Consider the following 57,671-nt stretch of genomic DNA (forward strand, 5'->3'; position numbering starts at 1 on the left):
ACGCCCCTGACGTTCTGCGAGATCCACCCGCCGGACGACTTCCCGCTGTACTTCTACCGCCGCCCCAAGGCGCCCGACCTCGAGATCCACGCCGCCGAACTGGACCTGGACGCCGTCCGGGCGGCCCGGATCTTCTGGGTGACCGGTACGGGCCTGAGCGAGGAGCCCAGCCGGTCGGCGACCCTCGCCGCGCTCGCGGCGCGGGCCAAGCGCGGCACCACCGTCTTCGACCTCGACTGGCGGCCGATGTTCTGGGGCGGCGAGGGCGGGGCCTCCGGCGCCGGGGGCGCCACCGGCCCGGCCGCCATGGCCGCCGCCCGGCCCCACTACGCCGCGGCCCTCGCCCACGCCACCGTCGCCGTCGGCAACGCCGACGAGTGCGAGGTCGCCACCGGCGAGCGCGAACCGTACGCCGCGGCCCGGGCGCTGCTGGCCGCGGGCGTGGAGCTCGCCGTCGTCAAGCAGGGCCCCCAGGGCGTCCTCGCCGTCCACCGCGACGGCACCACCGCGCAGGTCCCGCCCGTGCCGGTCGAGGTCGTCAACGGCCTGGGCGCGGGCGACGCCTTCGGCGGCGCGCTCTGCCACGGGCTGCTCGCCGGCTGGGACCTGGAGCGCGCCGTGCGCTACGCCAACGCGGCGGGCGCGATCGTCGCCTCCCGGCTGGCGTGCTCGTCCGCCATGCCGACGGACGACGAGGTCGCCGCCCTCCTCGCCGACCGACCCGATCGCCCCATGGAAGCCGAGGGCACCTCGTGACGCCCATCCGTATCGCCGACCTGCCGACGGTGCGCAGCCGGCACCCCGAGGCCATCGCCGAGGCCGCCGCGCGGCGCGGGCGCCGGCCCCTGCTCGGCGACAGCGGCCGGTTGATGATCATCGCCGCCGACCACACCGCGCGCGGCGCCCTCGGCGTCGCCGGCCGGAGCCTGGCGATGGCCAACCGGGCCGACCTGCTGGAGCGGCTCTGCCTCGCCCTCTCGCGCCCCGGCGTCGACGGCGTGCTCGCCACCGCCGACATCCTCGACGACCTGCTGCTGCTCGGCGCCCTCGAGAACAAGGTCGTCATGGGCTCCATGAACCGCGGCGGCCTCCTCGGCGCCTCCTTCGAGATGGACGACCGCTTCACCGGGCCCCGCGCGCACGACCTCGTCCGGCGCGGCTTCGACGCCGGCAAGCTGCTGCTGCGCATCGACTACGACGACCCCGGCTCCCTGACCACGATGGAGTCCGCCGCCCGCGCCATCGACGAGATGGCCGCCTGCCGGCTGCCGGTCTTCGTGGAGCCGTTCCTGTCCAGGCGCGTCGGCGGCACGGTCCGCAACGACCTCGGCGCCGAGGCCGTCACCACCTCCCTCGCCATCGCCTCGGGGCTCGGCGCCACGTCCGCGTACACCTGGCTGAAGGTGCCGGTCACCGACGACCCCGCGGCCATGGAGCGGGTGATGGAGGCGTCGACGCTCCCGGCGGTGCTGCTCGGCGGAGACGTCGGCGGCGACGCGGCGCGGCAGGAGGCCGCGTACGAACGCTGGCGCGCGGCGCTGCGGCTGCCGACCGTGCGGGGGCTGGTGGTGGGGCGGGCCCTGCTGTACCCGCCGGACGGCGACGTGGCGACGGCGGTGGACACGGCGGTGGGACTGCTGTGACCGGCCGCGTGCCGGGCAACGATCCAGCCCGTCCGGCGCCCCGGACCGGGGTCCGGGGCGGAGCCCCCGGTTTCGGGAAGGGGCGGGGCTGGGGACTGATTTCCCGCCGCCGTGGCGGGCAACCCCCACCGTCGCGTCCGGCGGTGCCGAACCGACAGGAGACGAGAGGCGCATGACACCTACCGACCGGCACCTACCGGCCGGCACCGCCGCCGGCGGCGCGTACGACCTGGACGTCGCCCCCGAGCGCGCCGGCTGGGCCTACTCCTCCCTGCGCGTGCTGACCCTCCCGCCCGGCGGCAGCCACACCCTCTCCACCGGCGACAGCGAATGGATCGTGCTGCCGCTGAACGGCGGCTGCACCGTCGTCACCGACGAGGTGACCTTCGAACTGGAGGGCCGCGAGAGCGTCTTCAGCGCCGTCACCGACTTCGCCTACCTGCCGCGCGACGCCCACGCCACCGTGACCTCCGCGGGCGGCGGCCGCTTCGCGCTCACCGGGGCCCGCTGCGAGCAGGTCCTGCCCGCGCGCTACGTGCCCGCCTCCGCCGTCCCCGTCGAACTGCGCGGCACCGGCACCTGCTCGCGGCAGGTCAACAACTTCGCCGCCGCCGACGTCTTCGCCTGCGACAGGCTCATCGCGGTGGAGGTCCTCACTCCGGGCGGCAACTGGTCCTCCTACCCGCCGCACAAGCACGACGAGCCCTGCCCCGGCGAGGAGTCGGAGCTGGAGGAGATCTACTACTTCGAGGTCGCCGACGCGCCCGGCGGCCGGCCCGGCCTCGGCTACCAGCGGGTCTCGCCGTCCCGCGAGAAGGGCACCGACGTCCTGGCCGAGGTCCGCAGCGGCGACGCCGTGCTGATCCCCGACGGCTGGCACGGCCCCTCCATCGCCGCGCCCGGCCACACCCTGTACTACCTCAACGTCATGGCCGGCCCCGGCGAGCGGGAGTGGCTCATCCGCGACCACCCCGACCACGCCTGGATCCGCACCACATGGCCGGACACGCCGGTCGACCCGCGGCTGCCCCTGTACCCCGAGGGAGAACGAGGACGATGACCCGCCGTCTCACCGTCGCCCAGGCCCTGGTGGAGTTCCTGGCCCACCAGTACACCGAGCGCGACGGCCGCCGCCGGCGCCTGATCGCCGCCTGCTGGGGCATCTTCGGCCACGGCAACGTCGCCGGCGTCGGCCAGGCGCTGCTGGAGACCGGGGACGCGCTCCCCTACCTCCAGGGCCGCAACGAGCAGGCCATGGTGCACGCCGCCGTCGGCTACGCCCGCCACTGCGACCGGCTCTCCGCCCACGCCGTCACCACCTCCATCGGCCCCGGCGCCACCAACCTCGTCACCGGCGCCGCCCTCGCCACGATCAACCGCCTGCCGGTGCTCCTGCTCCCCGGCGACACCTTCGCCACCCGGCCCGCCGACCCCGTGCTGCAACAGCTCGAACACCCCGGGGCCGGCGACGTCTCCGTCAACGACTGCCTGCGTCCGGTCTCCCGGTACTTCGACCGGATCGTCCGCCCCGAGGCGCTGATCCCCGCCGCCCTGCAGGCCATGCGGGTGCTGGCCGACCCCGTGGAGACCGGCGCCGTCACCCTCGCCCTGCCCCAGGACGTCCAGGTGGAGGCGTACGACTGGCCGGAGGAGTTCTTCGCCGACCGCGTCTGGCAGGTGCGCCGCCCCGCGCCCGACCCCGCCGAACTGGCCGCCGCCGTCGAGGCGGTACGGGCCGCCCGGCGCCCGCTGATCATCGCGGGCGGCGGCGTCCACCACAGCGAGGCGGAGGAGGAGCTGCGCGCGCTCGCCGACGCCACCGGCATCCCGGTCGCCTCCACCCAGGCCGGCAAGGGCTCGCTGCGCCACGACCACCCGGCGGACGTCGGCGGCATCGGCCACACCGGCACCGCCGTCGCCGACGCGCTCGCCGGCGCCGCCGACCTGGTCATCGGCGTCGGCACCCGCTACAGCGACTTCACCACCGCCTCCGCGACCCTCTTCGCGGCCCCCGGCGTCCGCTTCGTCAACCTCAACATCGCCGCGCACGACGCCCACAAGATGGCCGGGCTGCCCCTGGTCGCCGACGCCCGCACCGGCCTCCGGGCGCTGGCCGACGGGCTGCGGGGCCACCGGGTCGCGCCGGAGTACGTGAGCGCGTACACCGCCGGGAAGACGCAGTGGGACGCCGCGGTCGAGTACGCCTACTCCTGGCGGGAGGACGGCGACGGGCGGCGCCCCACCCAGACCCAGGTGATCGGCGCGCTCGAGACCGTCGTCGGCGACGAGGACGTGGTGATCAACGCGGCCGGTTCGCTCCCCGGCGACCTGCACAAGCTCTGGCGGGCCCGCTCCCGCCGCCAGTACCACCTCGAATACGGCTACTCCTGCATGGGCTACGAGATCCCGGCCGCGATCGGCGTGCGCCTGGCGGACCCGGACCGGCCGGTGTGGGCGCTGGTCGGCGACGGCACGTACCTGATGATGCCGACCGAGCTGGTCACCGCCGTGCAGGAGGGGATCGCCATCAAGGTGGTCCTGGTGCAGAACCACGGCTACGCCTCCATCGGCGGCCTCTCGGAAGCCGTCGGCGGCGAGCGCTTCGGCACCGCCTACCGCTTCCGGGCGCCCGACGGCACCTACACCGGCGACCCGCTGCCCGTGGACCTGGCCGCCAACGCCGCCTCCCTGGGCATGACCGTGCTGCGGGCCCGTACCGTCCTCGAGCTGCGCGCGGCGCTGGCCGAGGCGCGCGCCTCGGACCGGCCCACATGTGTCTATGTGGAGACCGAAACAGCCGACACACTGTCCGGCGCGCCCCCTGCCCAGGCGTGGTGGGATGTGCCTGTCGCCGAGACCGCGACCCGCCCGGCGGCCGTGACGGCCCGGGAGGAGTACGACCGCAACGCCGCCGCCCGTCGACGTTATCTTTGACCGTAGGAGAGGCCGCAGCCCATGAAGACCGTCAACCACTGGATCGACGGCAAGTCCGTCGAGGGCACCTCGGGCGAGTACGGACCGGTGACCGACCCGGCGACCGGCGCCGTCACCACGCGCGTGGCCTTCGCCTCCGTCGAGGAGGTCGACGCGGCCGTCGCGGCCGCCAAGGCCGCCTACGAGACGTGGGGCGGCTCCTCGCTGGCGGCGCGCACGGCGGTGCTGTTCCGCTACCGCGCGCTGCTCGACGCCCACCGCGACGAGCTCGCCGCACTGATCACCGCCGAGCACGGCAAGGTCCACTCCGACGCGCTCGGCGAGGTCGCCCGCGGCCTGGAGATCGTCGAGCTGGCGTGCGGGATCACCACGCAGCTCAAGGGCGAGCTGTCCACGCAGGTCTCCAGCCGCGTCGACGTCGCCTCGATCCGCCAGCCGCTGGGCGTCGTCGCGGGCATCACGCCCTTCAACTTCCCGGCCATGGTGCCGATGTGGATGTTCCCGCTCGCCATCGCCTGCGGCAACACCTTCGTCCTCAAGCCGAGCGAGAAGGACCCCTCGGCCGCGCTCCGCCTGGCCGAGCTCGCCGCCGAGGCGGGCCTGCCCGACGGCGTCCTCAACGTCGTCAACGGCGACCGGACGGCCGTCGACCGCCTGCTCGAACACCCCGACATCGCCGCCGTCTCCTTCGTCGGCTCCACGCCCATCGCCCGCCACATCCACACCACCGCCTCCGCCCACGGCAAGCGCGTCCAGGCGCTGGGCGGCGCCAAGAACCACATGCTGGTCCTGCCCGACGCCGACCTCGACGCCGCCGCGGACGCCGCCGTCTCGGCCGCCTACGGCTCGGCCGGCGAGCGCTGCATGGCGATCTCCGCGGTCGTCGCGGTCGGCGGCACCGGCGACGAGCTGGTGGCGAAGATCCGCGAGCGCGCCGAGAAGATCAAGATCGGTCCGGGCGACGACCCCACGTCCGAGATGGGCCCCCTGATCACCAAGGCCCACCGTGACAAGGTCGCCTCCTACGTCCACGGCGCGGCCGCCCAGGGCGCGGAGGTCGTCCTGGACGGCACCGGCTTCACGGTGGAAGGCTACGAGGAGGGGCACTGGATCGGGCTGTCCCTGCTGGACAAGGTGCCGACCGACGCGGACGCCTACCGCGACGAGATCTTCGGCCCGGTGCTGTGCGTGCTGCGCGCGGAGACCTACGAGGAGGGCGTGGCCCTCATCAACGCCTCGCCGTGGGGCAACGGAACCGCCGTCTTCACCCGCGACGGCGGCGCCGCCCGCCGCTTCCAACTGGAGGTCGAGGCGGGCATGGTGGGCGTCAACGTGCCCATCCCGGTGCCGGTCGGCTACCACTCCTTCGGCGGCTGGAAGCACTCCCTCTTCGGCGACCACCACATCTACGGCAACGACGGCGTGCACTTCTACACGCGCGGCAAGGTCGTCACCACCCGGTGGCCCGACCCGGAGGACGGCGGCGTGGACCTGGGGTTCCCCAGCCACCGCTAGTCCCGATTGCCCCGTTATGCGGTGATCGGACCGTAAGCTGCGGGCATGACCTGGTCGAGCGCGCTGAAGGACACCGCACGCGCCGGGCTGACGATCGAGCGCACCAAGCTGGAGCCGCTCGTGGCGCTGCGCGGCGCGTGCGGCGTCGCGATCGTCATCGGCCTCATCCTGTGGCTCGGCACGCCCAAGCTCGCGGTGTCCTCGGCCTTCGGCGCCTTCGCCTCGGGCCTGGCCACCTTCCAGCGCAGCTGGCGGCCGCGGCCGGTGCTGGCACTGGCCGTGGCGGTCGGGCTCGGCATCAGCACGTTCCTGGGCTACATCGCCATCGGCGACCATGTGGTCTTCGCCGTCCTGCTGGCCGTCTGGACGCTGCTGGCCGGCATGGCGTGGGCCATCGGCCCGGTCTCCGGCATGGTGGCCTCCCAGATGGTGGCCGTGATGCTGTTCACCGTCACCCTGCCCACCTCCGTGCTCGGCGCGCTGCACCACGCCACCCTGATCGTCTACGGCGGACTGGTGCAGGCGGCGCTCATCGTCGTCTTCCCGATCCGCCCCTGGGGCCGCCAGCGCGACGCCCTCGCGGACGCGCTCGCCGCCGAGGCCGACTACGCGCGCCGCCTGCGCCACGATCCGGAGGCCCGCTTCGACCCCCAGCCGCTGATGGACGCCCGCAGCGCCGCCGCCCTGACCCCCCGCCAGGCCCGGCGCAGACCCAGCCAGCTGGGCGGCCCGAGGGGCCTGGCCGAGCGGCTGCGGCCCGTGCTGGCCTCGCTCGCCGACCCCGTCCTGGGCCCCCCGCCCGAGGGGCCCGAGCGCGACCGCGTCCGGGAGCTGCTGGCGGCCGCCGCCGTCGTCCTGGACGCGGTGGCGCACGCCGTCCGCTGGGGCAAGCCGGTACGGCTGCCGCCGGAGGTGATGGCCACCCTCGACGTCCCCGACGAGTCCGGCCTCGTCCTGACCGGCGCGGCCCGCCGCTCCGCGCTGCGGCTGATGGTGCTGCTCGCGGACGTCGTCGAATCCGCCGACGAACGCGTCGAGTCGACCCGTCCCGCCGACGCCGGGACCCGCCGCCACCTGCTGCGCCCCTCCGTGCCCCGCCTCGTGCCCGTCGGCCTGCGGGCCCTGCGCCGCGAGGCGCGCCGGTCCTCGGCCATCGGGCGGCACGCGGTCCGGGTCACGGCGGTGGTCTCGGCCGGCTACGCCCTGGGGTCCGCACTGCCCCTCGGGCACGGCTACTGGGCGCCGATGACCTCGGTCATGGTCATGCGGCCCGACTTCGCGCAGACCTACTCGCGCGGCGTGGCGCGCTTCGCCGGGACCGTGGTGGGCGTCTGGCTCGCCGGGGCGCTGATGGTGCTCGCGCACCCGGGCATGTACGTGTGCGCCGCCCTGGCGGTGCTGTGCATCGGGCTGATGTATTTGCTGATGCGCACGGGCTACAGCGTGGCCTCCGCCTGCATCGCCGCCTACGTCGTCTTCCTGCTCGGCATCGCGGGCGAGGGCTGGTCGCAGACCGTACAGGCCCGGCTGGCGCTGACCCTGCTGGGCGGACTGCTGGCGCTGGCCGCCTACGCCCTCTTCCCCGCCTGGGAGACGCTGCGGCTGCGCGACCGGCTCGCCGACTGGCTGGAGTCCAACGGCCGCTACGCCCTGGCGGTGCTCGCCCTGTACGCCCAGCCGACGGTCCGCAAGCCGCGCCGGGTGCGCGAGGCCCTGCTGGACTCGCGGGCGGCGCGCCTGGAGTGGGAGGAGGCAGCCGCCCGCGCCCAGAAGGAGCCGGTGCGGCACCGGGGCATCTCCCGCAAGGCCGAGCGCGGCGCGGAGTCGGCGCTGGCCACGATGGGCCGCGCGACGATGCTGATGGAAGCTCACATCCCGGACCGCGAGGCCGAGCCCTCCCCGGGCGCCGAGCACTTCGCGGCCGCCCTGCGCGCCGCCCTCCCGGACGCGGTGACCGCCGTCCGCGAACGCCGCCCCCTGGACTGGACGGCCCCACGCCGCGCCCACGACGCCTGGCGCACGGCGGCGGGCGAGGAGGGGGTGGCGGTGCGGGCGTCGGAACTGCTGATGGAGGCGGTGGAGGAATTGGAGGAGGCACTGCGGCCGGGGAAGCGCCGAGGGGGCTGAATCTCAGCCCGTTACGGCAACCACCCAGCCCGTCCGGCGATTGAGGACCGGGGTCCGGGGCGGAGCCCCGGTTACGGGAAGGGGCGGGTAGGGGAAAAGCCTCGTCACGGCGCGAACAGCCGGTCCAAGTGCGCGTCAGCGAGCCGCAACGCCTCCTGCGGGGTTTGAACGTCGAGCAGCGTGTAACTGGTCAACCCGTCGATCAGACAGAGCAGCAGCATCGCCTCCGTCTCCGGATCCCGGTCGGCCCCGACCTCCCCCCGCCCGACGGCCTGCCGAATCTGCTCGGCGAGCATCGCCCGCAGCAGCGGTACACCCTCCTTGGCGTGGCGACGCAGCCGCTCGTCGTGCACGGCCTGCATGAAGTACGCGATCTGGACCAGGATGCCGCTGCGGCTGTCGTCGTCCAGCGGCAGCATCTCGGCGACGATCGCGCGCAGGACCGCGCGCGGGGAGGGCGTGCCGCCCACCGCCCGCACGCGCTCGCGGATACGGCCGGCGGCGAGTTCGTTGATGTGGTCGAGGGCGAAGACGAGCATCTCGCCCCGGCTGCGGAAGTAGTGCTGCAGCTGCCCGAGCGACATGCCCGCCTCGGCCGCCACGTCCCGCATGCTCGCGCCGTCGAGCCCGCGCGTGGACGCGATCCGCCACAGGGCGCCGGCGATGCTGCGGCGGCGTTCGTCATGGTCGACGAGCTTGGGCACGGTTGCTGCCCCTTCCGTTTTACAGGTCAGTTGTATTGCCATAGCCTGGCCCTTCACGATACAACTGACTTGGAAAGAAACGGGGGACATGGTGGCCGGACTTCCGCACCCTCCGCAGGTAGGACTCCGGCCGCCGTGCCACCGGGTCGATCCCCGGGCCCGGCGCTGGTGGGCCGCGCAGGCATGGCTCACGGTGAGCGGACCCCTGCTGCTGACGGCCGTGACGCTGCTCGTGCTGTCGGTCCTGTTCTTCCCCGGGGCGCTGCCCTGGCTGGGCCCGCTGGTGGCCGTCGTCCTGATCCTGCCCGCGCTCGGGTACGCCCTGGCCATGCCGAGGGTGCGCTACCGCGTGCACGCCTGGGAGGTGGGGCACTCGGCGGTCTACGCGGCGAGCGGCTGGTTCTGGCAGAAGCGCCGGATAGCCCCGCTGTCCCGGGTGCAGACCGTCGACACCCGGCGCGGGCCGCTGCAGCAGCGGTACGGACTCGCCACGGTGACCGTCACCACGGCCTCCACGGCCGGGGACGTGACGATCGCCGGGGTGTCCGACGAGGTCGCCCGGCAGCTGGCGGAGCACATCGGCAACGCGGCCGCCCGCACCCTTCCGGGGGGCGCCGCGTGAACGGGCGGTGGCGCAGGCTCGACCCCCGTACGCTCCTGGCGCACTGCGCCTGGCTGGGCGCGCCGCTCGGCTCGCTCGCGCTCACCGCGCTCGCCACGGGCGGGCGCCTGGACGCACGCGCCTGGATCACGCTCGCCGTCATCGCGCTCGTCTTCGCCGGCATCACCGCGACCGGCTTCCTCACCTGGCGCCGCACCCGCTACCGCGTCACCGCCGACTCCCTCGAACTGCGCACGGGCCTGTTCACGCGACGCGTGCGGGCCGTCCCCCTGCACCGCGTCCGTACCGTCGACCTGACCGCCAACCCCGTGCAGCGGCTGCTCGGGCTCACCGTGCTCCGCGCGGGAACGGGCGGAGGCGGCGGCCGGAGCGGGCACGAGGGCGAGCTGTCGCTGGAGGCGCTGTCGCGGTCCGAGGGCGAGCGGCTGCGGGCGGAGCTGCTCGCGCGGGCGGCAGGTGCGGGCCAGGGCGCAGGGGATCCGGTGCTGGCGGTGGCCGACGCGCGATGGCTGCGGTACGCGCCGCTCACGTTCTGGGTCTTCGGCGGCGTCCTCACCGTGGCCGGCTCCGCCTGGCGCGCGCTGGACGCCATGGGGGTCGAGCCGTGGCGCATCGGCTTCCTCCGGGACTTCTTCCGCGAGTTCGGCCACAGCGCGCTGTGGGTCACCGTTCCGCTCGCCCTGCTGGTCGTCACGGCGCTGGGAGTCGTGGGCGCCGTGCTGCTGTACGCCGAGAACTGGTGGCGCTATCGCCTGGAATGGACCGATGCGACCACCCTCGGCGTCCGCCGAGGCCTGTTCACCACCCGTGCCGTCTCCCTGGAACGCGCGCGACTGTGCGGAGTGTCCCTGCGCGAGCCGCTGCTGCTGCGCGCGGGCGGCGGCGCGAGCGTCCGCGCGGTCGCGGGGGGCCTGGGCAACCGGGAGGAGAACCGCAGGCGCAGCGTCGTCCTGCCGCCCGCGCCCCGGGCGGTGGCCGAGCGGGTGTGCACGGGGGTGCTGGGGGTCGCGGCCGGCCCCGAGCTCGTACTGCGCCCGCATCCGCGGGCCGCCCTGCGGCGGCGGGTGATGCGGGCGCTGGGCTTCGGGGTGCTGCCGGTGACCGTGGCGCTCGCGGTGCTCGGGTGGCTGCTGACGCCGGTGCTGCTGTACTGCGCGGCCGCCTGGACGCTGGTCGCGGTCCCCGTCGCCCGGGCGCTGGCGCGCGACGCCTACCGGTCGCTGGGCCATGGAGTGCGCGGCCGTCACCTCGTCGTGCGGTCGGGCACCTTCGGCCGGGAGACGGTGACCCTCGACCGGGACGCGGTGCTGGCGTGGACCTTCACGCAGACTCCCTTCTCGCGGCGGTCAGGTGTGGCCACTGTCACGGCTGCCGTCGCCGCGGGGGAGGACGGATACCGCATTCGGGATATGTCGGCGCAGGAGGCTGTCGGATTCGCGGAGTTTGCGGCTCCGGGAATCGTCAGCGAGTTCGTCGTCCGGACGGGTGCCTGAGTCTCTTCGCGTACATTCGCACCTACTTTTTTGTTATCTGCGGACCGACGCCCGGTCTCCTAGGTGTCGGATCGAACGCCAACGTGGCGGGTGCGGAAAGAGGTGCGGGCGTGAAGAGTGTGAACGTGGCCGTGGTGGAAGCGGCGCAGGCCGGAAACACCGCGGCACAGGACGAGCTCGTCGCCTCCCACCTGCCGTTGGTCTACAACATCGTGGGCCGCGCCCTCAACGGGCACGCCGACGTCGACGACGTCGTCCAGGAGACCATGCTCCGCGTGATCAACGGCCTGGACGGGCTGCGCGACCCCGCCGGCTTCCGCTCCTGGCTCGTGGCGATCACCATGAACCAGATACGCAGCCACTGCCGGGCGGACCGTCTCGAGGCCCCCGTCAGTGGACTGCAGGACGTGGTCGGCGAAGTGCCCGACCCCAAGGCCGACTTCGTCGACCTGACCATCGTGCGGCTCGGCCTGGAAGGCCAGCGCAAGGACGCCGCCGAGGCCACGCGCTGGCTCGACGAGGGGGAGCAGGAGGTCCTGTCCCTGTGGTGGCTGGAGGCCGCCGGCGAACTCCAGCGCGCCGAGGTCGCCGCCGCCCTCGAGCTCACCCCGCAGCACGCGGCCGTCCGCATCCAGCGGACCAAGGCCCAGCTGGACACCGCCCGCGGCGTGGTCCAGGCGCTCGCCGCCCACCCGCGCTGCCCCCAGCTCGCGGACGTCGTCGCCTCCTGGGACGGCGCCCCCTCCGCGCTGTGGCGCAAGCGCATAGCCCGGCACGTGCGCGGCTGCGGCCGCTGCTCCGGCACCCTGGCGGCCCTGTACCCGGCGGAGGGGCTGCTGGTCGGCCTCGGACTGGTGCCGGTCGGCGCCGCGCTGCTCGCCCGGTGGGGCGGCGGGGCCACCCTCCACGGCGAGGCCGTGGCGCACACCTCCTCCGCGCACGCGGGCATACCCGGGACCCGGGGCCGCCGTGCCGGCGCCCGCCGAGGGGGCGGGAGCCACGGCCACCGCGCGGGCGGCCGTTCCCGTACGGCCCGGCGGGCCGTCATCGGCGCGGGCATCCTGGCGATCGTCGGCGGCGGCGTGCTGGGCGGCGGTTACCTCTTCCAGGACTCCCAGGACACGACCGTCAAGGCCGGATCCGCCGAAGTCCCCGGCGACCTGAAGCAGCAGAGCGCCAAGGAGCCCTCCCCGCTGCGCACCGGCCCCTCGCAGTCCGCCTCGCCCAGCGCGTCGGCCTCGGCGAGCCCCTCGCCCAGCGCCTCGTCCCCCTCGGCGAAGCCCTCCAAGTCCGCCGAAGCGCGCACCGCCAGCCCCACTCCCGAGCGCACCGCCTCCCGCGCCCCGAAGGCCACGTCCAAGCCCCCTGCCGGCAACCCGGGCGGCGGCTCCCTCGGCCAGCAGGTCGTCGCCCTGGTCAACAGCGAGCGCGCCAAGGTGGGCTGCTCGGCCCTGACCTCCAACAGCCTCCTGGACGCGGCGGCACAGGGCCACTCCGACGACATGGCGGCCCGCTCGTTCTTCGACCACACCAACCCCGACGGCAAGGGCCCGGGCGAGCGCGTCACCGCCGCCGGCTACAAGTGGAGCACCTACGGCGAGAACATCGCCTACGGCCAGCAGACCGCGGCCGCCGTCATGGACTCGTGGATGAACAGCGAGGGCCACCGCAAGAACATCCTCAACTGCTCCTTCAAGGAGATCGGCATCGGCATCAACAAGGCCCCCGGCGGCCCCCGCTGGACCCAGGTCTTCGGAGCACGCTGACACCGCTCGCAACGCGCCGCCGTGTCGTTCGTTGAACCGGCGTGTCCGATACATCCGATGTGCTCGCAGCGCCGCCGTACGCCCTGCGCGTCGGCGCGTTGCACAAGTCCTACGGTTCCCGCCGGGTGCTGCGCGGCGTCCGTCTCGAGCTCGGCCCCGGCACCCTGGCCGGGATCGTGGGGGAGAACGGCGCGGGCAAGACCACGCTCCTGCGCATCCTGTGCGGGCAGATCGCGGCCGACTCCGGTGACATCGCGCACCGGGGCTCGCTCGGCTACTGCCCCCAGGAGACGGTCCTCAACGACTTCCTCACCGTCGAGCAGCACGTGCGCCACTTCCAGATCGCCTACGGCCTGGAAGACACCCGCCGGGCCGGGGAACTGATCGAGGAGCTGCACTTCGGCGAGTACCGCCGCACCCGTGTCGCCGCGCTGAGCGGCGGCACCCGGCAGAAGCTCAACCTGACCCTCGCCCTGATGCACGACCCGCACGTCCTGCTGCTCGACGAGCCGTACCAGGGCTTCGACTGGGAGACGTACCTGCGGTTCTGGGACGTCGCCGCCCGCCTGCGCGACCGGGGACGGTGCGTCCTCGTCGTCTCCCACCTGGCCTGGGACACCGGGCGGCTGGACCGGCTGTACCGCCTGCACGACGGCGTCGCGGAGCCGTGGCGCCCACGGTCGGCCGACGCCGAGGCCGCCCTTCTCCCGGGGCGGAACGCATGAGCCGGCTGCGGACCGCGAGGCGCCGCTTCGCCACGGCCGCGGGGTTCGCCCTGCTGGAGCACCTGCGCAATCGCTTCGCCCTCGTACTGGTCGTCTTCTACATCCCCTTCTGGCTGACGATGGTGCACTGGTTCGTCGCCCCGGCGCCCAGCACCTTCCTGCTGCGGGCCACCGGCCGGCGGCTCACGGTCGACGGCAACCACCTGACGATGGTCTCCGGCGCGATCAACGTGGTGACGTTGATCGTCGGCTTCATGATGTTCATGGCGACGTTCAAGTCGCTCGCCTTCGACCGCCGCCTCGTCCTGGCCGGCTACCCCCGCATCTGCCTGCTCGTCGCCAAGGTCAACGCGATGGTGCTCGCGGCGGCCCTGATCTCCGGCTACGCCACCGCCGTGATCTGCTGGTACTGGGACCCCGTCCGACCCTGGCTGCTGGCCGCCGGACTGTTCACGGCCGGGGTCGGCTACGGCGGGATCGGCATCCTGCTCGGGGCGTTCCTGCGCAACGAGCTGGAGGGGCTGTTCGTGATCATCATGGCCAGCCTGCTGGACACCATGCTGCAGAACCCCATCAGCAATCCCGGCGCCACCAAGGACGGGGTGCAGATCCTCCCCGAGTACGGCCCGACGCAGGTGAGCGTGGCCGCCGGGTTCACCGGGGACACGCCGTACGGCCACCTGCTGCTGGGGCCCGTGTGGTTCGCGGCGATGTGGCTGCTGGGGACCGCCGCGTTCCACCTGCGCACCCGCGACCACCGTCCGTCCCGGCTCCGCCCGGCCGCCGTCAGCGCCGCCGGCCGCCCTTGAGGGTGGCCCGCAGGAATTCGCGGTTCATCGTGGCGATGGACTGCAGCGGTATGCCCTTGGGGCACGCCGTGGCGCACTCGCCGGTGTTGGTGCAGCCGCCGAAACCCTCCTCGTCCATGGCCGTGACCATGTCCAGCACCCGGGACTCCCGCTCCGGGGCGCCCTGGGGCAGGACGTTCAGATGCACCACCTTCGCCGAGGTGAAGAGCATCGCCGAACCGTTCGGACAGGCGGCCACGCACGCCCCGCAGCCGATGCACTCGGCGTGCTCGAAGGCCAGGTCGGCGACGGGCTTGGGCACGGGCGTCGCATGGGCCTCGGGTGCGGAGCCCGTGGGCACGGAGACATAGCCTCCGGAACCGATGACCCGGTCGAAGGCCGAGCGGTCCACGACCAGGTCCTTGACCACGGGAAACGCCGCCGCCCGCCAGGGCTCGACGTCGATCGTGTCGCCGTCGCGGAAGTGGCGCATATGGAGCTGGCAGGTGGTGGTGCGCTCCGGGCCGTGCGCCCGGCCGTTGATCACCATGCCGCAGGCGCCGCAGATGCCCTCGCGGCAGTCGTGGTCGAAGGCGACGGGCTCGTCGCCGGAGAGGATCAGCTCCTCGTTGAGGTGGTCGAGCATCTCCAGGAAGGACATGTCCTCGCTGATGCCCGTGACCTCGTACGTGGTCATGGCCCCGGCGTCCTCGGGGGTGCGCTGGCGCCAGATGCGCAGGGTGAGGTTCACGCGTAGCTCCGCTGGGTGGGGTGGACGTACTCGAAACGCAGGTCTTCCTTGTGGAGCACGGGCGCGCTGCCCGTGCCCGTGAACTCCCAGGCCGCCGCGTACGCGAACTCCTCGTCCTTGCGCGCCGCCTCGCCCTCGGGCGTGCGGCTCTCCTCCCGGAAGTGGCCGCCGCAGGACTCCGTGCGGTGCAGGGCGTCCAGGCACATCAGCTCCGCGAGCTCGAGGTAGTCGACGATGCGGTTCGCCTTCTCCAGCGACTGGTTGAGCTCCTCGCCCGTGCCCGGCACCTTGATGCGGCGCCAGAACTCCTCCCGCAGGGCGGGGATCCGGTCCAGCGCCTTGCGCAGCCCGGTGTCGGTGCGGGCCATCCCGCACTCGTCCCACAGCAGTTCGCCCAGCTCCCGGTGGAAGGAGTCCGGCGTGCGGTCCCCGTCGGCGGCCAGCAGCCGGGCCAGGCGGCCGGTGACCTCGGCGACGGTGTCGGTGACGGCCGGATGGGAGGGGTCCACGGCCTCGTGGGGGTGGCGGGCGAGGTAGTCGTTGATGGTGGAGGGCAGCACGAAATAGCCGTCGGCCAGCCCCTGCATCAGCGCGGACGCGCCCAGGCGGTTGGCCCCGTGGTCGGAGAAGTTGGCCTCGCCGATCGCGAACAGGCCGGGCACGGTGGTCTGCAGGTCGTAGTCCACCCACAGGCCGCCCATCGTGTAGTGGATGGCCGGATAGATGCGCATGGGCACCCGGTACGGATCCTCGGCGGTGATCCGCTCGTACATCTCGAAGAGGTTGCCGTACTTCGCCTCGACCGCCGCCCGGCCCATGCGCGCGATGGCGTCGGCGAAGTCGAGGTAGACGCCCTGCCCGCCGGGGCCGACGCCGCGCCCCTCGTCACAGACGTTCTTCGCGGCGCGCGAGGCGATGTCGCGCGGCACGAGGTTGCCGAAGGAGGGGTAGAGGCGCTCCAGGTAGTAGTCGCGCTCCTCCTCGGGGATGGCGGCCGGCGGCCGGGTGTCGCCCTTGGCCTTCGGCACCCAGATGCGGCCGTCGTTGCGCAGCGACTCGCTCATCAGCGTCAGCTTGGACTGGTGGTCGCCCGAGCGCGGGATGCACGTGGGGTGGATCTGGGTGAAGCAGGGGTTGGCGAAGTGGGCGCCGCGCCGGTGGGCGCGCCAGACGGCCGTGGCGTTGGAGTTCTTGGCGTTGGTGGAGAGGTAGAAGACGTTGCCGTAGCCGCCGGAGGCCAGCACGACGGCGTCGGCCATGTAGGTGTCGATCCGGCCGGTGACCAGGTCGCGGGCGACGATGCCGCGCGCCCGGCCGTCGATGACGATCAGGTCGAGCATCTCGGTGCGGGCGTGCATCTCGACGGTGCCCGCGTCGATCTGCCGGCTGAGCGCCTGGTACGCGCCGAGCAGGAGCTGCTGCCCGGTCTGGCCGCGTGCGTAGAACGTACGGGAGACCTGGACGCCGCCGAAGGAGCGGGTGTCCAGCAGACCGCCGTACTCGCGGGCGAACGGCACGCCCTGGGCCACGCACTGGTCGATGATCTCGACGGAGATCTGGGCGAGCCGGTGGACGTTGGACTCACGGGCGCGGAAGTCGCCTCCCTTGACGGTGTCGTAGAACAGCCGGTGCACGGAGTCGCCGTCGTTGCGGTAGTTCTTGGCGGCGTTGATGCCGCCCTGGGCCGCGATGGAGTGGGCGCGGCGCGGGGAGTCCTGGTAGCAGAACTGCACGACGCGGTAGCCCTGTTCGGCCAGCGTGGCCCCGGCCGCGCCGCCCGCCAGACCGGTGCCGACGACGATGACCGTGTGCTTGCGGCGGTTGGCCGGGTTGACCAGCTTCGCCTCGAAGCGCCGGCGGTCCCAGCGCTCGGCGACGGGGCCGTCGGGGGCCTTGGTGTCGGTGAGGGGAGCACCGACGCGGTAGTGGAGGTATTCGCTCATCTCAGCTCACGACTCCTGTCAGGACGCCCACGGGCACGGCGATGAATCCGCAGGTCAGCAAGAGCGCCAGACCGACTGCGAGGACCTTGAGCACCCGCTCGCGGCGCGGCGAGCCCACCCCCAGCGTCTGGGCGGCGCTCCAGAAGCCGTGACGGATGTGCAGGCCGAGCGCGAGCATCGCCACGATGTAGAAGGCACTGACGTACCAGCGGTCGAAGGAGGCGACGAGGTTCTCGTACGGCCGGCCCTGCTGGGCGTTGGGGTTCACGGTGAGGGTGGTGAGGTCCAGGATGTGCCAGACGATGAACAGCCCCACGATCACCCCGCCCCAGCGCATGGTGCGCGTCGCATAGCTCGCCCGGGGCCGCTTGTGGGCGTATTTGGCCGGGCGCGCGGCGATGTCGCGGCGGCTGAGCTGGTACGCCGCCACCCCGTGCAGGACGACGGACGCGCTCAGCACCACCCGTGCCGTCCACAGGAACCACTCGCGGTGCAGGAACGGCTCGCCGACGGTGCGGATCCAGTGCCCGTAATGGTTGAACTCCCCGGCCCCGAAGAACACCTTCAGATTGCCCATCATGTGGGCGACCAGGTACGCCAGCATGACCAGACCGGTGACGGCCATGACCGCCTTCTTGCCGACGGTCGAGCGCCACACGAAGCCGATGAGGGACGGAGACCGGTCCGTCCGGGTCGCGAGTGCCATGACAACCGACGGTAGGCGGGCTCTTTCCATACGTCCAAGACATGGTGGCGCTGGTTTCCATAGGCTCCCCCTATCTATCCTGCGATGGTGCAACTCCAGCAGCTTCGCTACTTCGCCACCGTCGCCGAGGTCCGGCACTTCACCCGCGCCGCCGAGGCGCTGCACGTCGCCCAGCCGTCGCTCTCCCAGCAGATCCGCGCCCTGGAACGGGAATTGGGCGCCGAGCTCTTCCACCGCGCCCGGGGCAACATCACCCTCACCGACGCGGGCGAGGCGCTGCTGCCGCTCGCCCGACGCGTGCTCGCGGACACCGAGACGGCCCGCCGCGAGGTGCAGGAAGTCGCCCAGCTGCGCCGTGGCCGGGTCCGGCTGGGCGCACCGCCGAGCCTGTGCGCGAGCCTGGTTCCGGATGTCCTGCGCACCTATCACGCCCGGTTTCCCGGCATCGAGCTGCACGTGGACGAAGGCGGTTCACAGGACCTCGTGCGCCGTCTCGCCGACGGCGGTCTCGACCTCGCACTGATCATCACCCCGCTCGGTGTGGGCGCCCCGGCCCTGGCGACGACCGAGCTCCTCCACGAGGACCTGGTCGTGGTGTCGTCCCCCGCCGCCCCGGCCCCCGTCCGGGGCCGCAGCATCCGGGTGGAGCAGCTGCGGGACCTGCCGATGGTGATGTTCCGGCGTGGCTACGACCTGCGCGAGATCACCACCGCCGCGTGCCGTGCGGCGGGCTTCGAACCCTCCTTCACCGTCGAGGGCGGCGAAATGGACGCCGTCCTGGGTTTCGTCCGTGCCGGTCTCGGTCTCGCGGTCGTCCCCGGCATGGTCGCGGCCCGCTCCGGCCTGCGGGTCACCCCCTTCGAGGGCGAGCGCATGCGCCGGACCGTGGCAGTCGCCCACCGCAAGGACGCGCCACCCCCACGCGCGGCCCGCGAGCTGCGCCGCGTACTGCTGGAGCACCTGGGCGCGGCGGCGGACGAGCAGCCCTGCGGGTCCTGACGGGTCGCGGCCCGGTGCGGGGCCGCCCGGCTCAGGTCAGCTCAGTTCGGCGTTGACGATCGCGCGGAGCGCGGCGAGGTGGGAGCGGTAGGCCGCCCGGCCCTCCTTGGTCAGGCGCAGCCACACCCGCTGCCGCGTGTCGCGCACGGCCCGGCGCTGCTCGACGTAGCCGGCGTCCGACAGGACCGTGACGTGCTTGCTCAGTACGGACGGGCTCACGCCCAGCGTGTCGCGTATCGTCGCGAACTCGATCTCCTCGACGGCGTCGAGCGCGGCGCAGATCCGGAGCCGGTTCGGCGCGTGGATCGTCTCGTTGAAGCCGTCCTCGGGAGCGGTCACTCTGCGGGTATGCCCTTCTTGCGGGAGTTGTTTCCAAGTATCAGGATGCCTCCTCCGGTGAGCAGCGCCGCAGGCACCCATACCCAAGGCATGTCGGCCTGGCGGTCCACGGTGAGGGCGGCGACGTACATCACGAGGCCGATGACCGCGCCGCCGGCCGCCTGGCGACCCGCCTCCGGAGTGACCCGGTGCAGGACGCCCATCCTGCGCGCCTGCACGAACACGAAGGTCATCATGCTCACGAACAGGACGCCCACGGCCGTGATGTCGAGCGGGTCGGGCAGCATATTGGTGAGGAATATCGCGACCACGAACGCGGAGAGCGTCGGGTGGTACCAGCGCCCGGGCGCGATCGCCCCGACCGCCGCCTGGGCCGCCTCGGCCAGCGCCAGGGACTGGGCGGCGCTTTCCCGCGTGGGCATGGACGGCCTGGACGACCGTGAGAGCTCATCAGTTGCCATGACGGAAAGTGAAGCACGCTGTTTCCGTCATGGCAACTGGACATTTTCCGTTGTGGAAAACGTGGCGACGAGCCCGACATCACCCGCCCCACATCACCTGCCCCGCCTCCACCCCCACGAACGCCGCACCCACCCCGCACACCACACTGCCCACCGCGTTCAGCGCCGCGTAGCCCCGCGCACCGTCCTCGGCGAGGCGCAGCGTCTCGTACGAGAACGTCGAATACGTCGTCAGCGCACCGCACAGCCCCGTCCCCACCAGCAGCCGCCACCGCTCGTCCGGCATCGCGCCGGTCAGCGCGCCGAGCACGAAGCAGCCCACCACGTTCACCACGAACGTGCCCCAGGGGAAGACCGAGTCGTGCCGGGACTGCACGAAGCGGTCCGTGAGATAGCGCAGTGGGGCGCCGGCCATGGCGCCGGCGATGACGAGGAGCCAGTTCACGCGGGCGTCTCCCGGCCACGGCCCTTGTAGTGCAGCACCTCGACCTCGTCGAGAGTGACCAGGCCCTCGCCGACCAGCTCCCCCAACACGGGCAGGAAGGCCCGCACACGCTCCTCGGTGTCGACGATGACGACGGCCACCGGCAGGTCCTCGCTCAGGGACAGCAGCCGTGAGGTGTGGATGAGCGACGAGGCTCCGAAGCCCTCGATGCCGCGGAAGACGCTGGCCCCGGCCAGGCCCGCCGCGTGGGCACGGTGGACGATCTCGGAGTAGAGCGGGCGGCGGCCGGAGCCGGCGTACGTGTCGGACTCGCCGATGAGGACCGTGACGCGCAGGGCCTTGCCGTGCAGCCTCATCACGCCCTCCGCAGGGCGATCAGCCGACGGGTCGCCGCGGCCGTCGCCCACACCGCCGCCAGCGCGGCGAGCAGCGTCGCCGCCAGGTAGGCCAGACCGGTGCCCACCCGCCCGTCATCGGCCAGTTGCCGGATGTCCACCGCGTACGTGGAGAACGTCGTGAAGCCGCCCAGCACCCCGGTGCCCAGGAAGGGCCGCGTCAGCCGGTGCGGCGTGCCCAGCTCGGCAATGGTCACCAGCAGCACCCCGATCAGCGCGCAGCCCACCACGTTGACCAGCAACGTCGTCCAGGGAAAGGCGCCGGGCGCCGTCGGCCACAACAAGGCCGCACCGTAACGGGCCGCGGCTCCCGCCCCACCGCCGAGGGACACCGCGCAGACGACGGGCCACTGCGAGTGCGGAGCGCGGCGCCGCGGAGGCGTCCGCGTGGCGCGGTCCGCCGTCGCTCCCGGCCGTGCCGCGCCCGTCGTGCCCATCGCGTCAGGCTAGCCCACGCCCATCCCGGCGCCCGTTCCCACGCCGCTCACCCCGCTACCCGCCCCGACACCGCCGCCAGACAGGCCTCCGCCCGGTCGGCGTCCATCAGCCACTCCTGGTAGTCCGCGGGATCGGCGAAGCCGTTGACGTAGCGGCGGGCGAGTTCCGGGTGCTGGGCGGCCGCGGCCAGGACGTGCTGGACGTGGTCCGGCAGCGGGGCGTCCAGGACCATGTTGGTGAAGGCGGTGGCGTGCCGGGCGTGCTCCCACCAGCCGGCGAACGTCTCGTGCATCCACGCCCGGTCGAAGGGCCGCTCGTCCCGCGCCAGGATGGAAGCCAGATAGCGGTCCGCGCAGCGCGCCGCGTTGTTGGAGCCCTGCCCGGTCACCGGGTCGTTGAGCACGACCGCGTCGGCCATGCCCAGGACGTACGAGCCCGGGGCGACCTCCGCGACCGGGTGCCGCACCACCGGGACCAGGCTTCCGGTCAGCAGGGCGCCGGCGTCGGTCGGCGCGGCGTCCGCGCACAGGTCGTACTCCCAGGGCGCGTACGAGCGCAGCAGCTGCCGCGACCGTTCCAGTGCCGCACCCGGGTCCGGGACGTCGCCCCAGCAGTCGAAGGGGCCGCCCGGACGGCCTTCCCACAGCAGGATGTCGCACGGCCCGGAGGCCGTCAGCGCGGGCAGGACGAAGAACTCCCCGACCCCCGGGAACGCGTACATGCGCAGATAACCTGGCGGCGGCGTCGGATCCGGCCGGGTGCCGTGCACGTACACGCAGGCCAGCGCGCGCTGCGGGGCCTGGAACGGGCTGTGCCGCTCGTCGCGCCCGAAGATCTCCCCCAGTGGTCCGTGCCCCGAGGCGACGACCGTCAGGTCATGGCCCGCCGCCACGTCCGACAGGTCCTCCGCGGTGATCTTCCGGTACTCCACCCGGCCGCCGCGCTCTTCGAAGAGCTCCAGCCACCGGGAGGTCTTCACCCGCTGGTCGACGGAGCGGGCCGGTTCGTCGAGGGCGCCGGAGATGGCCCGCTCCGGGGCAAGCACCCCCGGGGGATCGGTGGGGCTGATGCGCACTCCGTCGATCCGTGGCGTCTGCTCGTCCCACAGGTTCAGGCCCAGCTCGCGCTCCAGGGCGAGTGCCGGACCGTACATCAGCTGCGTGGACATGACCCGCCCGCCGCGGACCTCCTCGGGCGTGCGGGCGGAGACCACGGTCACCTCGTACCCCGCCGCCCGCAGCCCCAGGGCCAGTTGCAGCCCCGCCTGTCCGGCGCCGACGATCGCGATTCTGCGCATGGTTGCCTCCGAAAGCCGGTTCCCGTGGCCCGCCCCCGTTGTAACCGCCCACCACGCGCGCTGTACAGACGGCACGCACATGCCGGGCCGGCCGTCACCCCCGGGCCGTGCGGCGCTCCGGCGGGGTCGGTCCCGGACCACCTGGCGTTCCGTCCGTCACCCACGAATCATCAGACGCCCCGTTTGGCAGGAAACCAGCGCTTCCAGCGCGTACGGCTGGGCAGTCTCCTGGCCGGTCACCCTCCGCCGTCGAGAGCGGAGCCGCCGCCCGCCAGGGCCGGCCGACGGCCGCACTCGAACCAGGGAGGCACACGATGTCGAAGCAACCCCAGCCGCCCGGCCCGGTGACGCCCCGCGCGCCCTCGCCGCGGCACCAGCGGGCGAGGATGCTCGACCGGGTCGAGGAACGGCTGCGCGGCCTCTTCGACGAGGAACACCGCCTGTGGCGCACCGCCGATGCCCGTGGCGCCGGGCTGATCGAGTCGCTGGCCGAGCTGGTGACCGCGGGCGGGGACCGGGCCCGTCCGACCGTCTTCCTCACCGGCTATCTCGCGGCCGGCGGCGATCCGGACGCCACCGCCGCCGTCGACACCGCCGTGGCCCTCGAACTCCTCGACACCTGCACCCTCATACGCGCCGATGTCCGCGACAACGCCGCCCTGCGCAGGGGTATCCCCACCCTGCACGCCGGCCGGGCCGCCGAGCACGAGCACAGCGGCTGGGCGGGCGACTCCCGGCGCTTCGGCGAATCCACCGCCACACTCGCCGGCGACCTCGCCCTCGCCCACGCGGACCGGCTCGTGGCCCGGTTGCCCGCCGAGGCGTGGCAGATCTGGGACGAACTGCGGGTCCAGCGAGCGATCGGCGCGTACACGCACGAGGCCATGGCCGCCGAGTACCTCGAGGACCCCTGGCCCGGCCACTGCGTGTCCGGCTGCGACCGCGGTTGCGCGGCCGGCTGGTACGCCCTGCGCCACCCGCTGCGCCTGGGGGCGGCCCTCGCCGGCCGCGCCGACCTCGACGCCCCGTACGACGGCTACGCCCGCCCGCTGCACGCCGCGTGGCGGCTGCGCGGTTTCCTCGACGGAGGCCCGGAATTCGCCTGGGACGCACAGCTGCTGCGCGAGCTGCTGCTGGACCCCGAGGAACACGACGTCACCGAGCAGCTGATCGACGAGCTCGTCCGGCGGGCCCGCGACATCGCCGCCACCGCACCACTGGCGGACGGCTGGCGCGAGGAGCTGGCGGCCTTCGCCGAACGGGTGGCATCGCCGGAGGGATGACCGCACCGGCGGGCTTCGGCGGGCTTCGGCGGGGCAGGGCGGGTGCGGCGGTCGTCCCCCTCCAACAGTGGGGGAGCGCCCGTGACTAGTGGCCGGGAACGGCGATCGCCGTCACGATCAGGCCGTCGCGGACCAGCCAGCGGCCGTCGAAGCCGGACAGCCGGTTTCCGGTCGCCGCCAGGAGCGGATCCGGCGTCAGCAGCCGTGCGCGGAAGGTCTGCTCGGCCGGGTCCACCTCAATGACCGCGTCCTGGAAGTCCAGCCAGAGCCGGGTGAGCGGAAACCACGCCTTGTAGACGCTCTCCTTGGCACTGAACACCAGCCGGTCCCAGCACACATCGGGCCGCTCGGCGCTCAGCCGGGCCAGCCAACCGTGCTCCTCCGGGCGGGTCACCAGCTCCCGCACGCCGCCGTTGGGCAGCGGCGCGTTGGGCTCCGCGTCCAGCCCGATGGTCAGTATGTCGGCGCTGCGCGCGACGGCCGCCGCGCGGTAGCCGGCGCAGTGCGTCATGCTGCCGACGATGCCGGAAGGCCACTGGGGGGCTCCGCGCTGCCCGGGAACGATGGGGCCGGGGGCGACGCCCAGCCGGCCCAGAGCCGTCCGGGCGCAGGCCCGCACCGTGGTGAACTCCCTGCGCCGCTTCTCCACCGCCCTGGCGATGAGCGCCTCTTCCTCGGGGAACAGCGTGGGCGTCGCGTCCGCGCCGCCGGAGACCGGGCCGTCGAAGGCGGGATCGTCGAAGGACTCGGCGGATTCGATCGGTGACGTCAGCAGGGCGCCAATCATTCTCGCCAGTCATCCCCATGGTCGAAGAGGCCGAATTGCCTGTACGAAAGGAACCCTGCCAGCCGGGAAGCCAATGGGGAAACCCCTATTGCTGTTGATCAGCCCACACTCGACACCCATTCGGCTCATATCGGGGTCACCCGGTCGCTTCACGGACGAAACCTTTGTGATTCCCGCACGTTGATCCGGGCTCCCGGCCGTCACCGACCGGGTGCTCGTCCCGTACGTCCAAGCAAAGGTGTCTCCCATGTCACGAATCGCCAGGGCAGCAGTCGTCACCGCCGCTGTGGGCGCCACTCTCGCCGGCGTCGCCGGCGGTGCGGTCGCCGACTCCGGAGCCAAGGGTGTGGCCGCGGGTTCCCCGGGTGTCATCTCGGGCAACGTCATCCAGGTCCCGATCCACATCCCGATCAACCTCTGCGGCAACACCATCGACATCGTCGGGCTGCTCAACGCCGCATCCGGCAACGTCTGCATCAGCGGCTGACGTCTGTCGAACACAGTCGATCCACGGCTTCCGGGACGCCCCCGCCCCGGAGCCGTTCCTGAGCGCATGGCGCCCCCGGCCCACAGCCGGCGGGCGCCATGCGCCTTTCACCGGCGCCCCCTTCGGCCTCCGCTCGGCCGCACGTAGGATCTTTCCCCACAACTGCGGCGGGCGGGGCGGGGACGCATGGGCGAGCGCGACGGCATCGAGAACACGATCACGGGCGGTACGTTCCTGGGCCCGGTCGTGCAGGCGCGGGAAGTCCACCTGCACCGGCCCATGGCGACAAGGGCACCACGGCTCCTGGGTCCGGCGCCCGACGTGTTCGTCGACCGCACACCGGTCTTCGCGGCCCTCGCGCGCGCGTCCGCCGAACGGGCCGTGCGCGACGCGCCCCTGATCGTGACGGTCACAGGCCTGCCCGGCATGGGCAAGACGGCCACCGCCCTGCGCTGGCTGCACCAGCTGGGCGCCGACTTCCCCGGCGGCCACCTCCAGGACGACATGAGCCCGCAAGGCCCCCTCAGGCCGCGCGACCCGGCCGCCGTACTCGAAGGCTTCGTCCGGGAACTGTCGCACCGTCAGGAGCGAGCCGACTCGCCCCGGCCCACCGACCTGGACGGGCTGGCGGCACACTACAGATCACTGACGGCGGACGCGCCCACCTTGGTGTTCCTGGACAACGTGGTGAGCGCCGCCCAGGTCCGCCCCCTGCTGCCGGGCCACCCCGGGAGCGTGCTCGTCGTCACCAGCCGATTCCCGCTCACCGGCCTGCGGGCCTCACACCCGCGAGCGCTGAGCGTCCACTTGGACGCCCTCGACGAGGGGTCCGGCGCCGAGTTGTTCCACGCGGTGACGGGACGGCCGGACGCACTGGACCGGCCGGCGCTGGAGGACGTCCTGCGGGCCTGCGCCGGACTGCCGCTGGCCGTGAGGATCGCGGGCGCGCGCGTGGGTGAACTGCTCGAGACGGGGGAGGATCCCGCGGAGCTCGCCCGCGAACTCGTCGACCGCCGCACCCGCCTGGAGGCGCTCACCGTGCCCGACGACCTCTCCGTCGCCCAGGTCTTCGACGCCGTGTACGACTCCCTCGCCGAGGGCCCGGCAGAGCTCTACCGCGCCCTGGGGCTGCACCCCACACCGGAGTTCTCCCGTGAGCTCGTACGCCGGCTCGCCCGGGCGGAGGACGACGTACGGACGCTCGTACGGGAGCGGCTGCTGGAACCGGCCGGTGACGGGCGGCTGCGCATGCACGGACTCGTTCATGACCACGCGCGCACCGCGGCCGATGGCGTCGAAGCGCGCACGGCCGACCGGTCCGTGGACCGGTCCCGCGAGCGGTACGTCGACCAGTACGTCGAGTGGTACCTGGAACGTGCGGCGGCCGTCGAGTGGCAGACCTCCGAGCGCTGGCGCTACGGGCCGCTGTTCGCGCGGCCCGAGCGTCTGCGGGAGGTCTTCGCCGGCGCCGACGAGGCCCTGGACGCCATGGAAGCGGACCGCGTCAACGTGGTGGCGGTCGCGGAGCTGGCGCACACCACCGGGCGCCATGCTGCGGCGTGGCAGCTGTGCGAGGCGCTGCGCGGCTTCTTCTTCCGGCGCAAGTACCACGCGGACTGGGTGGCCGTGTGCCTGACGGGAGTCAGGGCAGCGCAACAAGGCGACGACCCCATTGCCGTGGCGCGCATGCACCTGGAGCTGGCCTTCGCCTACGCCGACCGCGACGACGACACCGACACCGCGCCCGCCCGCGACCACTACGACCAAGCCCTGGCCCTGGCCTGCGCCATCGGGCACGCGCGTACCGCGTCCTCGGCCCTGGAGGGCCTGGGCCTGCTGGAGCTGCGTGCCGGTCGGCCGCAGGCCGCAGCGGACCACTTCCGGCGCGCGGTCGACGCACTGGAGGACATCGACCACCCACGCGGCCGCGCCCTGCTGACGTTCCACCTGGGCCGCGCCCTCGGCGCCGACCGCCGCCATGCGGAGGCGGCCGGGCTGCTGCTGCGAGCCCGCGCACTGTTCGCCGCGCTGCCCGACCGCTTCAACGAGGCCAAGTCCCTGTGGCACTACGCCCAGGCCCGCCTGCGCGCCGACCGGCCGGACGAGGCCCTGGCCCCCCTGAACGAGGCCGTCACCCTCATCCACGCCTGCGGCGCACTCAAGGAAGAAGCCGACATCCTTCTGCTGCGCGGAGACGTACTGGCGACCGGGGGCCGGCAGGAGGCCGCAGAGGCCGACTGGCGGGCGGCACTGGAGCTGTACGTCCGAGTGGGCGGAGCGGGAGGGGAGAGCGCCGGGGCGAGGGCGGCGCGGGAACGCCTGGGCTAGGGGACGGGTTTGAGAACAAGGGACGGTCAAACAGTGGAAGGGCGGGTCACGGGAGCACTCCCTGATCCCCCTCCAGAGCGAGCCGCCCCGCAAGAACCCCGTCGGCGATGTCGACGTCGACAATGACGGCGCCGCCCCTGTCCCTGCGTTCGTCCCCCAGTCCGGCGTAGAGCACCGACGCCGCAACCGCCGCGGTCGCTCCCGCTCCGGCCACCGCCTCAGCCGCGTCCCACCGTGCCCCCCATCGCGCCCCCTCGCGCGTGAAGGCGACACAGTCCCTCGCTCCCGGACCGCCGGCGAAGGCCGCCAGCCGGCATCCGGGATACCGCCGGAAGAGCCGTTCGGCGGCCTCCCTGCCGGACTCGCCGGGCGCCGGCGGCCGGGCCACGATCACATCGGCCGTGCGGGCCCAGCGGGGGTCGGGCTCGCCCTCCGCCGCCACGAGGTGCGGGTCGGGCAAGTGCCCGGTCACGGAGCCCTGGAACTCTGCAGGGTGGCGCCGCACCGACACCCGCCCACCGCCGCCGGCCGCGACGGTGACGTACATGGCCGGAGGCACCGGTTCGTACCGTTCGGCGGGAAGCGGCAGCGGCAGTGCGATGGGCCGGGGAACGGCCGGCCGGTCCGGCTCGTTCAGCTCCATCCGCGCGTAGTACAGGCGGCGCAGCAACGCGGCCGACCGCATGGGCCGGGACGTGACGAGTGCACCGATGCCGGCCAGCCGTTCGTCACCGGGCTGCGCGGCCATGGCACGCCGCACCTGCTCTTCGAGCGGCTCGTAGGGGCTGACGCGCGGTAGCGCCGCCCCCAGCCGCTCCATGGGCGAACCGGCGGCCACCACGGCCTCCCCGAAGGCGCCCAGCAGGCCGGGAACGCCGAGCGCGGCGCCGTAGAGGGTCAGCGAGCCGTGGTCACCGATGAAGGCGTCGGCAGCCACCAGCGCCGCCTTCCAGGCGTCGGTCTCCGGCTGGGGGAGCAGGAGACCGGCGCGCAGGAACGGAGCCAGCCAGGAGCGGACCTGCCAACCGCTGTGGCCGAACCAGACGTTGGGGTGCACGGCGGCGACGACGCGATAGCCGTCGACGGGCAGCTCGGCGAGGGCCCGGCGGACGATGTCCATGTTCGCGCCGAGGAGGGAGTGCGGCCCCCAGGTGGAGGTGAGCACGATCAGCCTCTGGCCGGGCCGCAGCCCGAAGGCGGCGCGGTACTCGTCACGGAAGGGAAGGCTGGCGCGGAGCCGGTCCATGCAGGGGTCTCCGGCGACGACGGAGATCGGTACGGCTTCGGGGCAGCCCCGGCGCAGGCGTTCGCGCTGTTCGTCGTGGGAGAGGACGATGGCGGAGGGGATCAGCCGGCCCTCATGAGTGAGCCACTCGGCATCGAGCCCAAAGGCTTCCGGGCTTCCGGGCTTCCGGGCTTCCGGGCTTCCGGGCTTCCGGGCTTCCGGGCTTCCGGTGCAAGTATTTATTGTATCCAGCGCCGTGGGGAGCGCCAACGAGAGGTGCGTTGATCTCCTGCAGTTCGCCGCCCCGGCTGCTGCTCACCGCCAGGTCGAACTTCTGCCGCTTGGCCTCCTCCCAGGAGATGCAGGGCAGTTGGCGCGCGGCGGCGAACTCCCGTATCCCGGCGTCGAACGCCGACGAGCCCGTGCAGGCGAAGACGATGTTTATTCGGCTGTCTCCCTCGAATGGCGAGAGGAGGTCCAACAGCCGTGTCGCGGACGTGACGTTGTGGATGACGCCCAGCACGGTGTGAGAGGGCGACGCGGTGGCCCACTGTGCGGCGTCGTCCCGCAGCAGGAGGTGCGACGGACGGGAGGTTCCTGCGTCCGGCACCGCGTCCTCGCTCTCTCCCGACGGCCTTTCATGGCCCGAGCTCCGTAAACCTCGCGCCTCGAGGCTCAGGGGGGCGTGCGCCAGGGCGCCGCACCATCCGCCTGACGATACCCGCCACACCTGGCGACTGGGCGGCGACTCCATTGCGCAGTACGATCATTACGTTGCGTATATATGCACGTACTAGGGGGAGTGCGGGCAAGGGGGGCGGTCATGGGGGCTGGTGGTTCGGCTTCGGAAAGGGCGCAGGAGGCGCGGCGGCACGAGCGCGAGCTGCGCGAGCAGCTGCGCGCCGCGCAGCGGGAGGCCCGGCGGTGGGAGGCGGCGAGCGAGGGCGAGCGGAAGGTGGCCGCCCAGCTGCTGATGCTCACCCGGCGCGGCTGGCGGTTGCTCGTGGACCGGCGGTGGCCCGGTACGCGCGCGGCCAACGTCGACATGCTGCTGGTGGGGCCCGGCGGCGTCTTCGTCATCGACGTCAAGAACTGGCGCGCGGCCCCCGAGGCGGGCGACGGCCATCTCACGGCCGGCCGGCAGCGGCGGGACGGAGAGATCGGCAAGCTGCTGGCGGTGACGCGGGTGGCGGAAGGGGCCCTGGCGACGCTGGGCCTGTCACCGGTGGCCGTGCAGCCGCTGATGGTCTTCGCGGGCCGCTCCTTCAGCGGCACGCTGGGCAGGGTGCGGCTGCTGGGCGAGCGGGAGGTGGGCCCGGCCCTGATCGCCGAGCGCACCCGGCTGGGCCCGGCCATGGTGCGGGCGATAGCCGACCACATGGAGCAGGTCTTCCCGGCGTACGAGGCCTCGTACGTACCCGCCGAGCGCACCGGTGCGAAGCCGTCCGCCTCCTGTGCGCCCTGCGCGTCCTCCGTCTCCTCGGTGTTCCCGCAGCCGGAGACGCTTTTCGACATAGACGGCCTGCGGGACGCGGCCATGGACGCCGCCCGCAGAGGGCCCATCGAGCAGTGGATGACGTTCCTGCACCCCGACCAGGTCGCCCTGGTGCGGCGCAACTGGGCCGGCCCGGCGCGTGTGACCGGCCCGGCGGGCACCGGCAAGACCGTGGTGGCACTGCACCGCGCCGCCCACCTCGCGCAGCGCACGACCGGGCGCATCCTGTACGTGACCTTCGCGAGCAACCTCCCCCGGGTGCAGAGCACGTTCCTGCGCACCATGTCGCCGGCCGTCGTCGACCGGGTCGAATTCCGCAGCCTGCACTCCTGGGCCCGGAAGTTCCTCTCCGAGCGCGGCATCACCCACCGGCTGCACGGCGGCCGGGCGGAGGACGCCTTCAGCCGCGCCTGGATGCGCTACGGCCGGGGCAGCGTCCTGTCCGTGCTCGATCCCTCCCCGCGCTACTGGCGCGAGGAGATCGACTGCGTCATAAAGGGCCGCGGGATCACCCGCTTCGAGGAGTACGCGACCCTCAGGCGCCACCGGCGCCGCACCAACCTCCGTCGCCCGCACCGCGAGGCCGTGTGGACCCTGTACGAGGAGTACGAGCGGGTCCGCGCCGAGCGCGGGGTGCACGACTTCAACGACATCCTCAGCCTCGCCCTGGCCGAGGCCCGCGCGAGGCCGGGCCGTTCACCGTACGCGGCGGTCATCGCCGACGAGGTGCAGGACCTCACCCTGGTCGGCGTGTGCCTCCTGCACGCCCTCGTCGGTGACGCCCCCAACGGCCTGTTGCTGGTCGGCGACGGCCAACAGGCCGTCTACCCGGGCGGCTTCCGGCTGTCCGACGCGGGAATCGACGTACGCGGCGACCGAGGCCAGGTCCTGCGCACGAACTACCGCAACGCCAAGCAGGTCCTCGACGCGGCCCTGGCCGTGGTGGCGGAGGACGCCTTCGACGACATCGACGGCACCCGCATCGCCGGCATCCGCGACGTCGACCTCACCTACCACGAAGGCCAGGTCGTACGGTCGGTCTCCCGGACCCCCGCCGAACAGGACGCGGCGCTCCTGGGAGCCCTCCGCACCCGTGGCGAGGCCAGCTGGCCCGACTCCGCCCTCCTGTGCCGCTCCAAGCGCGAGACGGACCACTACCGCCGCCTCCTCGCCCACGCGGGCATCCCCCAGTGCTCCCTGGAGCGCTACGACGGCCATCCGGTGCCGGGCGTGAAACTGGGCAGCTACCGCCGCGCCAAGGGCCTGGAGTTCAAGCACGTCTACCTCCCCGACCACACCCTCACCCACCCCTGCACCTCCGCCGACGAAGACATCACCCGCGAGCGCGACGAGCTCTGCCGCACCCAGCTCTTCGTGGCCATGACCCGAGCCCGGGACACCCTCTGGCTGGGTGCGGTCGTCAGGGCCACCGAGAGCTGAAGCGGGGCAACAAAAACGCCCCTCCCGAAGGGAGGGGCGTGCACGATGGGGAGAGCGCCCCCGGCAGGACTCGAACCTGCGGCCAAGCGCTTAGAAGGCGCCTGCTCTATCCACTGAGCTACGGGGGCCGGTGTGTGCGGCGGTCGCGGACGGCTGAAGCCCCGGGCTCGGTGGTGCCGTGACCTTGCCGGGGACAAGGATAGGGCTCCGCGTACCTCGTCCCGGTTGCTTCACCTCCGTAACACGATGTGGAGGTTCGGTGAAGCGGTCCTGATAATCGCAGGCAGGTGCGATTTTCGCATCGTTTTTGACGTCTCAGGCGGCGGGTGTTGTGTACTCGTTATGCCTGGGCCTCTTGCGCCACGCCTCGCGCGCCAGGGGCTATACGCTTCAAAAACACCCCAGAATTGGGCATTCTTCACGTGTGGCGACCTTGGACGTACGGCCCCGACTGCTTGACGCGCTGTCCGCACTGCGTGACCGCGTGGACGCCGCACGCTTCCCGCTCCCCCTTCCCGGCGCCGCCCGCGCCCGCCGAAACCGTGCCGAGCTCCTGGCGCAGCTCGACGACTACTTGGTGCCCCGGCTGTGCGCCCCCGAAGCGCCGTTGCTGGCGGTTGTCGGGGGGTCCACGGGGGCCGGCAAGTCCACGCTGGTCAACTCACTGGTGGGGCGTCGGGTCACTGAAGCGGGCGTGTTGCGGCCGACAACTCGCATGCCAGTTCTGGTGTGCCATCCAGACGATCACCACTGGTTCGCCGGGGACCGTGTGCTGCCGAAGCTGCAGCGTGTCTGGGTACCGAACCAGGAAGCCGCCGCGGCGGCGTACGACGCGGAGACCATGGACGACGACGGGGTGGTCGAGGGCGGGGAGGAGGTGGCGGAGGACGAGCCGTTCGCCCTGCGGGTGGAGACCGACCGTTCCCTGCCGCGCGGCCTGGCCCTGCTCGACGCCCCCGACATCGACTCCCTCGTCGCCCGCAACCGTGAACTCGCCGCCGCCCTGATCTGCGCCGCCGACATCTGGGTCCTGGTCACCACCGCCACCCGGTACGCGGACGCGGTGCCCTGGCACCTGCTGCGCACCGCCAAGGAGTACGACGTCACCCTCGTCACCGTCCTGGACCGGGTGCCGCACCAGGTGGCCGTGGAGGTGTCCCGGCAGTACGACGCGCTGCTGGAGAACGCGGGCCTGGGCGACGTGCCCCGCTTCACCATCCCCGAGCTCCCCGAATCCGCAGGAGGCAGCGGACTGCTGCCCTCCACCGCCGTCGCGGGGCTGCGCGCCTGGCTCACCCAGCAGGCCGAGGACCCCGCCGCCCGGACCGTGGCGACCGCCCGGACCGCGCGCGGGGTGCTCTCCTCGCTGGGGTCGCGGCTGCCGGGGCTCGCCGGGGCCTCGGCCCTGCAGCACGCGGCGGCCGTACGGCTGCTGCAGCGCGTGGAAGATGCGTACGGGCGCGCACTGGAGCGCGTACGCCGGGAGCTCGCGGCGGGCGAGGCGCTCGCAGGCGACGCGCTCACGCACTGGCGCGGCTATCCCCGCGACAGCACGCCAGACGAGCTGCTCACCGCCCTCACCGGTTCCGTCATCGCGCTGCTCAGCTGTGCCGCGGACGCCGCCGACGAGGAGATCGCGGCGGCCTGCGGCAACGACCCGGTGGCCGAGGCGGCGCTCGCCCCCGGCGACCCGGACGGCGCCCGGGCCCGGATCGGGGTTGCCGTACGGCGCTGGCGGCGCTGCCTGGAGGAGATCGCGGAGGAAGAGGTGCGGGCCGCCGAGCGCGACCGGGGGCCCGAGAGCGAACGCACCGCCGCGCTGCTCGGAGCGGCGCTGCTGGGCGGCCGCCGGGTGGGCAAGGCGGGGGAGGGGCTGGCGGAGACGTTCGGTGCGCAGGGCGCGCTGCGGCTGCGGGACCGGGGCGGGCAGCTGCTGGCCCACTGCATCGAACAGGTTCTCGACGCCGAGCGGGACCGCAGGGCGGCCCCCCTCGAGGCCCTCGAGATGACCCCCGACCACCAGGTCGAGCTCATCGCGGCACTGTCCGTGCTGCAAAAGGAGAAGTGACCCCCGTGCCGTCAGCTGACGAAGTCAACCGCTTCTGGAACGACGGCCTGATCGCGCGCCGCGGCCGGCCGGAACGTCCCGCTCCGTACCCCGAACGCACGGCCCCGCCCGAGCACCCCCCGTCCCCCGCCGTGCCCCGGGTCGCGGCGTCGCCCTCGCCGGCGGGGCTGGTGCTGCGGCCCCGGCTCGACGCCCTGCGCGAGCTGGTCGGGCTGTCGCGGGCACGGCTGGACCGGCGCACGCTCGCCGAGGCGGGCCGGGTGCTGGACGAGGCGGCGGCCCGGCAGCGGTACGCGCTGGACATGACGGTGGTGGCCATCGCGGGGGCCACCGGCAGCGGCAAGTCGACGCTGTTCAACGCCCTCGCCCGGGCCCAGCTCTCGGAGGCGGGGGTGCGACGGCCGACCACCGCCCTGCCGATCTCCTGCGCGTGGACCGACCGCGCGGACGGCCTGCTGGACCGGCTCGGCATCCCCGCCCGCGCCCGTCGGCAGCCGGTACGCCCGTACGACCCGGCACTCAACGGGCTCGTCCTGCTCGACCTGCCTGACCACGACTCGGCGGCGGCAGGCCACCGGGAACAGGTGGACCGGTTGCTGGGGCTGGTGGACGCGGTGATCTGGGTGGTGGACCCGGAGAAGTACGCGGACGCCGTGCTGCACGAGCGCTATCTGCGCCCGCTGGCCGGGTACGCGGAGGTGACGTTCGTCGTGCTCAACCAGGTCGACCGGCTCTCCGAGGACGCCGCCGACCAAGTGCTGGACGATCTGCGGCGACTGCTGGACGAGGACGGTCTGGCGCTCGGCGAGCACGGCGAGCCGGGAGCCGCGGTACTGGCCCTGTCCGCGCTGACGGGAGCGGGCATCGGCGAACTGCGCGAGGCCCTGGGACTGTTCGTGGCCCGCCGGAACGCGGCGGAGCTGCGACTGACGGCCGACGTGGACGGCGTCTCGGCACGGCTGCGCTCGGCGTACGTCGCCGACGGCCGGCCGGGGCTGACGGAACGGGCGCGGCAGGAGTTCGAGGACCGGCTGGCCGAGGCGGTGGGCGCCCAGGCCGCGGGCCTGGCGGCGGAACGCGCCTGGCGCCGGGACGCCGAGCGGGCGTGCGGCACCTCGTGGAAGCGGCTGCGGTGCTGGACCGAGCGCGGCCGCGGCCGGGCCACGGGCGAGCTGGAATCCGCTGCCGCATCCTCCGCGCCTTCCGGCGCGGGTGCCGACGCCACCGGCCCCCTCACCCCGTCGCGGCGCCGAACGGCGTCGCGGCCCCTGGTCGAGCAGGCCGTGCGGGCCCTGGCCTACGAGGCGTCCGCCGGGCTGCCCGGCCCCTGGGCGCAGGCCGTCCGCGAGGCGGCGGGCCGCGGCGCGGAGGGCCTCGCGGAGGCGCTGGACGAGGTGGCCGCCGTGGCGGCCACGGCCGTGGTCACGGGCACGAGACGCGCGAGCATCGGCCTGACGGGCGGCCCGCGCACGGGCGTGGGCTGCGCCGACGGCGGCCGTACGGGCGTATGGCCCACCGGCGTCGGGCGGATGGCCGCGGGCCGTACGGGTGCCGCGCGGACGCGCGGGGGCACGCACGGGCGGGCGGTACGGCCCCGCTGGTGGGCGGCGGTCGCGGCGGGCCAGGGCGTGCTGTCGGCGCTGCAACTTCTGGGCGTGGCGTGGCTGGTGGGCCTGTTCATGGGCGAGTTCGGCGGGCCGTGGTGGGTGCCGGTCGCGCTGCTGGCGGGCGGCGGGCTGGGCGGTCCGCTGCTGGCGTGGTGCGGCCGGCTGGCCGCGCGGGGGCCGGCACGTGGGTACGGGCTGGAGACGGAGCGCAGGTTGCGGGGCGCCGCCGCGGGGTGCGGGCGGGCCCGGGTGCTGGAACCGGTGGCGGCGGAGCTGCTGCGGTACCGCGAGGTGCGGGCACAGTTCGTGATCGCGGCGGGGGAGGCGTAGCCGGGCCGCTCGGGGCTGGAGGGGGTCTGCGGGGCCTGAGGGGCCCGTGTGGGTGAGGGCGTTGTCCCCAACCGCGCTGCCGTCCACAGGCCTCAGCGGGCTCGGGCGATCGTCGGCACCATGAACGTCATCAGCCGATGGGGGAGGCGTTCCGGATGAACGAGACATTGGTGACGGTCGTGGGCAACGTGGCCACGCAGCCGGATTTCAGGGAGGCGGCGAACGGGGCGGCGGTCTCGCGTTTCCGCCTGGCCGCGACGGTGCGCCGCTGGGACCGGCAGCGGGAGGAATGGGCGGATGCGTACACGAGCTTTTACACAGTGTGGGCATGGAGGGCCCTGGCGGGGAATGTGGTCGGGTCGGTGACGGTAGGCGAACCGCTCATCGTCCAAGGAAAGTTGCGAATTCAGGAGCAGGAGCGCGACGGAAAGCGTTGGGTGTCGGCGGACATTGACGCCGTGTCCATCGGGCACGACCTGGCGCGCGGCACCTCGGCATTTCGCCGGGTGTCCCCGGCCAGGCCGCTGCCGCTCGAGCCGGTGCGCATGGCGAGCGCGGATCCGGGCCCCGGCCGGGGTGCATCCGGCGGTCAACCGCCTTTGAGAGGCCGGGTCCAGACCGTTCCTCAGCCGCTGTCCGAGGCCCCTCCGCGACCTTCGCCCCAGGTCCCGGCTTCGGCGGGACCGCCGCCGCCCGTCCCGGCGGGAGCGGTCGGGGCTGATGCCGCGTCGGACGGTGAGCCGGACGCGGCTGCGGTCTCGGGGGTTACGGCGGTCGCCGTCCTCTGAAATGGGGCATTTGTCCCGGCGATTTATCGATAATGCGGAGTCGAGTACGCCTATGCGATAACGATTCCGATTCGGATCGGTTGTGCGCAGGCATCTGTGGGGATGGTGTTGCGCTCGCTCCTTAAGATCCCGTCCATAGCAACGGGGGCTCCTGAGTTTTGAGTTGCCCGGTGGGGCGTGTCCGGAACGGTCTGCACCTGATCTTCGCGCGGACGCGTCCGCCCGAAAGGAAATCCATGAACTCTGTAAAGAGGCGGGGCGCTGCCCGCCTTGCGTCGGCGATCCTGGCGACCGGTCTGGCCGTCGGCGGCACCCTCGCCCTGGTGGGCCCGGCGGCCGCGGACGAGGCGCCGCAGAACCAGGGGGGCGTGACCGCCACGCTCGGCCGCATCACGGCCGGCGGCGGGGCCATGGTGCAGGACCGGCGCAAGACCGGGGACATCATGGCGGGCCTGTTCGAGATGAAGGTCGACGGCGGCGGCACGCTGCAGACCTACTGCATCGACATCCTCACCAACACCGTCGACGGCGCGAAGTACAAGGAGACGGGCTGGGACGAGTCGTCCCTGCACAACAACGCCAACGCGGGCAAGATCCGCTGGATCCTCCAGCACTCCTACCCGCAGATCAACGACCTGGCCGCGCTCGCCAAGGCGGCGGGCACGGACAAGCTGGACGTGAACGCCGCGGCCGCCGGCACCCAGGTCGCCATCTGGCGCTACTCGGACAACGTCAAGGTCGACGCCAAGAACCCGGCGGCCGAGAAGCTCGCGGACTACCTCACCAAGAGCGCCGAGAGCGTCGAGGAGCCCAAGGCGTCCCTGAAGCTCACCCCGCCGGCGGTCTCCGGCAAGTCCGGCCAGCGCATCGGCCCGGTCACCGTCCACACCAACGCGGGCAGCGTCACGGTCGCCCCCTCCGGTGACACCACCGCCAAGAAGGTGCAGGTCGTCGACAAGGCAGGCAAGCCGGTCGCCTCGACCGTCAACGGCGGCGAGATCTTCTTCGACGTGCCGGCCGGCACCCCTGACGGCTCCGCCTCGTTCAAGGCCACCGCCGCCACCAAGGTCCCCGTCGGCCGCGCCTTCATAGGCGACCACACCAAGACCCAGACGATGATCCTGGCCGGCTCCAGCGAGAGCACCGTCTCCGCCACCGCCACCGCGAACTGGGCGACCAAGGGCGCGATACCGGCCCTGACCGCCAAGAAGAGCTGCGAGAAGGGCGGTGTGGAGATCACCGCCGACAACAAGGGCGACCAGCCGTTCACCTTCGAGCTGGAGGGCAAGAAGCACACCGTCAAGCCCGGCGGCTCCGAGACCACCCTGGTGAAGGTCGGTGAGGACCAGGCCTACAAGATCACGATCACGGGCCCGAACGGCTTCTCCAAGACGTTCTCCGGCATCCTCGACTGCAAGACCGCCGAGACCGGCACCACCGGCGGCTCGGGCACCACGGGCGGCACCGGCAAGCCCTCCGCCTCCCCCAGCGTCCCGGCCGGTGGCTCCGGCGGCAGCACCGGCTCGACCGGCTCCACCACCGGCGGTGACCTGGCGAACACCGGCAGCAGCAGCGCCACGCCCACCATCGCCGGTGTGGCGATAGCCCTCATCGTGGCCGGCGGCGGCGCCGTCTTCCTCCTGCGCCGCAAGAAGAGCACCGAACAGTAGGCGGGGCGGGCCGGCGCCACCGGCCCCACCTCAGGAAAGACCCGACGCGTGACGCCTCGCGTACGGCCGGTGACCGGGAATGTCCTCCGGTTACCGGCCCGTCGGCCCTAACGCGTTTCCGCCCAGGGCTTCCCGTACGGCAAGATGGGGTGTATCTGCCCTCACGCGGCGGAGCCGCACATTGGCCCTTCTCGATTGCCGGACGGTTTCTCTTGGCTGAGTACATCTACACCATGCGCAAGACGCGCAAGGCGCACGGCGACAAGGTCATCCTCGATGACGTGACGCTGAGCTTCCTGCCCGGTGCGAAGATCGGTGTGGTCGGCCCCAACGGTGCCGGTAAGTCCACCGTCCTCAAGATCATGGCCGGTCTGGAGCAGCCGTCCAACGGCGACGCGTTCCTCTCGCCCGGCTACAGCGTCGGCATCCTGATGCAGGAGCCGAAGCTGGACGAGTCCAAGACGGTCCTGGAGAACGTCGAGGACGGCGTCGCGGAGATCAAGGGCAAGCTGAACCGCTTCAACGAGATCGCCGAGCTCATGGCGACGGACTACTCCGACGCGCTGCTCGACGAGATGGGCAAGCTCCAGGAGGTGCTCGACCACGCCAACGCCTGGGACCTCGACGCCCAGCTGGAGCAGGCCATGGACGCGCTGGGCTGCCCGCCCGCCGACTGGCCGGTCGTCAACCTCTCCGGTGGCGAGAAGCGCCGCGTGGCGCTGTGCAAGCTGCTGCTCGAGGCCCCCGACCTGCTGCTCCTCGACGAGCCCACCAACCACCTCGACGCCGAGTCGGTGAACTGGCTGGAGCAGCACCTGGCCAAGTACCCGGGCACCGTCGTGGCGATCACCCACGACCGGTACTTCCTCGACAACGTCGCCGAGTGGATCCTCGAGCTCGACCGCGGCCGCGCGATCCCCTACGAGGGCAACTACTCCACCTACCTGGAGAACAAGGCCGCCCGTCTGAAGGTCGAGGGCCAGAAGGACGCCAAGCGCCAGAAGCGCCTCAAGGAAGAGCTGGAGTGGGTCCGCTCCAACGCCAAGGGCCGCCAGGCCAAGTCCAAGGCGCGCCTCGCCCGTTACGAGGAGATGGCGGCCGAGGCCGACAAGATGCGGAAGCTGGACTTCGAGGAGATCCAGATCCCGCCGGGCCCGCGTCTGGGCTCCGTCGTCGTCGAGGTCAACAACCTCTCCAAGGCCTTCGGTGACAAGGTCCTCATCGACGACCTGTCCTTCACCCTGCCGCGCAACGGCATCGTCGGCGTCATCGGCCCGAACGGCGCCGGCAAGACGACGCTGTTCAAGATGATCCAGGGCCTGGAGAAGCCGGACTCCGGTTCCATCCGGGTCGGCGAGACCGTCAAGATCTCCTACGTCGACCAGAGCCGCGCCAACATCGACCCCAAGAAGACGCTGTGGGCCGTCGTCTCCGACGAGCTGGACTACATCAACGTCGGCCAGGTCGAGATGCCCTCGCGCGCCTACGTCTCGGCGTTCGGCTTCAAGGGCCCGGACCAGCAGAAGCCGGCCGGCGTCCTGTCCGGTGGTGAGCGCAACCGCCTCAACCTGGCGCTCACCCTCAAGCAGGGCGGCAACCTGCTCCTCCTCGACGAGCCGACCAACGACCTCGATGTCGAGACCCTGTCCTCCCTGGAGAACGCGCTGCTGGACTTCCCCGGCGCCGCGGTGGTCGTCTCCCACGACCGCTGGTTCCTGGACCGAGTGGCCACGCACATCCTGGCCTACGAGGGCAACTCGAAGTGGTTCTGGTTCGAGGGCAACTTCGAGTCCTACGAGAAGAACAAGATCGAGCGCCTCGGCCCGGACGCGGCCCGTCCGCACCGTGCCACCTACAAGAAGCTGACCCGGGGCTGACCGTGGCGCGCCACATCTACTCCTGCCCCCTGCGCTGGTCCGACATGGACGCCTACGGCCATGTCAACAACGCGGTCTTCCTGCGCTACCTCGAAGAGGCGCGGATCGACCTCATCCACCAGCTGCGGCTCAAGGCGGACGAAGGCTCCTTCGCCGACGGTTCCGTCGTGGCCCGGCACGAGATCGACTATCTGCGTCCGCTGGCGTACCGGGCCGAACCGGTGACCGTCGAGACGTGGGTGACCAAGGTCGGCGCCGCGTCCATGACCGTCTCCTACGAGGTCAAGGACGCGGAGCAGGTCTACGTACGGGCCAGCACCGTCGTGGTCCCCTTCGATTTCGCCTCCGGGCGGCCCCGGCGGGTCACCGCCGACGAGAAGGAACTGCTCAAGACCTTCTCCGACGAGCCCGACGGCTCCCCGGAGGAGGCCGTCGCCGCATGACACAGCGGCTGCGCTTCGCCGACGCCGGGGAGGCGGCCGATCTGGCCGCCTTCCTGGCCCGGCTGATCCACTACGACCGTGCCGCCGTGGTCCGGCTCCAGGCGGGCGGCGGGGTCCTCGCCGTCTTCGGCCGTCCGCCGTCCTTCGAGGTCCTCGCGGTCCGCACGGCACGGCTGGCGGACGACCACGCGCTGGACGTCACCGTCTCGGCCGGCCGGCTCACCGACGAGCTGGACGCCGGGCAGCCGGTGCCCGGCGACGGCGTGGAGATCGCGGTGCCCGAGGCCGTCACCGGCCCGCCCTGGGCCGGGGTGCTGCCGCCGCGCGGCGGCTGGCGGCGGGTCGAGGGATTCCCCGGCGTGGAGGCCGTGCGCGGCGCCCTCGCCGCGGCGGTCGCGGAGTTCCGCGCCCGCGACGAGGCGCTGCCCGAGCAGCGCCGCACCCGTGCCGAGCGGGAACGCATAGGCCGGGAGATCTGGTCCCGCACCCTCGGTGACACCGGGCTGCCCCTGCGCGCGGTGCACGCCGCCCAGTCGCTGGGCTTCCTGCGACCCGTCGGCGCCACCCGCCCGGCGGGCCGGGCCGACGGCACCACCACCGCCCTCGCCCCCGAGCCGCCGGTCCTCTTCGCCGCGCGCGGCTGGCTGCGCCTGCGTACCCCCTACGGCTCGATCGCCGTCAGCACGGGCGGCGGCCTGCGGGATCTGACGGTCACCCCCGCCTGAGCGGTCGCCCAGGGCGCGGAAGGGGCCTCAGCCCTCGGTGTTGACCATGGAAGCGGCGGCGTACGCCAGGTAGTTCCACAGCTGGCGTTCCAGCTCGGGCGCGAGCTCCAGCTCGTCCACCGCGTCCCGCATGTGCCGCAGCCACGCGTCGTGCGCGGCGCGGTCCACGGTGAAGGGCGCGTGCCGCATCCGCAGCCGAGGGTGGCCGCGGTTGTCGCTGTACGTGCGGGGGCCGCCCCAGTACTGCATCAGGAAGAGCACCAGGCGCTCCTCGGCCGGGCCCAGGTCCTCCTCCGGGTACATGGGGCGCAGCAGGGGATCCCCGGCCACGCCCTCGTAGAAGCGGTGGACCAGGCGACGGAAGGTCGCCTCGCCGCCGACCTGCTCGTAGAAGGTCTGCTCCTGAAGCGTGCCGCGCGGAATCTCATTCACGCTTCCATGGTCTCAGACCGCCCGGCCGAGGACCGGCGGCTTAGGACCCTGCCGTCCCGCCCGGCCCGTCAGCCCCGCCGGACCGTGATCGTCGTCCAGGCTCCGACGTGCACCCGGTCGCCGTCCTGGAGGGCGACCGGTACGTAGGGCTGGATCGGTTCCTCGGAACCGTTGATCGTGGTGCCGTTGGTGGAGTCCTGGTCGACGACCGCCCAGCCGCCGTCGGGCTGGTGCACCAGCATCGCGTGCTGGTGCGAGACGCCCGGGTCCTCCGGCGGGCGCGAGAGGTCTATGTCGGGCGCCTCACCCGTGCTGTGCCGGCGGCGGCCGATGGTGACCTGCCGGCCGCTGAGCGGGAACTGCAGCTCGGGGGAGTACGCGGGCAGGTTCAGCCCCGCCGCCTCCGGGCCGCTGCGGTTCATCATCGACAGGAAGTACTCCCGGTCGGGCGCGATGAACGCCACCCAGCCGGCACCCGGGGCGGGTCCCCCGGGCTGCGGCGGCACCGGCCGCGGCCCGCCCTCCGAGGCGGCCCGCTCGCCCTGGTGCTCGTACGACGGCTGCGGCTCGTGGGGCTCGTACGGCTCGTAGGTGAACGTGCCGGCGGCGGGCGGGTTGGCCGGCGGGGAGAGCACCCAGTCGTCCTCGCCGCCGAAGGTCTGCGGGGGGCCCTGCGGCGTCAGGGGCTCGGCAGGGCGGTTGATGCGGGACGGGCGCGAGCCGTGGTACTCGAAGCTCTGCGGCGGCTGGGTGTGCTGCGGCGGGGGCGGCGGCGCCGACTGGAAGCCCTGGGCCGACGGGGGCGGCGACGCGTACGGATTCCCCGACCTGGTCAGGAAGTTGTAGCGGCACTCCTCGCAGAAGGGGGCCTGCGCCTCGCGCGGCGTGCGGCACTGCGGGCAGAGCTCCGCCTGCACGGTGGCGTCGCCTCCCGGATAGCCGTAGCCGCCGGTGCCGGCGGTGGGCGGCGCGGAGGGCGGCGGGGGGACGGCGCCGGCCGGCGCGGCCGCCCCCGTCATACGGTGGCCGCACACCTCGCACCAGTCCTCGGTTCCCGACTGGTGGCCGTTCGGGCAGGTCGGCATGTCGGTCGATTCCCCCTCTGCGTTACTTCTTGACGCGAACGGTCTTGGTGGAACGGGTCTCCAGCGTCATCTCGGCCTCTTTGGAGACATTCGCCTTCAGCCGCACAGTACCGTTCGCCGCGTCGACGACGTCCACCACCTTGGCGAGCAGTTTCGCGGTGGCATCGTGCCCGGAACGGCTCGCCAGCTGCACGGCACGGCCCAGCTTCGCGGTGGCTCCGTCCACGTCGCCGGCCTTGCGCAGATCCAGGCCCTGCTGGATGGCCTGGGCCAGTTCCGCCTGGCCCGTGTAGTGCGCGACCTGGGGGTTGATGGAGGTCGACGCCGTCAGGTCGTCCGTCCACACCGCCCGCACCAGGCCCTGGGCGAGCACCTGTGCCGGGGAGCCGTCCGGTGCCGACAGGACGAGCGAGACCCGGGCGGCGAGCATCTCCTGGCCCACGCCCGCGCTCGGCACCCGTATGCACACGTGGTAGTCCCGCGACTCGTCGCCCCAGGAGCCGGTGGGATAGTCGCCAGCGCGCGGCCCGGCCTCCATCCGCTGGCCCGTCAGCTCCTCCACCGTCGGCGCGCACTGCTTGACGAACAGCACCTCGGCGCCCAGCGGGGTCCACAGCCGCAGGAAGACGTCCCCGACTTCCTTGCCCATCACGGACTCCATCATTCCGGTGAAGTCCGCGGCCAGCCCGGCCGGATCGGCGACGATCTCGGCGGTGCCCAGCAGCGCGGAGGCTATCCGCATGACCTCCTTGACCTCGTAGTCCGTCCCCACGCCGCGCGCGTCGCAGGTGAAGCGGCCCGCGCACACGTCCAGCGACGCCCGCAGGGCGTCCGCCTCCTCGTGTTCGTTGCGGCCGTCGGTGAGCAGGATGCCGTGCCGTATCGAGGCCTGCGACGAGGCCAGCAGCCGGTCGGCCAGGCGCAGCCACGTGCCGATGGCCGTGCCGCCGCCCGGGCTGAGCTTGCGCAGCGCGTCCTTGGCCTGTCGCCGGGTCACGGCGTCGGCCGCCGCGAGCCGCCCGCCGCCGGGGTAGACCTCGCGCGCCTGGTGGGTGCCGGCGACGACGGCGAAGGCCACGCCCTCGCGCAGCGCGTCGATGGCGGCAGCCGTGGCCTCGCGTGCGCTGCGCATCTTGGCCGGCGGGTAGTCCATCGAGCCGGAGCAGTCGACCATGATGACGACGGCGGCGTCCGGGGCGCCGCCGACCGGCGGGACCGACGCGGGCGACAGGGACGCGGCAGGCGTCTCCACGACGGTGGCGCCGCCGCAGGCGGTGACGGTGACCACCGCGTTGACCTCGCGGCCTCCCTCGGGCAGGTTGACGTTCTGGTGCACGTCGACCGAGAACCGCGGCACGCTCGGTGGGGAGAACCTGGCCATCTGATCCGCTCCTTCGTACTCCACGTGGTCACATGGGCGTGCGGTGGGGCGGACAGGCGCGCGGCGCCGGACCATGGCGCCGCGTACGATCCCCCCGTGGACGCGCTCGTGCCGTCAGGCCGATCCTGCCCCTTCCGGCCGCGCCGGGAACGGCAGTACGGCCACTGTTACGTTGTCGTGGCCCCCTCCGTCCAGAGCGTGCGTCAGCAGAGTGCGTGCGCACTCCAGCGGCCGGGCGCGGGCGTCGAGCGGTACGACGGACGCCATCTGCTCGGCCGATTCGGCGTAGTTCCACAGCCCGTCGCTGCAGACGATCACCACGCCCGGCCGGTCGGGGTGGTACGAGGCGGTGTGCGGTTCGACCTCGTAGGCGTCCGCGCCGAGCCAGCCGGTGATCGCGTGGGCGCGCTCGTCCGCGTACGCCTCGGCCTCCGACATCAGGCCCGCCGCGACCATCTGGGCGGCCCAGGAGTCGTCCTCGGTGAGCCGGGCCGGCTGGGTGGTGCGGTCGTCGGGCACCCAGTAGGCGCGGCTGTCGCCTACCCAGCCGACGGTCAGCAGGTCGCCGGTGATGACGGCGCTGACGATGGTGCAGGCGGGGGCGTTCTCCTGGCGGTAGCGGTCGTGTTCGCGCGGCTGTCCGCCGGGGGTGACCAGGGCGACGACGGCCTCGGCGGCGGCCACGATCGCCTGGTGCGTGGCCTCCCTGGGGGCGGTGCCCCGGGCGAGGGATTCCGCCAGGGCGTCACATGCCGTGGTGACGGCGGCGGCTGACGCCTCGTCGGGGCGCGCCGCGGAGGACACGCCGTCGCTGACGACCGCGACGACGGCAGGCCGTCCGTCCGGGAGGCCGGTGGTGGACACGGCGTACGCGTCCTCGTTGCGATGGTGGCGCAGGCCGCGGTCGCTGACCGCGGCGACGCCTGCCGACTCGTGCTCCATGTGATCCCGTTCGCGCGGTTGTGCATGCCCGCAGTGTTCGCAGTACCCGTCGTTGTCGATCATGCCCGACCGGCACGCCGCACAGGTCCTTCCGGCGCCCGCACACGGCGGTGATTGCGCGGGTACGCCACCGTGCGGTGCAGTGGAGGGGCCGTGCGGCGGGGCGAGGCGGTAGTCGTCCGCTCCCCGCGCCGCGGGCGTGTCCGGCTGTCGCCACCCGTCGGCGCAGCGCGCGTCGCCCGGCACGGGCGGCACCGCCGAGAGGTCAGCTCCGCAGCCTCCGCAGAAGTTGTCGGCCGGCTCCAGCGGCTCGTGACAGACGGGGCACGCCGTCAGCTGTGGGGGCAGTTGCGACATCGATCACACCCATGTCCTGGGGCGGTAACGGTTGGCCCGTTCCACCAGTTCGATCCGTTCCTCACCGCGCTGGGCCAGGCGCGCGAGCACGCGGTACGAGCGCTCCAGCCCGAACCGCAGGCCCCGCTCGTCCAGCGGGCTGCCCAGCAGCACCGCCGGGCCCGGGGGCGCGGCCACGGCGCCGGGGCCGCCCGGCGCGCCCTGCCCGCCGGAGAGCACCCAGTCCAGCGCGGTGCCCAGCACCTCCGTCGACAGCCGCTCGCGCCGCACCGCGTCCAGCCCGAAGTCCGCGAGCCGCTCCACCTGCCCGGCGGCGGCCCGCAGATCGGCCAGCAGCGCGTCGTGCGCGGACCGCTGCCGCAGCCGGGCCCGTACCGCCGCGACCCGCGCCGCGGTGTAGTGGATGGAGGCTTCCGGTACGGACTCCAGCGCCCGCACCGCGCCGGCGCGGTCCCCCGTGGCCAGCCGCACCCGGGCCAGCGCGAAGGCGGCGCTGACGAAGCTCGGGTCGGTGGCCCACACCAGACGGTAGTACTCCGCGGCGTTGTCCAGCTGGCCCAGGACCTCCGCGCACACGCCGAGCGCCAGCTTCGGCGCGGGCTCGCCCGGGAACGCGTCGTAGACGGCGTCGAAGGACAGCGCGGCGCGTTCGTGGTCGCCCACGGCCAGCGCGTGGACGCCCCGGTACCAGATGGTGCGCCAGTCGTCCGGACGCGCGGCCTCCAGCGCGGCGATGGCCCGGTCCGCGGGGCCGTCCTCGCCGAGCTCCAGCTGGGCCCGCACGCGGCGCAGCCGCAGCTCCGCCGAGTCCGTCGGCGCCGCCTGCAGGGCGGTGTGGAGCTCGGCGGGCTGGGAGGCGAGCAGCCCGGCGAGGAAGCCCGCGTTGGGGTCGGCCGCGTCGATGCGGGGCAGCGGCAGGGCCAGGGCGGTGGCCCGGGCGTCGAGGGGGGCGACGGTGGCCACGGCCGGCCGGGCGGGCGACGGCGGCGCGGCGGCCCCGGTCGTTCTGCCCGCCCTGCGGCCACCCGGCCGCCGGGCGCCCAGCACGGAGACGTCCTCGCCCCCCGCCGCGAACAGGACGGTGTCCACCACCCGCGGCTCGGGGCCGAACAGCGTGGACACCGCGGGCCGCGGCGTGCCCGTCTGCAGCGCCACGACCTCCCGCAGCACGCCCGTCAGCTGGTCCGCCATCTCGTCGGCGGAGCCGAACCGGCGCGCCGGATCGGGGTCGGTGGCCCGCACGAGCAGCCGGTAGAAGGACTCGTAGCGGGAGAAGACGTCGATGTTCTCCGGGTCGGGCAGGCTGTCCGCGAAGACGTTCGTATAGCCCTGGAAGTCGAAGGTGAGCACGGCGAGGGTGCGCGCCACCGTGTAGAGGTCGGAGGCGACGGACGGGCCCACCTCGGCGACCTCGGGGGCCTGGTAGCCGACCGTGCCGTAGATCGGGCTGTCGTGGTCGTCCATCCTGCGGACCGCGCCCATGTCGATCAGTTTGAGCTGGTCCTGCTGCTGAATGGCGTTGTCGACCTTGAAGTCGCAGTACAGCAGATTGCGGCTGTGTAGATGGGCGAGCGCCTCCAGGGCCTCGATGCCGTACGCGCACGCCCGCTCCACCGGCAGGGGATCGCGACGGCCGTCGGGCGTGCGCCGCTCGTTGGCGATCTCCTTGAGCGACTTGCCGCCGACGTACTCCATGACGATGTAGCCGTCGAGGCTGCCGGTGCGCAGGTCCAGGTGCTCGACGAAGTTGTAGATGCGCACGATGTTCGAGTGCTCGATCTCGGCGAGGAAGCGGCGCTCGGAGACCGCGGCCGCCAGCGCGTCCTCGTCGCCCGTGTCCAGCAGGCCCTTGAGGACCACCCAGCGGTCGGAGACCGCACGGTCGATCGCCAGATAGATCCAGCCGAGCCCGCCGTGCGCCAGACAGCCCGCCACCTCGTACTGGCCGTGCACCACGTCCCCCGGGTGCAGCTTGGGTACGAAGGAGTAGGGGTGGCCGCACTTGGTGCAGAAGCCCTCCGTGCGCCCCGGCCGGTCGGCACGCGAACGGCCCACGGGCGCGCCGCAGTCGCTCTTGCTGCAGAACCGCTTGCGCTCGGGCACCTCCGGGTTCTCCAGCACCGCCGAGCGCGGCTCGGGCCGGGGCACGCCCGGCATGCTGACCAGGCCCGCGCCCAGCTTGTTGCGCCCGGACGCGGGGGCGCCGGAGGGCCGGCTGCGCACCGACACCGCGGCGGTGCTCCCGGAGCCGCCGGCCAGCGAGCGGGACAGCCGCCCCGACACCGACCGGCGCGAGCCCGAGGAACCCGAGGAGCGCGACGAACGGGAGGAGGACCCGGAGGAGGAGCCCAAACCGGACCCCGCGGAGCCGCCGCTGCCCGCGCTGTCCGGCGACGAAGCGCCCCGCCCGCCCGCCCGGGTGACCCCGGTGGCCGGCGAGGCGAGAAGGCCGCCCGGCGAGACGACCGGGGCGAGCCCGCAGGTGTCGCAGTACAGCTCGCCGCTGCCGACGTCCTCGTAGGCGCCGGCGCAGTCCGGCCGCTGGCAGCTGGTTCCCGTCATGCGTCCCCCCTGCGGTCGGCGGTCTCCGCGACGGCGGAGCCGGCGGACGGCGGGGCCAGGGCCCCGGCCACGGCCTGCTGGAAGCGCAGGACGGCCTGTTCCGCGGCGAACAGATCGCAGGGCGCGCTCCACAGCATGCGGCGCGCCACGTCGTACCGCTCGATCAGGAACGGGTCCTCGGCCAGCCCCAGCCGGGACGCCTTCGCCTTGTAGGCGTCGAGGCGGCCGCGCAGCTCCGCCCGCACGGCCAGCGGCGCGGTCACCGCCGTCAGCGACTCGCGGGCGCGCAGCAACTCCTCCTCGGCACGCTGCTCCAGGCCCTCCAGGAGCGGGGAGAGCCGGTGCCACTGCGCCCGTCTGCGGTGCTCCGAGGCCACCGACAGCTGTTCGTAGAGCGCGGTCGGCGGGCCGGAGACGGCCGGCACCTCGGACGCGGCGATCTTCGACAGGACCTCGACGCGGGCCTGCCGGGCCTCGCCCAGGGTGCGGTCGGCGCGCGAGAGCACGTCCCGGACGCGCATCAGCCGCTGCTCGGCGTCCTGGCGGACGTCCAGGACGGCCTCGACCTCCCGCCGCACCTCGTCCAGGGCGCGGGCCGCACGGTCGTAGCGGTCGGTGTCGGGGCGGCCCCCGCCGGGCGCGGAGCTGGGGGAGGCGCCCGCCCAGAACGCGAGCGGATCCGATATCACCTCGCACCGCAGCGCGGTCAGCTCGTCGGTGATCTGCTCGAGGTCGTCGCCGGCGGGGTGCTCGCCCGGCCGCACGCCCACCGAGTGGGCCAGCGACCGGGTGCGCCGCAGCTCGGCGGCGAGCAGGTCGATGCGGGCCGGCAGCGCGGACCAGACGGCGTCGGCCATGACGACCACGTCCAGGGCCTGGGCGTACCAGCCGTTCATCCGGTCCAGCAGGTCCTGCAGGCTCAGCCGCTCGCTGAGCCGCGCGGGTCCGCCCAGGGCCGCCAGCGTGGCCGTCGGCGGGCCGGCGGGCAGGGTCAGGCCTGCGCCGCACAGCAGGTCGGTGAGGTCCGACAGCTCGCCCGGGGTGGGCCAGCGGCGCCGGGCGCGCAGCTCACGGGCCGCCTCCAGGGCGTCGGTGTAGGCGTCGAAGTACACCCACAGCTGGGTGATGAGCTGTTCGGTGACCGCCCACCGGCTCTTGGTGGCGCCGGTCAGCTCCGCCCCCTCCAGCAGGCGCCGGCCCGCGTGGTCCTGGAGGGCGAGCAGCGAGGACTCGACGGCCTCGTGCTCCGCGCCGAGCCTCGTCAGCGCACGGTCCACCTCCTCGCGGCTCAAGGCCGGCCCGGTGGGCCCCGCGACCGCCATCGATCCCCTCTCCTGTCCGCGGCCCGCGCCGCGCACGAACGCTGTGAACGGTAGTCCTTGCCGGCCCTTGTGCCGGGTCCTCCGTCAGCTCTCGGTGTGCCGTCAGTCCTTCGTGTCCCCTCAGTCCCTGTACTTCGGCTCCGGAGGGGCGGTGATGTCCCTCAGGTCGTGCTCCAGCCACTTGCGGTAGGCCTGCATCCACGGGCTCTGGTCGCCGCCCCGGCGGTAGTCGTCCAGTACTGCGTTGACCCGGCGTACCAGGTCCGTGTCCCCGAGGTTCATCGCCACGCCGTAGGACTCGGTGGTGAACGGTTTGCCGACCAGTCGCACGGACGGGTCCTGGGCCGCCTGTCCGGCGGCCAGGGCGCTGTCGGTGACCACCGCGTCGACCCGGCCCAGCTGGAGCCGCACGAGGCAGTCGAGCTGATTGGGCACGGTCAGCACCTCGGCGCCGTGCGACTCGTGCTTCAGCTCGCTCTCGCCCGTGGATCCCTTGGCCGTACAGACTTTCTTCCCCTTCAAGGTGTCGTCGAACGCCGTGACCGGTGAACCCTTGGGGGCCAGCACCTGCTGTCCGGCCTCGAAGTAGGCCGTGGAGAAGGCGACTTGCTTGATCCGGTCACAGTTGATGGTCATCGTGCGCGCGATGATGTCCACCTTGCCCTTTTCCAGGGCGGGTATGCGCTGGTTCGTGGGGATCGCCAGAAAGGTGACCTTGTCGGGGTCGCCGAGGACGGCCTTGGCGATGGCCCGCACGAGGTCGATGTCGAAGCCGCTGAGCTCGCGGGTGGCCGGGTCGCGATAGCCCCAGCGGTAGCTGTTCTGGTCGACGCCGGCGATGAGCCGGCCGCGGTTCTTGATGCGCTGCACGGCCGGTCCGTCGGCGGTCGACGGCCGCAGGCTCGCCTCCGGCGAGGCGCACTTCGCCGGCACCCTGGCGGCCGTCCCCGCCGCGGCCGGATACACCCGGTCCGTATGGCGCGGCGCCGACGACGGCGACAGCGCCGCGACGCCTGCCACGGCCAGCGCGCAGACGACGGCACCCGCCGTCGCCCGCAACCGTGCCCCGGCCCGTCCCCGCATGCGCCCGCCTCCCCCTGTCACCGGTACTCCGACAGCCTGCGCCCGATGCCGAGCACCGCGCCCGCCGCCCCCAGGACGGCCAGCACGACGGCGCCCACGGTCAGCCCGGCGAGCGCGCCGCGCCCGTCGTCCGCCGCCTGCCGGAACTCGCCCTGCTCCTGTGCCAGGGCGCGCCGCAGCCCGGTGTCCACCCGGTCGAACGATTCGCCGGTACTGCCCTTCTCGCCGATCACCTTCGGCAGCGCCCGTTCGTAGTACCCGCTGTCGTCGGAGGCCCGGGCGTCGCGGTGCCGCTGCTGCCACTCCCGCACGCCCTCGATCGCCCCGGCCACCGGGTCACGGCCCGCCGAGCCGTCCGCCAGCGACCGCGCCCGCTCCAGCAGGCTGCCCTCGCCGGGCGCGGAGGAGGCGACGCCGTCGCCCCCGACGAGCTTGCGCATGCCCTGCCGGTAGCTCGCCTCGTACGCGTCGGAGCCGTCCGGCGTGAGCACCGCGCCGCGCGCCACGAGCGTGAGGCTCTCGTCGCCCCGCGCCTGGAGCGCCGCGATCCGGGCCTGGTTGAGCACCTGCAGCGACCGGGCCCCGTGCTCGTAGGAGTCGCTCAGCCCCGCACGGGCCAGGCCGTGCCCGACGACCAGCCACAGCAGCAGCACCGTGGCGGCTGCGGTCGAGGCCAGCAGGCCGTGGTTGAGAACGCGGTGGGTGCGCAGGTAGTTGCGGCGCTGCGCCCAGCCCAGCGCGCCGATGGCTATGACCCCGGTGGCGAACGCGGGCCAGGGCAGGGCCTTGGCGTGGCCGTAGTCGGAGCCGAGGCGGCCGGTCTCGGTCTCGTACAGCGCGCGGGCGGCAGGCAGCAGCTCCTCGCGCATCCGCTCGCTGGCGTACCGCAGATAGGCGCCGCCCAGCGGGAGCCCCTGACGGTTGTTGACGCGGGCGGACTCCACCAGGCCGGTGTAGACGGGAAGTTGTTCGTTGAGCTTGGCTATCTGGGGGCCGGCCGGGTCCGAGGCGTCGGTGTTGGCGGCGGCCTTCACCAGCAGCCGGGAGGCGAGGGCGATGTCCTTCTCGTACCGCTGGCGGACGGCTCGCGGCTCCTGTCCGCCGGCGAGGAACCCTCCGGCGGCGGCGGTGTCGGCGTCGGCGAGGGAGCGGTAGATGTCCGCGGCGTCGGCGCTCAGTGGCTGGCTGTGGCCGACGACGGCGTCCGCGGCCGTGGCCCGGTCGGTGACCTGCCAGACGGTGACGGCCCCGAACGCCACCAGCAGGGCGGCCAGTACGGCTCCGATGATGCGCAGCCGGCCCGGTTCGGTCGTGGCCGAGGCTCTCAGCCGCTCCAGGCTCTCGTGCCACGCGGTGCGCCGCGCGGCCGGATCCGCCTGCGGTGGTGACACGTGACCCCCCCCTTGGTCGCCGGCGGCGACCCGTCACCCCGACAGCGGTGGGGGAACAGGTGCCCGGCCAGCAGTATGGCCGCAGGGACTGACAAACACACCCATCGTGCCTTGATCTTGTTCGGATCGCGATCTTCATCGGGTGTCCGCGCCGGCCTTCCCTCCCCTTCACGTCCGGCGGCGCCTGTTCGGTTCCCGTACGACCCGAAGTGCCCGGAAATCCGGAGGGGGCGCTCAACCCCGCCCCGGATCCCTCACCCGCGTGCGTAGTGGGCGCGCAGGCGCGCGTACGCGGCGGGGGGCGCCGCCGTACGGTCCAGGCCCAGCAGCGCGGCGCCCAGCACGGGCGGCGCCACGACGACGTGGGGTACGGCCCGGGGCGCCCGCCCGGCCAGCAGCTCCACGACGCGGTCGTGCAGCAGCGGGTGGCGGGCCGTGAGCACGCCGCCGCCCAGGATGACCGGCACCGGCGCGTCCAGCAGGCCCAGCCGGCCGAGCGCGGCCGCCGCCATGGCCACGACCTCCTCCGCCTGCCGCTCGATGATCGCGCGGGCCACCGCGTCCCCGGCCGCGGCCACGGCGAAGAGCAGCGGGCCCAGCTCGTGCCGGCGCTCCCCTCCGATCCGCCCCAGGTGCAGGGCCTCGATCAGCTCCAGCATGCTGGACAGCCCGAAGTGGGCGGGCAGTTCACGCGCCAGGGCCGTCGCCTCGCCGCGTCCGTCCTCGGCCCTGGCGGCCCACCACAGCGCCTCCTCGGCCAGATGCCCGCCCCCGCCCCAGTCGCCCGAGATCCGGCCGACCGAGGCGAAGCGGGCGCTGCGGCCGCCGGGGGCCAGCCCCGAGCAGTTGATCCCCGCGCCGCACACCACGGCGACGCCCGTCGGTTCGCCCCCGTCGGGCAGTCCCGCGCGCAGCAGGGCGAAGGTGTCGTTGGCCACCTCGACGGTGGGGCCCGGGTCCGAGGGGTCCTCCGACCGGTTCCGGCGTGCGATCTCGGCCGCCAGCAGCACCTCCTCCTCGGGAAAGTCGGCGTTGGCCAGACAGGCGGAGAAATGGTCGAGCAGCAGCGGCGGATGGAGCTCCCGGAGCGCATCGGAGGCGGCCTCGGCGACGGCCGACTGCAGGACGTCGACCGCGCGCTCGACGCCCACCGTCTGCGGCTGGAAGCCACCGCCGCGGGCCGTGCCGAAGACCGTGCCGTCACGGCCGACGACGGCCACGTCGGTCTTGCTGTTGCCGGCGTCGACCGCCACGATCAGGTCCCCGTGGGGCCGGTGGTTCAGGCCCACGCGAGGTGCTCCCTGTTGTGCGCGACGAGCTCGTCGGTCAGCCGGTCCGCGTACTCGATCTGCCCGATCAGCGGATGCGCCAGCAGCGCCTCGAACACGCGGTCCCGTCCGCCCTTCAGAGCGGCTTCCAGCGCCAAACGCTCGTAGGCCGTGACACTGGCGACCAGCCCGGCGTACAGCGGTTCCAGGGGGCGCACCGGTAGGGGATGCGCTCCCTGGGCGTCCACCCTCGCCGGCACCTCGATCACCGCGTCGTCGGGGAGGAAGGGCAGGGTGCCGCCGTTGAGGGCGTTGACCACCTGGACGTCACCGGTGTCGGCCAGCAGCGAGGAGGTGAGCGCCACGGCGGCCTCCGAGTAGAAGGCCCCGCCCCGCTCGCCCAGCAGCTCCGGCTTCTCCTCCAGCGCCGGGTCGCCGTACATCGCCAGCAGCCGCCGCTCCATCTCCGCCACCTCGGCGGCCCGCGAGGGCTTGGTGCGCAACTCCCGTACGACCGCGTCGTGCTGGTAGAAGTAGCGCAGGTAGTACGAGGGCACGACGCCCAGCCGGTCCAGCAGCCCGCGCGGCATCCGCAGGTCCGCCGCGATCGCCTCGCCGTGCGCGGCGAGCAGCTCCGGCAGCACGTCCCGGCCGCCCACGTGCACGGCCCGCTCCCACGTGAGGTGGTTCAGGCCCACGTGCTCCAGCGACACCTCCTGCGGCGCCACCCCCAGGAGCCGGGCGAACTTGCGCTGGAAGCCGATGGCCACGTTGCACAGGCCGACCGCCCGGTGCCCGGCCGTCAGCAGGGCCCGTGTGACGATCCCGACCGGGTTGGTGAAGTCCACGATCCACGCGTCGGGGTTGCGGCGCCGCACCCGCTCGGCGATGTCCAGGACCACCGGCACCGTCCGCAGCGCCTTGGCCAGGCCGCCCGCGCCCGTGGTCTCCTGCCCGACGCAGCCGCACTCCAGCGGCCAGGTCTCGTCCTGCTCGCGGGCCGCCTGCCCGCCCACGCGCAGCTGGAGCAGCACGGCGTGCGCCCCGTCCACGCCCGCGTCGAGGTCGGCGGTCCAGGTGATCCGCCCGGGGTGGCCCTGCTTGGCGAAGATGCGCCGGGCCAGGGCGCCGACCAGCTCCAGCCGGCCGGCGTCCGGGTCGATCAGCACCAGCTCCCGCACCGGCAGCACCTCGCGCAGGCGCGCGAAGCCGTCGACGAGTTCGGGGGTGTAGGTCGAGCCTCCGCCGACCACAGCGAGTTTCATACGAGCCCCATGGGAAATCAGCCCTTTACTCCGGTGAGGGTGACGCCTTCGACGAAGGCCTTCTGAGCGAAGAAGAAAACGATGACGACGGGGGCCATGACCAGGACGGTCGCGGCCATGGTGAGATTCCAGTTGACGTCGTGCGCACTCTTGAACGACTCCAGGCCGTACGCGAGGGTCCACGCGCCCGGATTCTGGGCCGCGTAGATCTGCGGCCCGAAGTAATCGTTCCAGCAGTAGAAGAACTGAAACAGCGCGACCGCGGCGATGCCCGGCCTGGCCATCGGCACGACGATGCGCAGGAGCGTGCGCAGCTCGCCGCAGCCGTCGATCTTCGCCTGCTCCAGGTATTCGCCGGGAATGGTGAGCAGGAACTGCCGCAGCAGGAAGATGGAGTACGCGTCGCCGAACGCCATCGGAATGATCAGGGGCCACAGCGACCCCGAAAGATGCAGCTGCTGCGCCCACACCAGATACATCGGGACGACGACGACCTGCGGCGGCAGCATCATCGTGGAGATCACCAGCAACAGCGCCGGGCGCCGGCCGCGGAACCGGAATTTCGCGAGCGCGTAGGCGACCGGCAGGGACGAGCAGACGGTGAAGAGGGTGCCGAGCCCCGCGTACAGCAGCGAATTGCGCCACCAGCGGGTGAATCCTGGCGTGTTGAAGACGTCGGCGTAATTGGACCAGTGCCATTCGTGGGGCCACAGTTCGCCGCTCATCGCCTGTTCGTCGCTCATGACGGAGGTCAGGAGGACGAAGACGAAGGGCAGGACGAAGAAGAGTGCGGCGGCGACGGCCGTGGTGTGCACGGCTATCCAGTGCAGGGCACGCTTGCGGGTCGGCACGGCTCAGTCCTCCGCCCTCAGCAGGCCGGCGCCCTTGCGCATCAGCAGCGAGGTCACGGCCATGGCGATGACGAAGAGCACGAGCGAGAGGACGCACGCGGCGCCGGTGTTGAAGTTCTGGAAGCCCAGGGAGTAGACGAGCTGCGGCACCGTGAGGGTGGAGTGGTCGGGATAGCCGGGCTGGATCACCGAGCCCGGGCCGACGCTGATGCCGGAGGCGAGCTTCCCGGCGACGAGCGCCTGGGTGTAGTACTGCATCGTCTGCACCACCCCCGTCACGACCGCGAACATCACGATCGGGGTGATCGACGGCCAGGTGACATAGCGGAACGTCGCCAGGCGGCCGGCGCCGTCGAGCTCGGCGGCCTCGTACTGCTCCTTGGGCACGTCCAGCAGCGCCGCCATGAAGATCACCATGAGGTCGCCGATGCCCCACAGCGACAGCAGGACCAGCGAGGGCTTGGCCCAGGCGGGGTCGTTGAACCAGTTCGGCGCGGGCACCCCGACCGCGGAGAGGATCTCGTTGACCGGCCCCGTCCCCGGGTTGAGCAGGAAGACGAAGGCCACGGTCGCTGCCACGGGCGGGGCGAGATAGGGCAGGTAGAAGGCCGTGCGGAAGAAGCCGGCGCCCGACTTGACCTTGGTGATCAGCAGTCCGACGCCCAGCCCGAAGACGACCCGCAGCGCCACCATGACCACCACCAGCCACAGCGTGTTCCACAGGGCGGGCCCGAACAGCGGCATCTGGCGCAGCACGTACGTCCAGTTGCGCAGGCCCACGAAGGTGGGGGCCTGGATCTGGTTGTAGTGCATGAAGGAGAAGTAGACGGTGGCGAGCAGCGGGTAGCCGAAGAAGACGCCGAAGCCGACCAGCCAGGGGGACAGGAAGCCGAGGGTGCGCAGGCGCGCGCGGGTGCGTTTGCGGCGCAGCGCCGGCGCGGTGGGGAGGAGGGCCATGGCGCAGCTTTCGTCAGTTGGCGGACTGGAGGGTGTCGTCGTCTATCTGCCGGTCGAGCGCGCGCAGCCCCTTGTCCAGGTCGCGGACCCTGCCGGCCTCGACGTCGTAGGCGAAGTCCTGGAGGGCGGTGATGTACATCCCGCCGTTGACCGAGGGGGGCATGGAGACGCTGTGCCGGTTCTGCGCGATGGCGAGGAAGGTGCGGAAGGCCGGGTCTGCGTCGAGCCGGGGCGAGGCGAGCGCGGCCTTGGTGGAGGGCACGTTGTGGATGGCGTTCGCGAAGGTGACGACCTGATCGGTGTCGGTCGTCAGGAACTTCACCAGCTCCCAGGCGGCGTTCTGGTGCTTGCTGCTGTGCGCGATGCCCGCGACCGTCCCGGTCAGATAGCCGCGCCCGTACGTCTCCGGCCGGTCGTCCGGTACGGGCATGGGCGCGGTCGCCCACCGGAAGGACGGCCGGGCGTTCGCCAGCATCAGGCTGCGCCAGGAGCCGTCCAGGTGCATGGCGAGCTTCCCGGTCAGGAAGGCGTTCTGCGAGGACATCTCGTCGCCGAAGGTGGTGCGGAACCTCTCCAGCGGGCCGTAGCCGCCGAGCGCGGAGATCAGGTCCCGCTGCACGCCGAAGAACTGCCGCGCCGCGGGCTCCCGGGAGAGGCGGGAGCTGCCCTCGTCGTCGAAGTAGCGCGGCGCCCACTGGGCGAAGAGCCGGTCCGGGCTGTTCTCGTACAGGCGGAAGTTCGGCATGAACCCCACCCGACGGTACGAGCCGTCCTCCGCCCGCCGGGTGAGCTTCACGGCCGCGGCCTTGAACTCGGACATGGTGCGCGGCGGCCGGGAGACGCCCGCCTCCTCGAAGGCGTCCCGGTTGTAGTACATCCCGTAGGCGTCGGCGAGCAGGGGCAGGGCGCACTGCGTTCCCCGGTAGCTCGTGTAGTCCAGGAGCGTCTTCGGGAAGACATCCTTCTTGTCGAGGCCGGACCTGCGCAGGAAGGGGTCGAGGTCGACCCACATGCCCGAGGAGCAGTACTGCCCCACGTTGTTGGTGGTGAAGGAGGAGACGACGTCGGGTGCCTTTCCGCCGCCGGCCCGCAGCGCCTGGTTGACGCTCTCGTCGGTGACGTTGCCCGTCGACTCCACCCGGATGTGGGGGTAGCGCCTCTCGAACCGGGCGATCGCCTCGTCGACCGCCTTGACCTCGTTCTTCTCCGACCAGCCGTGCCAGAAGCGGAGGGTGACCGGCCGGGTCGGGTCGTCCCGGTCGCTGCCGGTGCTCGGGTTCGCGCAGCCGGCGAGCAGCAGGCCCGCCGTCACCAGCAGGGGGAGGAGCGCGGCCGGTAAGCCGCGGCGTCCGCTTCGGGGCATACGGAACGTCCTTTCCGACGGGGGAGGGCGGGGAGGTGTCGCTCCGGAGGGCAGGGGCGGGCGTGCGGTGGTCAGACCGTGTCGAAGACGGTGTCGCGGGCGTCCGCGAGGGCGGTCCGCAGGGCGCCGATGAGGATGGGGGAGCCCTCCACCGTGCTCAGCCGCAGGTGCGGCCGGGGCAGGGCGAGCCCGGTCATGTCCGCCTCGACGAGGGCGCGCAGTCGCTCGCCCCCGGCCTGGCAGAGCTGGCCGGAGAGCACCACGAGCGCGGGGTCGACGACGGCGACGACCGCCGCGAGGCCGCAGGCGATGCGGGTCGCGAGCTCCGCCAGGAGCGCGTCGCCGGCGCCCTCGGTCCGCAACGCGAGGGCCACCGCCTCGGGCGCGGTCGGCGCCTCGATGCCCAGCTCCCGGGCCAGCGGCAGCACGGTGGAGTAGTCCACGAGCTGCTGGAAGCCGCCCCCGCCGTCCCCGATCGTGGCCTGTGGGCCGCCGCGGGCGAGCGGTGCTCCCGGCAGCGGCATGTAGCCGATCTCGCCGGCGCCGCCCGTGGCGCCGCGCAGCAGCCGGCCGCCCAGCACGACGGCGGCGCCGACGCCCTCGTCGATCCAGACGAGCACGTAGTCCTCGGAGTCCTGAGCGGCCCCGGCGTGCCGCTCGGCGACGGCGGCGAGGTTGACGTCGTTCTCGATGGCGACGGGCGTGCCGAGGGCCTCGGCGAGGTCCTCGCGCAGGGTCGTCGCGTGCCAGCCGGGCATGTGCGGGGCG

The 57,671-nt window shown here is 73.0% G+C and carries 48 protein-coding genes, 1 tRNA gene and 1 pseudogene (2 of these 50 only partly in view); 23 read left to right on the plus strand and 27 right to left on the minus strand.

Going from position 1 to position 57,671, the window contains the following annotated elements:
* The 6 genes from iolC to AB0G59_RS09650 form a co-directional block, all read left to right on the plus strand.
* A protein-coding gene (iolC, locus tag AB0G59_RS09625) for a 5-dehydro-2-deoxygluconokinase (RefSeq protein ID WP_360909711.1) crosses the window boundary here: on the plus strand, positions 1-756 show its 3' portion. It extends 270 nt beyond the left edge of the window; 756 of the gene's 1,026 nt are visible here — the last part of the coding sequence; its start codon lies beyond the left edge, outside the window; its stop codon occupies positions 754-756.
* Entirely contained in the window at positions 753-1,643 is an 891-nt protein-coding gene (locus tag AB0G59_RS09630; protein ID WP_360909713.1) for a deoxyribose-phosphate aldolase, read from the plus strand. The genes iolC and AB0G59_RS09630 overlap by 4 nt, the downstream gene beginning before the upstream one ends.
* A 172-nt stretch (positions 1,644-1,815) precedes the next feature.
* Positions 1,816-2,703, plus strand: coding sequence for a 5-deoxy-glucuronate isomerase (gene iolB / locus AB0G59_RS09635; protein WP_360909715.1), 888 nt, complete (start codon positions 1,816-1,818; stop codon positions 2,701-2,703).
* Positions 2,700-4,577, plus strand: coding sequence for a 3D-(3,5/4)-trihydroxycyclohexane-1,2-dione acylhydrolase (decyclizing) (gene iolD, locus AB0G59_RS09640; protein WP_360909717.1), 1,878 nt, complete (start codon positions 2,700-2,702; stop codon positions 4,575-4,577). Before iolB ends, iolD begins: the two co-directional genes overlap by 4 nt.
* 21 nt (positions 4,578-4,598) lie before the next feature.
* Entirely contained in the window at positions 4,599-6,092 is a 1,494-nt protein-coding gene (gene mmsA / locus AB0G59_RS09645) for a CoA-acylating methylmalonate-semialdehyde dehydrogenase (protein WP_360909719.1), read from the plus strand.
* A 45-nt stretch (positions 6,093-6,137) separates the two neighbouring features.
* Positions 6,138-8,219: an FUSC family protein gene (locus AB0G59_RS09650; RefSeq protein ID WP_360909721.1), complete on the plus strand. Its 2,082-nt coding sequence runs from the start codon at positions 6,138-6,140 to the stop codon at positions 8,217-8,219.
* A gap of 104 nt (positions 8,220-8,323) precedes the next feature.
* On the opposite strand, the gene AB0G59_RS09655 is transcribed toward AB0G59_RS09650, so the two are convergent.
* Positions 8,324-8,923: a TetR/AcrR family transcriptional regulator gene (locus AB0G59_RS09655; protein ID WP_360909723.1), complete on the minus strand. Its 600-nt coding sequence runs from the start codon at positions 8,921-8,923 to the stop codon at positions 8,324-8,326.
* Between the two features lie 88 nt (positions 8,924-9,011).
* On the opposite strand from AB0G59_RS09655, the gene AB0G59_RS09660 reads away from it, so the two are divergent.
* The 5 genes from AB0G59_RS09660 to AB0G59_RS09680 all read left to right on the plus strand — a co-directional run bounded on the left by AB0G59_RS09660 (position 9,012) and on the right by AB0G59_RS09680 (position 14,338).
* A complete protein-coding gene (locus AB0G59_RS09660) occupies positions 9,012-9,545 on the plus strand; it encodes a PH domain-containing protein (protein WP_360909725.1) in 534 nt (177 codons plus the stop codon).
* On the plus strand, positions 9,542-11,038 hold the full coding sequence (locus tag AB0G59_RS09665; protein WP_360909727.1) for a PH domain-containing protein: 1,497 nt from the start codon (positions 9,542-9,544) through the stop codon (positions 11,036-11,038). Before AB0G59_RS09660 ends, AB0G59_RS09665 begins: the two co-directional genes overlap by 4 nt.
* 110 nt (positions 11,039-11,148) lie before the next feature.
* A complete protein-coding gene (locus tag AB0G59_RS09670; RefSeq protein WP_360909729.1) occupies positions 11,149-12,804 on the plus strand; it encodes a sigma-70 family RNA polymerase sigma factor in 1,656 nt (551 codons plus the stop codon).
* 59 nt (positions 12,805-12,863) lie between these two features.
* Positions 12,864-13,529, plus strand: coding sequence for an ABC transporter ATP-binding protein (locus AB0G59_RS09675; protein ID WP_360909731.1), 666 nt, complete (start codon positions 12,864-12,866; stop codon positions 13,527-13,529).
* Positions 13,526-14,338, plus strand: a complete 813-nt coding sequence (locus AB0G59_RS09680; protein WP_360909733.1) for an ABC transporter permease — start codon at positions 13,526-13,528, stop codon at positions 14,336-14,338. Before AB0G59_RS09675 ends, AB0G59_RS09680 begins: the two co-directional genes overlap by 4 nt.
* Here the strand turns inward: AB0G59_RS09680 and AB0G59_RS09685 are convergent.
* Genes AB0G59_RS09685 through AB0G59_RS09695 form a run of 3 tightly spaced genes read right to left on the minus strand, consistent with a single transcriptional unit; the run spans position 14,316 to position 17,717 of the window.
* Positions 14,316-15,068 (minus strand): succinate dehydrogenase/fumarate reductase iron-sulfur subunit, encoded by a 753-nt coding sequence (locus AB0G59_RS09685; RefSeq protein WP_360909735.1) that lies wholly within the window; start codon positions 15,066-15,068, stop codon positions 14,316-14,318. The two genes, AB0G59_RS09680 and AB0G59_RS09685, sit on opposite strands and share 23 nt — an antisense overlap.
* Entirely contained in the window at positions 15,065-17,011 is a 1,947-nt protein-coding gene (locus AB0G59_RS09690) for a fumarate reductase/succinate dehydrogenase flavoprotein subunit (protein WP_360909737.1), read from the minus strand. Before AB0G59_RS09690 ends, AB0G59_RS09685 begins: the two co-directional genes overlap by 4 nt.
* 1 nt (position 17,012) lies before the next feature.
* Positions 17,013-17,717: a succinate dehydrogenase cytochrome b subunit gene (locus AB0G59_RS09695; RefSeq protein WP_360909739.1), complete on the minus strand. Its 705-nt coding sequence runs from the start codon at positions 17,715-17,717 to the stop codon at positions 17,013-17,015.
* 87 nt (positions 17,718-17,804) lie between these two features.
* Here AB0G59_RS09695 and AB0G59_RS09700 point away from each other — a divergent pair, with 87 nt between their 5' ends.
* Positions 17,805-18,716 (plus strand): LysR substrate-binding domain-containing protein, encoded by a 912-nt coding sequence (locus AB0G59_RS09700; protein WP_360910009.1) that lies wholly within the window; start codon positions 17,805-17,807, stop codon positions 18,714-18,716.
* 36 nt (positions 18,717-18,752) lie between these two features.
* Here AB0G59_RS09700 and AB0G59_RS09705 read toward each other — a convergent pair whose 3' ends face one another.
* The 6 genes from AB0G59_RS09705 to AB0G59_RS09730 form a co-directional block, all read right to left on the minus strand.
* Entirely contained in the window at positions 18,753-19,055 is a 303-nt protein-coding gene (locus AB0G59_RS09705) for a transcriptional regulator (protein WP_071964394.1), read from the minus strand.
* Positions 19,052-19,477: a hypothetical protein gene (locus tag AB0G59_RS09710; RefSeq protein WP_360909741.1), complete on the minus strand. Its 426-nt coding sequence runs from the start codon at positions 19,475-19,477 to the stop codon at positions 19,052-19,054. The genes AB0G59_RS09705 and AB0G59_RS09710 overlap by 4 nt, the downstream gene beginning before the upstream one ends.
* Before the next feature lie 118 nt (positions 19,478-19,595).
* The gene (crcB, locus tag AB0G59_RS09715) at positions 19,596-19,961 is read right to left on the minus strand and encodes a fluoride efflux transporter CrcB (RefSeq protein ID WP_360909743.1); all 366 of its coding nucleotides are present in this window, start codon (positions 19,959-19,961) and stop codon (positions 19,596-19,598) included.
* On the minus strand, positions 19,958-20,320 hold the full coding sequence (locus AB0G59_RS09720; protein ID WP_360909745.1) for a DUF190 domain-containing protein: 363 nt from the start codon (positions 20,318-20,320) through the stop codon (positions 19,958-19,960). The genes crcB and AB0G59_RS09720 overlap by 4 nt, the downstream gene beginning before the upstream one ends.
* Complete coding sequence (locus AB0G59_RS09725) at positions 20,317-20,793, minus strand: CrcB family protein (RefSeq protein WP_360909747.1); 477 nt, start codon at positions 20,791-20,793, stop codon at positions 20,317-20,319. The genes AB0G59_RS09720 and AB0G59_RS09725 overlap by 4 nt, the downstream gene beginning before the upstream one ends.
* 47 nt (positions 20,794-20,840) lie before the next feature.
* The gene (locus tag AB0G59_RS09730; RefSeq protein WP_360909749.1) at positions 20,841-22,091 is read right to left on the minus strand and encodes a styrene monooxygenase/indole monooxygenase family protein; all 1,251 of its coding nucleotides are present in this window, start codon (positions 22,089-22,091) and stop codon (positions 20,841-20,843) included.
* Positions 22,092-22,405: 314 nt separating this feature from the next.
* Between AB0G59_RS09730 and AB0G59_RS09735 the strand changes: the two genes are divergently transcribed.
* Positions 22,406-23,374, plus strand: a complete 969-nt coding sequence (locus tag AB0G59_RS09735; RefSeq protein ID WP_360909751.1) for a polyprenyl synthetase family protein — start codon at positions 22,406-22,408, stop codon at positions 23,372-23,374.
* An 85-nt stretch (positions 23,375-23,459) separates the two neighbouring features.
* Here the strand turns inward: AB0G59_RS09735 and AB0G59_RS09740 are convergent, their stop codons facing one another.
* Complete coding sequence (locus AB0G59_RS09740; protein WP_360909753.1) at positions 23,460-24,161, minus strand: 4'-phosphopantetheinyl transferase superfamily protein; 702 nt, start codon at positions 24,159-24,161, stop codon at positions 23,460-23,462.
* Between the two features lie 247 nt (positions 24,162-24,408).
* Here AB0G59_RS09740 and AB0G59_RS09745 point away from each other — a divergent pair, with 247 nt between their 5' ends.
* A complete protein-coding gene (locus AB0G59_RS09745) occupies positions 24,409-24,648 on the plus strand; it encodes a chaplin (RefSeq protein ID WP_360909755.1) in 240 nt (79 codons plus the stop codon).
* Between the two features lie 186 nt (positions 24,649-24,834).
* Entirely contained in the window at positions 24,835-26,976 is a 2,142-nt protein-coding gene (locus AB0G59_RS09750; RefSeq protein WP_360909757.1) for a hypothetical protein, read from the plus strand.
* A 46-nt stretch (positions 26,977-27,022) separates the two neighbouring features.
* On the opposite strand, the gene AB0G59_RS09755 is transcribed toward AB0G59_RS09750, so the two are convergent.
* Positions 27,023-28,471, minus strand: coding sequence for a hypothetical protein (locus AB0G59_RS09755; RefSeq protein ID WP_360909759.1), 1,449 nt, complete (start codon positions 28,469-28,471; stop codon positions 27,023-27,025).
* A 553-nt stretch (positions 28,472-29,024) separates the two neighbouring features.
* Between AB0G59_RS09755 and AB0G59_RS09760 the strand changes: the two genes are divergently transcribed.
* The gene (locus tag AB0G59_RS09760; protein WP_360909761.1) at positions 29,025-31,136 is read left to right on the plus strand and encodes a UvrD-helicase domain-containing protein; all 2,112 of its coding nucleotides are present in this window, start codon (positions 29,025-29,027) and stop codon (positions 31,134-31,136) included.
* Between the two features lie 55 nt (positions 31,137-31,191).
* On the opposite strand, the gene AB0G59_RS09765 is transcribed toward AB0G59_RS09760, so the two are convergent.
* Positions 31,192-31,264: transfer RNA gene (locus AB0G59_RS09765), tRNA-Arg, on the minus strand.
* Positions 31,265-31,560: 296 nt separating this feature from the next.
* Here AB0G59_RS09765 and AB0G59_RS09770 point away from each other — a divergent pair.
* From AB0G59_RS09770 to AB0G59_RS09800, 7 genes are all read left to right on the plus strand, one after another.
* Positions 31,561-33,204 carry a dynamin family protein gene (locus tag AB0G59_RS09770; protein WP_360909763.1) on the plus strand — a complete coding sequence of 548 codons (1,644 nt, stop codon included), beginning with the start codon at positions 31,561-31,563 and terminating at the stop codon, positions 33,202-33,204.
* Positions 33,205-33,209: 5 nt separating this feature from the next.
* On the plus strand, positions 33,210-35,141 hold the full coding sequence (locus tag AB0G59_RS09775; protein ID WP_360909765.1) for a GTPase: 1,932 nt from the start codon (positions 33,210-33,212) through the stop codon (positions 35,139-35,141).
* A 155-nt stretch (positions 35,142-35,296) separates the two neighbouring features.
* Positions 35,297-35,929, plus strand: a complete 633-nt coding sequence (locus tag AB0G59_RS09780; protein ID WP_360909767.1) for a single-stranded DNA-binding protein — start codon at positions 35,297-35,299, stop codon at positions 35,927-35,929.
* A 236-nt stretch (positions 35,930-36,165) separates the two neighbouring features.
* Positions 36,166-37,599 carry a Cys-Gln thioester bond-forming surface protein gene (locus AB0G59_RS09785; RefSeq protein ID WP_360909769.1) on the plus strand — a complete coding sequence of 478 codons (1,434 nt, stop codon included), beginning with the start codon at positions 36,166-36,168 and terminating at the stop codon, positions 37,597-37,599.
* A 212-nt stretch (positions 37,600-37,811) separates the two neighbouring features.
* On the plus strand, positions 37,812-39,476 hold the full coding sequence (ettA, locus tag AB0G59_RS09790; protein WP_071964260.1) for an energy-dependent translational throttle protein EttA: 1,665 nt from the start codon (positions 37,812-37,814) through the stop codon (positions 39,474-39,476).
* 2 nt (positions 39,477-39,478) lie between these two features.
* Entirely contained in the window at positions 39,479-39,919 is a 441-nt protein-coding gene (locus tag AB0G59_RS09795; RefSeq protein ID WP_071964259.1) for a thioesterase family protein, read from the plus strand.
* Positions 39,916-40,644, plus strand: coding sequence for a hypothetical protein (locus AB0G59_RS09800; RefSeq protein ID WP_360909771.1), 729 nt, complete (start codon positions 39,916-39,918; stop codon positions 40,642-40,644). The genes AB0G59_RS09795 and AB0G59_RS09800 overlap by 4 nt, the downstream gene beginning before the upstream one ends.
* A gap of 27 nt (positions 40,645-40,671) precedes the next feature.
* On the opposite strand, the gene AB0G59_RS09805 is transcribed toward AB0G59_RS09800, so the two are convergent.
* The 14 genes and pseudogenes from AB0G59_RS09805 to AB0G59_RS09870 form a co-directional block, all read right to left on the minus strand.
* Entirely contained in the window at positions 40,672-41,076 is a 405-nt protein-coding gene (locus AB0G59_RS09805) for a globin (protein WP_360909773.1), read from the minus strand.
* A 68-nt stretch (positions 41,077-41,144) separates the two neighbouring features.
* Complete coding sequence (locus AB0G59_RS09810; RefSeq protein WP_360909775.1) at positions 41,145-42,161, minus strand: FHA domain-containing protein; 1,017 nt, start codon at positions 42,159-42,161, stop codon at positions 41,145-41,147.
* 22 nt (positions 42,162-42,183) lie between these two features.
* Complete coding sequence (locus tag AB0G59_RS09815) at positions 42,184-43,542, minus strand: VWA domain-containing protein (protein WP_360909777.1); 1,359 nt, start codon at positions 43,540-43,542, stop codon at positions 42,184-42,186.
* Between the two features lie 114 nt (positions 43,543-43,656).
* Positions 43,657-44,841 carry a PP2C family serine/threonine-protein phosphatase gene (locus AB0G59_RS09820; protein WP_360909779.1) on the minus strand — a complete coding sequence of 395 codons (1,185 nt, stop codon included), beginning with the start codon at positions 44,839-44,841 and terminating at the stop codon, positions 43,657-43,659.
* Positions 44,842-44,844: 3 nt separating this feature from the next.
* On the minus strand, positions 44,845-47,403 hold the full coding sequence (locus AB0G59_RS09825) for a tetratricopeptide repeat protein (protein WP_360909781.1): 2,559 nt from the start codon (positions 47,401-47,403) through the stop codon (positions 44,845-44,847).
* Positions 47,400-48,725 (minus strand): hypothetical protein, encoded by a 1,326-nt coding sequence (locus AB0G59_RS09830; protein WP_360909783.1) that lies wholly within the window; start codon positions 48,723-48,725, stop codon positions 47,400-47,402. Before AB0G59_RS09830 ends, AB0G59_RS09825 begins: the two co-directional genes overlap by 4 nt.
* A gap of 120 nt (positions 48,726-48,845) precedes the next feature.
* Positions 48,846-49,808 (minus strand): glutamate ABC transporter substrate-binding protein, encoded by a 963-nt coding sequence (locus tag AB0G59_RS09835; RefSeq protein ID WP_360909785.1) that lies wholly within the window; start codon positions 49,806-49,808, stop codon positions 48,846-48,848.
* A gap of 17 nt (positions 49,809-49,825) precedes the next feature.
* Complete coding sequence (locus AB0G59_RS09840) at positions 49,826-51,199, minus strand: hypothetical protein (protein WP_360909787.1); 1,374 nt, start codon at positions 51,197-51,199, stop codon at positions 49,826-49,828.
* Positions 51,200-51,453: 254 nt separating this feature from the next.
* The gene (locus AB0G59_RS09845; RefSeq protein WP_360909789.1) at positions 51,454-52,488 is read right to left on the minus strand and encodes a BadF/BadG/BcrA/BcrD ATPase family protein; all 1,035 of its coding nucleotides are present in this window, start codon (positions 52,486-52,488) and stop codon (positions 51,454-51,456) included.
* Complete coding sequence (locus AB0G59_RS09850; RefSeq protein WP_360909791.1) at positions 52,479-53,732, minus strand: 6-phospho-beta-glucosidase; 1,254 nt, start codon at positions 53,730-53,732, stop codon at positions 52,479-52,481. The genes AB0G59_RS09845 and AB0G59_RS09850 overlap by 10 nt, the downstream gene beginning before the upstream one ends.
* Positions 53,733-53,749: 17 nt before the next feature.
* A pseudogene (locus AB0G59_RS09855) lies at positions 53,750-54,574 on the minus strand (carbohydrate ABC transporter permease); the annotation flags it as partial.
* A gap of 12 nt (positions 54,575-54,586) precedes the next feature.
* Complete coding sequence (locus tag AB0G59_RS09860) at positions 54,587-55,540, minus strand: sugar ABC transporter permease (RefSeq protein ID WP_360909793.1); 954 nt, start codon at positions 55,538-55,540, stop codon at positions 54,587-54,589.
* 13 nt (positions 55,541-55,553) lie between these two features.
* Positions 55,554-56,903 carry an ABC transporter substrate-binding protein gene (locus AB0G59_RS09865; RefSeq protein WP_360909795.1) on the minus strand — a complete coding sequence of 450 codons (1,350 nt, stop codon included), beginning with the start codon at positions 56,901-56,903 and terminating at the stop codon, positions 55,554-55,556.
* Between the two features lie 71 nt (positions 56,904-56,974).
* Positions 56,975-57,671, minus strand: partial view of an ROK family protein gene (locus AB0G59_RS09870; RefSeq protein ID WP_360909797.1) — the 3' portion only. It continues 503 nt past the right edge of the window; only the last 697 of its 1,200 coding nucleotides appear in the window; the start codon falls outside the window, past its right edge; it ends in the stop codon at positions 56,975-56,977.

Source organism: Streptomyces sp. NPDC021096 (genome assembly GCF_040641275.1).
Taxonomy (GTDB): Bacteria; Actinomycetota; Actinomycetes; order Streptomycetales; family Streptomycetaceae; genus Streptomyces.

Excerpts from the sequence above, each read along its gene's own strand:
- iolB (WP_360909715.1), top strand. The coding sequence starts at position 1,816 with ATGACACCTACCGACCGGCACCTACCGGCCGGCACCGCCGCCGGCGGC.
- iolD (WP_360909717.1), top strand. The coding sequence starts at position 2,700 with ATGACCCGCCGTCTCACCGTCGCCCAGGCCCTGGTGGAGTTCCTGGCC.
- mmsA (WP_360909719.1), top strand. The coding sequence starts at position 4,599 with ATGAAGACCGTCAACCACTGGATCGACGGCAAGTCCGTCGAGGGCACC.
- AB0G59_RS09650 (WP_360909721.1), top strand. The coding sequence starts at position 6,138 with ATGACCTGGTCGAGCGCGCTGAAGGACACCGCACGCGCCGGGCTGACG.
- AB0G59_RS09660 (WP_360909725.1), top strand. The coding sequence starts at position 9,012 with ATGGTGGCCGGACTTCCGCACCCTCCGCAGGTAGGACTCCGGCCGCCG.
- AB0G59_RS09680 (WP_360909733.1), top strand. The coding sequence starts at position 13,526 with ATGAGCCGGCTGCGGACCGCGAGGCGCCGCTTCGCCACGGCCGCGGGG.
- AB0G59_RS09690 (WP_360909737.1), bottom strand. The coding sequence starts at position 17,011 with ATGAGCGAATACCTCCACTACCGCGTCGGTGCTCCCCTCACCGACACC.
- AB0G59_RS09695 (WP_360909739.1), bottom strand. The coding sequence starts at position 17,717 with ATGGCACTCGCGACCCGGACGGACCGGTCTCCGTCCCTCATCGGCTTC.
- AB0G59_RS09710 (WP_360909741.1), bottom strand. The coding sequence starts at position 19,477 with ATGCCCACGCGGGAAAGCGCCGCCCAGTCCCTGGCGCTGGCCGAGGCG.
- AB0G59_RS09725 (WP_360909747.1), bottom strand. The coding sequence starts at position 20,793 with ATGGGCACGACGGGCGCGGCACGGCCGGGAGCGACGGCGGACCGCGCC.
- AB0G59_RS09730 (WP_360909749.1), bottom strand. The coding sequence starts at position 22,091 with ATGCGCAGAATCGCGATCGTCGGCGCCGGACAGGCGGGGCTGCAACTG.
- AB0G59_RS09735 (WP_360909751.1), top strand. The coding sequence starts at position 22,406 with ATGTCGAAGCAACCCCAGCCGCCCGGCCCGGTGACGCCCCGCGCGCCC.
- AB0G59_RS09740 (WP_360909753.1), bottom strand. The coding sequence starts at position 24,161 with ATGATTGGCGCCCTGCTGACGTCACCGATCGAATCCGCCGAGTCCTTC.
- AB0G59_RS09745 (WP_360909755.1), top strand. The coding sequence starts at position 24,409 with ATGTCACGAATCGCCAGGGCAGCAGTCGTCACCGCCGCTGTGGGCGCC.
- AB0G59_RS09750 (WP_360909757.1), top strand. The coding sequence starts at position 24,835 with ATGGGCGAGCGCGACGGCATCGAGAACACGATCACGGGCGGTACGTTC.
- AB0G59_RS09760 (WP_360909761.1), top strand. The coding sequence starts at position 29,025 with ATGGGGGCTGGTGGTTCGGCTTCGGAAAGGGCGCAGGAGGCGCGGCGG.
- AB0G59_RS09780 (WP_360909767.1), top strand. The coding sequence starts at position 35,297 with ATGAACGAGACATTGGTGACGGTCGTGGGCAACGTGGCCACGCAGCCG.
- AB0G59_RS09785 (WP_360909769.1), top strand. The coding sequence starts at position 36,166 with ATGAACTCTGTAAAGAGGCGGGGCGCTGCCCGCCTTGCGTCGGCGATC.
- AB0G59_RS09800 (WP_360909771.1), top strand. The coding sequence starts at position 39,916 with ATGACACAGCGGCTGCGCTTCGCCGACGCCGGGGAGGCGGCCGATCTG.
- AB0G59_RS09810 (WP_360909775.1), bottom strand. The coding sequence starts at position 42,161 with ATGCCGACCTGCCCGAACGGCCACCAGTCGGGAACCGAGGACTGGTGC.
- AB0G59_RS09815 (WP_360909777.1), bottom strand. The coding sequence starts at position 43,542 with ATGGCCAGGTTCTCCCCACCGAGCGTGCCGCGGTTCTCGGTCGACGTG.
- AB0G59_RS09820 (WP_360909779.1), bottom strand. The coding sequence starts at position 44,841 with ATGTCGCAACTGCCCCCACAGCTGACGGCGTGCCCCGTCTGTCACGAG.
- AB0G59_RS09825 (WP_360909781.1), bottom strand. The coding sequence starts at position 47,403 with ATGACGGGAACCAGCTGCCAGCGGCCGGACTGCGCCGGCGCCTACGAG.
- AB0G59_RS09830 (WP_360909783.1), bottom strand. The coding sequence starts at position 48,725 with ATGGCGGTCGCGGGGCCCACCGGGCCGGCCTTGAGCCGCGAGGAGGTG.
- AB0G59_RS09835 (WP_360909785.1), bottom strand. The coding sequence starts at position 49,808 with ATGCGGGGACGGGCCGGGGCACGGTTGCGGGCGACGGCGGGTGCCGTC.
- AB0G59_RS09850 (WP_360909791.1), bottom strand. The coding sequence starts at position 53,732 with ATGAAACTCGCTGTGGTCGGCGGAGGCTCGACCTACACCCCCGAACTC.
- AB0G59_RS09860 (WP_360909793.1), bottom strand. The coding sequence starts at position 55,540 with ATGGCCCTCCTCCCCACCGCGCCGGCGCTGCGCCGCAAACGCACCCGC.
- AB0G59_RS09865 (WP_360909795.1), bottom strand. The coding sequence starts at position 56,903 with ATGCCCCGAAGCGGACGCCGCGGCTTACCGGCCGCGCTCCTCCCCCTG.